53 protein-coding genes (2 of these 53 only partly in view) are annotated in these 56,327 nt (G+C 62.0%); 35 read left to right on the top strand and 18 right to left on the bottom strand.

All coding sequences use genetic code 11. The features are described from left to right. The 3 genes in view from AC56LV_RS14610 to AC56LV_RS14600 are tightly spaced (at most 52 nt apart) and all read left to right on the top strand, a layout consistent with a single transcriptional unit that may run on beyond the window. Nucleotides 1–873, top strand: partial view of an SDR family oxidoreductase gene (locus tag AC56LV_RS14610; RefSeq protein WP_499558649.1) — the 3' portion only. The gene continues 417 nt to the left of window position 1, outside the view; the window shows 873 of its 1,290 coding nt (coding positions 418–1,290); its start codon lies beyond the left edge, outside the window; the stop codon is at nucleotides 871–873. Beyond that, the gene (locus AC56LV_RS14605; protein ID WP_499558902.1) at nucleotides 873–1,337 is read left to right on the top strand and encodes a DUF2269 family protein; all 465 of its coding nucleotides are present in this window, start codon (nucleotides 873–875) and stop codon (nucleotides 1,335–1,337) included. The genes AC56LV_RS14610 and AC56LV_RS14605 overlap by 1 nt, the downstream gene beginning before the upstream one ends. Nucleotides 1,338–1,389: 52 nt before the next feature. After that, complete coding sequence (locus AC56LV_RS14600; RefSeq protein ID WP_499558647.1) at nucleotides 1,390–2,415, top strand: zinc-dependent alcohol dehydrogenase family protein; 1,026 nt, start codon at nucleotides 1,390–1,392, stop codon at nucleotides 2,413–2,415. On the opposite strand, the gene AC56LV_RS14595 is transcribed toward AC56LV_RS14600, so the two are convergent. The 3 genes from AC56LV_RS14595 to AC56LV_RS14585 all read right to left on the bottom strand — a co-directional run bounded on the left by AC56LV_RS14595 (nucleotide 2,416) and on the right by AC56LV_RS14585 (nucleotide 4,097). Further along, nucleotides 2,416–3,192: a glutaminyl-peptide cyclotransferase gene (locus AC56LV_RS14595; protein WP_499558645.1), complete on the bottom strand. Its 777-nt coding sequence runs from the start codon at nucleotides 3,190–3,192 to the stop codon at nucleotides 2,416–2,418. 66 nt (nucleotides 3,193–3,258) lie between these two features. Then, nucleotides 3,259–3,678, bottom strand: a complete 420-nt coding sequence (locus AC56LV_RS14590; protein WP_499558642.1) for a DUF6644 family protein — start codon at nucleotides 3,676–3,678, stop codon at nucleotides 3,259–3,261. Nucleotides 3,679–3,749: 71 nt separating this feature from the next. Next, complete coding sequence (locus AC56LV_RS14585; protein ID WP_499456092.1) at nucleotides 3,750–4,097, bottom strand: DUF6152 family protein; 348 nt, start codon at nucleotides 4,095–4,097, stop codon at nucleotides 3,750–3,752. A 155-nt stretch (nucleotides 4,098–4,252) separates the two neighbouring features. On the opposite strand from AC56LV_RS14585, the gene AC56LV_RS14580 reads away from it, so the two are divergent. Further along, nucleotides 4,253–4,762: a GNAT family N-acetyltransferase gene (locus AC56LV_RS14580; RefSeq protein ID WP_499558640.1), complete on the top strand. Its 510-nt coding sequence runs from the start codon at nucleotides 4,253–4,255 to the stop codon at nucleotides 4,760–4,762. On the opposite strand, the gene nfsB is transcribed toward AC56LV_RS14580, so the two are convergent. From nfsB to AC56LV_RS14560, 4 genes are all read right to left on the bottom strand, one after another. Beyond that, a complete protein-coding gene (gene nfsB, locus AC56LV_RS14575; protein ID WP_499558638.1) occupies nucleotides 4,755–5,408 on the bottom strand; it encodes an oxygen-insensitive NAD(P)H nitroreductase in 654 nt (217 codons plus the stop codon). The genes AC56LV_RS14580 and nfsB overlap by 8 nt on opposite strands. A 69-nt stretch (nucleotides 5,409–5,477) precedes the next feature. After that, complete coding sequence (locus tag AC56LV_RS14570) at nucleotides 5,478–6,485, bottom strand: zinc-binding alcohol dehydrogenase family protein (RefSeq protein ID WP_499558636.1); 1,008 nt, start codon at nucleotides 6,483–6,485, stop codon at nucleotides 5,478–5,480. Between the two features lie 457 nt (nucleotides 6,486–6,942). Beyond that, nucleotides 6,943–8,247: a Xaa-Pro dipeptidase gene (locus AC56LV_RS14565; protein WP_499558634.1), complete on the bottom strand. Its 1,305-nt coding sequence runs from the start codon at nucleotides 8,245–8,247 to the stop codon at nucleotides 6,943–6,945. Nucleotides 8,248–8,326: 79 nt separating this feature from the next. Next, complete coding sequence (locus AC56LV_RS14560; RefSeq protein WP_499558633.1) at nucleotides 8,327–8,944, bottom strand: LysE/ArgO family amino acid transporter; 618 nt, start codon at nucleotides 8,942–8,944, stop codon at nucleotides 8,327–8,329. Between the two features lie 95 nt (nucleotides 8,945–9,039). Here AC56LV_RS14560 and AC56LV_RS14555 point away from each other — a divergent pair, with 95 nt between their 5' ends. After that, a complete protein-coding gene (locus AC56LV_RS14555) occupies nucleotides 9,040–9,939 on the top strand; it encodes a LysR family transcriptional regulator ArgP (RefSeq protein WP_499558631.1) in 900 nt (299 codons plus the stop codon). 85 nt (nucleotides 9,940–10,024) lie between these two features. On the opposite strand, the gene AC56LV_RS14550 is transcribed toward AC56LV_RS14555, so the two are convergent. Further along, nucleotides 10,025–12,286, bottom strand: coding sequence for a PhoX family protein (locus AC56LV_RS14550; protein WP_499558629.1), 2,262 nt, complete (start codon nucleotides 12,284–12,286; stop codon nucleotides 10,025–10,027). 234 nt (nucleotides 12,287–12,520) lie between these two features. Between AC56LV_RS14550 and AC56LV_RS14545 the strand changes: the two genes are divergently transcribed. Continuing rightward, nucleotides 12,521–14,506 carry a PAS domain-containing hybrid sensor histidine kinase/response regulator gene (locus tag AC56LV_RS14545; RefSeq protein ID WP_499558627.1) on the top strand — a complete coding sequence of 662 codons (1,986 nt, stop codon included), beginning with the start codon at nucleotides 12,521–12,523 and terminating at the stop codon, nucleotides 14,504–14,506. Nucleotides 14,507–14,528: 22 nt separating this feature from the next. Here AC56LV_RS14545 and AC56LV_RS14540 read toward each other — a convergent pair whose 3' ends face one another. The 4 genes from AC56LV_RS14540 to tssE form a co-directional block, all read right to left on the bottom strand. Then, complete coding sequence (locus AC56LV_RS14540; protein WP_183554928.1) at nucleotides 14,529–14,936, bottom strand: DUF2750 domain-containing protein; 408 nt, start codon at nucleotides 14,934–14,936, stop codon at nucleotides 14,529–14,531. Nucleotides 14,937–15,011: 75 nt separating this feature from the next. Further along, nucleotides 15,012–16,181, bottom strand: coding sequence for a type VI secretion system baseplate subunit TssG (tssG, locus tag AC56LV_RS14535; RefSeq protein WP_499558625.1), 1,170 nt, complete (start codon nucleotides 16,179–16,181; stop codon nucleotides 15,012–15,014). Further along, complete coding sequence (gene tssF / locus AC56LV_RS14530; protein WP_499558623.1) at nucleotides 16,145–18,031, bottom strand: type VI secretion system baseplate subunit TssF; 1,887 nt, start codon at nucleotides 18,029–18,031, stop codon at nucleotides 16,145–16,147. Before tssF ends, tssG begins: the two co-directional genes overlap by 37 nt. 1 nt (nucleotide 18,032) lies before the next feature. After that, nucleotides 18,033–18,557 carry a type VI secretion system baseplate subunit TssE gene (tssE, locus tag AC56LV_RS14525; RefSeq protein ID WP_499558622.1) on the bottom strand — a complete coding sequence of 175 codons (525 nt, stop codon included), beginning with the start codon at nucleotides 18,555–18,557 and terminating at the stop codon, nucleotides 18,033–18,035. Nucleotides 18,558–18,720: 163 nt separating this feature from the next. Here tssE and tssK point away from each other — a divergent pair, with 163 nt between their 5' ends. Both tssK and AC56LV_RS14515 read left to right on the top strand, forming a co-directional pair. Beyond that, nucleotides 18,721–20,073, top strand: a complete 1,353-nt coding sequence (gene tssK, locus AC56LV_RS14520; protein ID WP_499558620.1) for a type VI secretion system baseplate subunit TssK — start codon at nucleotides 18,721–18,723, stop codon at nucleotides 20,071–20,073. A gap of 187 nt (nucleotides 20,074–20,260) precedes the next feature. Further along, on the top strand, nucleotides 20,261–20,803 hold the full coding sequence (locus AC56LV_RS14515) for a DNA-binding protein (RefSeq protein ID WP_499558618.1): 543 nt from the start codon (nucleotides 20,261–20,263) through the stop codon (nucleotides 20,801–20,803). Nucleotides 20,804–20,882: 79 nt separating this feature from the next. Here AC56LV_RS14515 and mqo read toward each other — a convergent pair whose 3' ends face one another. Then, nucleotides 20,883–22,472 (bottom strand): malate dehydrogenase (quinone), encoded by a 1,590-nt coding sequence (gene mqo, locus AC56LV_RS14510; protein ID WP_499558616.1) that lies wholly within the window; start codon nucleotides 22,470–22,472, stop codon nucleotides 20,883–20,885. A gap of 549 nt (nucleotides 22,473–23,021) precedes the next feature. On the opposite strand from mqo, the gene AC56LV_RS14505 reads away from it, so the two are divergent. Beyond that, complete coding sequence (locus tag AC56LV_RS14505; RefSeq protein ID WP_499558614.1) at nucleotides 23,022–23,450, top strand: barstar family protein; 429 nt, start codon at nucleotides 23,022–23,024, stop codon at nucleotides 23,448–23,450. 94 nt (nucleotides 23,451–23,544) lie between these two features. Here AC56LV_RS14505 and glmS read toward each other — a convergent pair whose 3' ends face one another. Beyond that, nucleotides 23,545–25,374, bottom strand: coding sequence for a glutamine--fructose-6-phosphate transaminase (isomerizing) (gene glmS / locus AC56LV_RS14500; protein WP_482896737.1), 1,830 nt, complete (start codon nucleotides 25,372–25,374; stop codon nucleotides 23,545–23,547). A gap of 156 nt (nucleotides 25,375–25,530) precedes the next feature. On the opposite strand from glmS, the gene AC56LV_RS14495 reads away from it, so the two are divergent. Further along, nucleotides 25,531–26,007 carry an Lrp/AsnC family transcriptional regulator gene (locus AC56LV_RS14495; RefSeq protein WP_499558612.1) on the top strand — a complete coding sequence of 159 codons (477 nt, stop codon included), beginning with the start codon at nucleotides 25,531–25,533 and terminating at the stop codon, nucleotides 26,005–26,007. 134 nt (nucleotides 26,008–26,141) lie between these two features. On the opposite strand, the gene glmU is transcribed toward AC56LV_RS14495, so the two are convergent. After that, entirely contained in the window at nucleotides 26,142–27,518 is a 1,377-nt protein-coding gene (gene glmU / locus AC56LV_RS14490; protein WP_499558610.1) for a bifunctional UDP-N-acetylglucosamine diphosphorylase/glucosamine-1-phosphate N-acetyltransferase GlmU, read from the bottom strand. A 25-nt stretch (nucleotides 27,519–27,543) separates the two neighbouring features. Between glmU and AC56LV_RS14485 the strand changes: the two genes are divergently transcribed. The 4 genes from AC56LV_RS14485 to AC56LV_RS14470 all read left to right on the top strand — a co-directional run bounded on the left by AC56LV_RS14485 (nucleotide 27,544) and on the right by AC56LV_RS14470 (nucleotide 30,073). Further along, nucleotides 27,544–28,437, top strand: a complete 894-nt coding sequence (locus AC56LV_RS14485; RefSeq protein WP_499558608.1) for a DUF6279 family lipoprotein — start codon at nucleotides 27,544–27,546, stop codon at nucleotides 28,435–28,437. Nucleotides 28,438–28,515: 78 nt separating this feature from the next. Continuing rightward, nucleotides 28,516–29,190: a 16S rRNA (guanine(966)-N(2))-methyltransferase RsmD gene (gene rsmD, locus AC56LV_RS14480; protein ID WP_499558606.1), complete on the top strand. Its 675-nt coding sequence runs from the start codon at nucleotides 28,516–28,518 to the stop codon at nucleotides 29,188–29,190. 105 nt (nucleotides 29,191–29,295) lie between these two features. Then, nucleotides 29,296–29,796: a pantetheine-phosphate adenylyltransferase gene (coaD, locus tag AC56LV_RS14475; RefSeq protein WP_183554893.1), complete on the top strand. Its 501-nt coding sequence runs from the start codon at nucleotides 29,296–29,298 to the stop codon at nucleotides 29,794–29,796. 16 nt (nucleotides 29,797–29,812) lie between these two features. Next, a complete protein-coding gene (locus tag AC56LV_RS14470; RefSeq protein ID WP_183554890.1) occupies nucleotides 29,813–30,073 on the top strand; it encodes a YfhL family 4Fe-4S dicluster ferredoxin in 261 nt (86 codons plus the stop codon). Between the two features lie 611 nt (nucleotides 30,074–30,684). Here AC56LV_RS14470 and AC56LV_RS14465 read toward each other — a convergent pair. Beyond that, complete coding sequence (locus tag AC56LV_RS14465; RefSeq protein ID WP_499558605.1) at nucleotides 30,685–30,882, bottom strand: hypothetical protein; 198 nt, start codon at nucleotides 30,880–30,882, stop codon at nucleotides 30,685–30,687. A 138-nt stretch (nucleotides 30,883–31,020) separates the two neighbouring features. Between AC56LV_RS14465 and AC56LV_RS14460 the strand changes: the two genes are divergently transcribed. Together AC56LV_RS14460 and AC56LV_RS14455 are read left to right on the top strand one after the other, a co-directional pair. Further along, nucleotides 31,021–31,974, top strand: coding sequence for a LysR family transcriptional regulator (locus AC56LV_RS14460; protein WP_183554886.1), 954 nt, complete (start codon nucleotides 31,021–31,023; stop codon nucleotides 31,972–31,974). A gap of 220 nt (nucleotides 31,975–32,194) precedes the next feature. After that, nucleotides 32,195–34,210, top strand: a complete 2,016-nt coding sequence (locus AC56LV_RS14455) for a hypothetical protein (protein ID WP_499558603.1) — start codon at nucleotides 32,195–32,197, stop codon at nucleotides 34,208–34,210. Nucleotide 34,211: 1 nt separating this feature from the next. Here the strand turns inward: AC56LV_RS14455 and AC56LV_RS14450 are convergent, their stop codons facing one another. Then, nucleotides 34,212–34,667, bottom strand: coding sequence for an Lrp/AsnC ligand binding domain-containing protein (locus AC56LV_RS14450; RefSeq protein ID WP_183554882.1), 456 nt, complete (start codon nucleotides 34,665–34,667; stop codon nucleotides 34,212–34,214). Nucleotides 34,668–34,880: 213 nt separating this feature from the next. Here AC56LV_RS14450 and putA point away from each other — a divergent pair, with 213 nt between their 5' ends. Then, the gene (putA, locus tag AC56LV_RS14445) at nucleotides 34,881–38,555 is read left to right on the top strand and encodes a trifunctional transcriptional regulator/proline dehydrogenase/L-glutamate gamma-semialdehyde dehydrogenase (RefSeq protein ID WP_499558601.1); all 3,675 of its coding nucleotides are present in this window, start codon (nucleotides 34,881–34,883) and stop codon (nucleotides 38,553–38,555) included. Nucleotides 38,556–38,664: 109 nt separating this feature from the next. Beyond that, nucleotides 38,665–39,780: an alanine dehydrogenase gene (gene ald, locus AC56LV_RS14440; protein WP_499558599.1), complete on the top strand. Its 1,116-nt coding sequence runs from the start codon at nucleotides 38,665–38,667 to the stop codon at nucleotides 39,778–39,780. On the opposite strand, the gene AC56LV_RS14435 is transcribed toward ald, so the two are convergent. Next, nucleotides 39,777–40,544: a 5'-methylthioadenosine/adenosylhomocysteine nucleosidase gene (locus AC56LV_RS14435; RefSeq protein WP_499558598.1), complete on the bottom strand. Its 768-nt coding sequence runs from the start codon at nucleotides 40,542–40,544 to the stop codon at nucleotides 39,777–39,779. The genes ald and AC56LV_RS14435 overlap by 4 nt on opposite strands. Before the next feature lie 1,112 nt (nucleotides 40,545–41,656). Here AC56LV_RS14435 and AC56LV_RS14430 point away from each other — a divergent pair. From AC56LV_RS14430 to AC56LV_RS14350, 17 genes are all read left to right on the top strand, one after another. Then, nucleotides 41,657–42,313, top strand: a complete 657-nt coding sequence (locus AC56LV_RS14430) for an alpha/beta fold hydrolase (RefSeq protein WP_499558596.1) — start codon at nucleotides 41,657–41,659, stop codon at nucleotides 42,311–42,313. 33 nt (nucleotides 42,314–42,346) lie between these two features. Next, nucleotides 42,347–42,484 (top strand): hypothetical protein, encoded by a 138-nt coding sequence (locus AC56LV_RS14425; protein ID WP_499558594.1) that lies wholly within the window; start codon nucleotides 42,347–42,349, stop codon nucleotides 42,482–42,484. Between the two features lie 66 nt (nucleotides 42,485–42,550). Continuing rightward, nucleotides 42,551–43,321, top strand: a complete 771-nt coding sequence (locus AC56LV_RS14420) for a sulfite exporter TauE/SafE family protein (RefSeq protein WP_499504231.1) — start codon at nucleotides 42,551–42,553, stop codon at nucleotides 43,319–43,321. 202 nt (nucleotides 43,322–43,523) lie between these two features. Beyond that, nucleotides 43,524–45,455: a tRNA uridine-5-carboxymethylaminomethyl(34) synthesis enzyme MnmG gene (gene mnmG / locus AC56LV_RS14415; protein ID WP_499558592.1), complete on the top strand. Its 1,932-nt coding sequence runs from the start codon at nucleotides 43,524–43,526 to the stop codon at nucleotides 45,453–45,455. Then, nucleotides 45,452–46,102, top strand: a complete 651-nt coding sequence (rsmG, locus tag AC56LV_RS14410) for a 16S rRNA (guanine(527)-N(7))-methyltransferase RsmG (protein ID WP_499558590.1) — start codon at nucleotides 45,452–45,454, stop codon at nucleotides 46,100–46,102. The genes mnmG and rsmG overlap by 4 nt, the downstream gene beginning before the upstream one ends. A 165-nt stretch (nucleotides 46,103–46,267) precedes the next feature. Continuing rightward, nucleotides 46,268–47,038: a ParA family protein gene (locus AC56LV_RS14405; RefSeq protein ID WP_332531178.1), complete on the top strand. Its 771-nt coding sequence runs from the start codon at nucleotides 46,268–46,270 to the stop codon at nucleotides 47,036–47,038. Between the two features lie 23 nt (nucleotides 47,039–47,061). Continuing rightward, a complete protein-coding gene (locus tag AC56LV_RS14400; protein WP_499558588.1) occupies nucleotides 47,062–47,940 on the top strand; it encodes a ParB/RepB/Spo0J family partition protein in 879 nt (292 codons plus the stop codon). A 262-nt stretch (nucleotides 47,941–48,202) separates the two neighbouring features. Next, nucleotides 48,203–48,538, top strand: coding sequence for an ATP synthase subunit I (locus AC56LV_RS14395; protein ID WP_499558586.1), 336 nt, complete (start codon nucleotides 48,203–48,205; stop codon nucleotides 48,536–48,538). Nucleotide 48,539: 1 nt separating this feature from the next. Then, on the top strand, nucleotides 48,540–49,376 hold the full coding sequence (gene atpB / locus AC56LV_RS14390) for a F0F1 ATP synthase subunit A (RefSeq protein WP_499456140.1): 837 nt from the start codon (nucleotides 48,540–48,542) through the stop codon (nucleotides 49,374–49,376). A gap of 87 nt (nucleotides 49,377–49,463) precedes the next feature. Continuing rightward, entirely contained in the window at nucleotides 49,464–49,709 is a 246-nt protein-coding gene (gene atpE / locus AC56LV_RS14385) for a F0F1 ATP synthase subunit C (protein ID WP_183554857.1), read from the top strand. Between the two features lie 76 nt (nucleotides 49,710–49,785). Continuing rightward, a complete protein-coding gene (locus tag AC56LV_RS14380) occupies nucleotides 49,786–50,256 on the top strand; it encodes a F0F1 ATP synthase subunit B (protein ID WP_183554855.1) in 471 nt (156 codons plus the stop codon). A gap of 2 nt (nucleotides 50,257–50,258) precedes the next feature. Beyond that, nucleotides 50,259–50,792: a F0F1 ATP synthase subunit delta gene (locus AC56LV_RS14375; protein ID WP_258836932.1), complete on the top strand. Its 534-nt coding sequence runs from the start codon at nucleotides 50,259–50,261 to the stop codon at nucleotides 50,790–50,792. Nucleotides 50,793–50,872: 80 nt separating this feature from the next. Continuing rightward, on the top strand, nucleotides 50,873–52,414 hold the full coding sequence (gene atpA, locus AC56LV_RS14370; RefSeq protein ID WP_183554851.1) for a F0F1 ATP synthase subunit alpha: 1,542 nt from the start codon (nucleotides 50,873–50,875) through the stop codon (nucleotides 52,412–52,414). 56 nt (nucleotides 52,415–52,470) lie between these two features. Continuing rightward, a complete protein-coding gene (atpG, locus tag AC56LV_RS14365) occupies nucleotides 52,471–53,346 on the top strand; it encodes a F0F1 ATP synthase subunit gamma (protein WP_499558584.1) in 876 nt (291 codons plus the stop codon). A 103-nt stretch (nucleotides 53,347–53,449) separates the two neighbouring features. Further along, on the top strand, nucleotides 53,450–54,856 hold the full coding sequence (gene atpD / locus AC56LV_RS14360) for a F0F1 ATP synthase subunit beta (protein ID WP_091869718.1): 1,407 nt from the start codon (nucleotides 53,450–53,452) through the stop codon (nucleotides 54,854–54,856). Nucleotides 54,857–54,883: 27 nt separating this feature from the next. Continuing rightward, nucleotides 54,884–55,306: a F0F1 ATP synthase subunit epsilon gene (locus AC56LV_RS14355; protein ID WP_499558582.1), complete on the top strand. Its 423-nt coding sequence runs from the start codon at nucleotides 54,884–54,886 to the stop codon at nucleotides 55,304–55,306. A gap of 242 nt (nucleotides 55,307–55,548) precedes the next feature. Then, nucleotides 55,549–56,327 carry the 5' portion of a glycosyltransferase gene (locus tag AC56LV_RS14350; protein ID WP_499558581.1) on the top strand. Its footprint extends 256 nt past the window's final position, so only the first 779 of its 1,035 coding nucleotides appear in the window; the start codon lies at nucleotides 55,549–55,551; its stop codon lies beyond the right edge, outside the window.

Below are 56,327 nucleotides of genomic sequence, written 5' to 3'. Positions count from 1 at the left end.
CGTTCCTACATCGTCCAGCCGTCGCTCGTGTACGGCCGCGACGGCGCCAGCGCGCGCGCCATGCGCACGCTGGCCAGCATGCCGTTCACGCTGCGCTTCGGCAGCAAGCCGCAGCTGGTGCAGCCGATCCACGTCGACGATCTGGTGGCCGCCATCATCGGCCTGTTCAAGCACCGGCTACCGATGGCGCCGGACGGCGGCGCGACGATGCGCGTGCCGCTGGTAGGGCCGCAGGCGATGCCCTTCACCGAGTACCTGGCCACGCTGCGCCGCGCGATGGCCATGGGCCGCCAGCCGGTACTGCACTTGCCCGGGCCGGTGGCCCGGTTCGCGGCCGGCGTCGCGGGGCTGCTGCCAGGTTCGCTCCTGGATCGCGACGCGCTGAAGATGCTCGATCACGACAACAGCGCCGATGCGACACTCACGGCCAACCTGATCGGCCATCCGCCACGGCCCGTCAGTGCCTTCATCCAGGACGCCGAGTGCGAACGCGCGCGCGCCAAGCTTGGCTGGCTCCTGCCGGTCCTGCGCTACGCCATTGCCGCGGTCTGGATCATCACGGCGATCGTTTCGCTCGGCCTGTACCCGATCGAGGACAGCCTCGCGCTGCTGGCGCAGGCGGGCGTGCCGCCGGAGCTGCAACTGCCCGCGCTGTATGGCGCGGCAGGCCTGGATCTGCTGCTGGGACTGGGCACGCTGTTCCTGCCGCGGCGCCGCTGGCTGTGGGTGGGGCAACTGGGCCTGATCGGCGTGTACAGCGTCGTGATTGCACTGAAGCTGCCGGAATTTCTGGTCCATCCGTTCGGGCCATTGATCAAGAACCTGCCGCTGCTGGCGGCCATCTGGCTGCTCTACCACCTCGAGGACAAATGATGGATTACCTGGTGCTCAAATGGCTGCACATCGTCTCGTCGACGCTGCTGTTTGGCACCGGGATCGGGTCGGCCTGGTACATGCTGTTTGCGAACGTGAGCCGCGACGTGCGCGCCATCGCGGTGGTCTCGAAATACGTGGTCATCGCCGACTGGCTGTTCACCGCCACCACGGCCGTGCTGCAGCCGCTCACCGGCTTCTACATGATCCACCTGGCCGGCTATCCGCTGCACAGCAAGTGGATCATGTGGTCAATCATGCTGTACGTGCTGGCCGGCGCCTGCTGGCTGCCGGTGGTGTGGCTGCAAATCCGGATGCGCGACCTGGCCTGCGGCGCAGCGCGCGACGCTACCGAATTGCCGGCGCTGTACTGGCGCTATTTCAGGATCTGGGTGACGCTGGGCGTGCCGGCGTTTGCGGCGTTCATCGTCATTTTCTGGCTGATGGTGGCCAAGCCGGTGTAAGGCCGCCACCACGCCTTTTTTCAACACGACGTTCTTCAATACAGGAGCACCCATGCGGGCATACCAAATTCTTCACGGCGCCAACATCGACGGCCTGCAAGCCATCGAGTATCCAGTGCGCGACCTTGGCCTGGGCGAAGTGCGCATTCGCGTCCACGCTGTTGCGCTCAACTACCGCGACCTGATGGTCGCAGCCGGGAACTACCTGGTCTCGGTCGACGATCCGATCATCCCGTGTTCGGACGGCGCCGGCGAAGTGCTGGCTGTCGGGCCGGGCGTCACGCGCGTGCAGGTGGGCGACCGCGTGGCCGGTTCGTTCTTTCCGTTCTGGCACGAGGGCGCACCAACGCCCGCCAAGATCCGCAATGGCCTGGGCGGCGACATCGACGGCATGCTGGCCGAAGAAGTCGTGCTGCACGAGGATGCGCTGGCGATTGTCCCGGCGGGCCTGAGCTTCATCGAGGCGGCCACGATGCCCTGCGCAGCGGTCACCGCGTGGAATGCCATCTTCGTCTCGGGCAATCACGTCAAACCCGGCGACACCGTGCTGCTGCTGGGGACGGGCGGCGTATCGATCCTGGGCCTGCAACTGGCGCGCGCGGCCGGGCTGCGCACGATCGTGACCTCGTCGAGCGACGAAAAACTGGCGCGCGCACGCGAACTGGGCGCGCACCACACGATCAACTACACCACGATCCCTGAGTGGCAGGACGAAGTGCTGCACCTGACCCGTGGCGTGGGCGCGCAGGTGGTGCTGGAAGTGGGCGGCCAGGGGACGGTGAACCGGTCGGTGGCGGCGGTGGCGATGGGCGGCACGGTGGCCATCATTGGCGGCGTAAGCGGCTTTGGCGGCGAAGTCAATCCGGCGGCGCTGCTGGCCAGCGCCAAGCGCCTGGTGGGCGTGCACGTGGGCAGCCGCGCGATGCTGGAAGACGTGATGCGCTTCGTCGACGCCAGCGGCGTCAAGCCGGTGATCGACCGCGTGTTCCCGTTCGACCAGGCGCAGGACGCGTACCGCTATCTGGAATCCGGTGCGCACTTCGGCAAGGTCGTGATCGACGTGACCAAAGCCGCGTAATCAGCGGCGCAGGCGTGGCACCAGCTCGATTTCAAACAGCTTGGGCCACAGCTTGCCGGTGACGAACAGGCGCTTGCCTTTTTCGTCCCAGGCGATGCCGTTCAGGACGGCGTCGACGGATGTGGTGCCGCGCGCTTCCGGGGGCAACAGGCCGGTCAGGTCGATCAAGCCGAGCACCTTGCCGCTGTCGGGATCGATACGCAGGATGAGGTCCGTGCCCCAGACATTCGAGTACAGCTCGCCGTTCACGAATTCGAGCTCGTTCAGACGCGGCACCGGCTGGCCCTCGGCCGTGACCTGGATGCGGCGCAGTTCTTTCATCGTCTTCGGATCGAGGATGCGGATGGCGGCGCTGCCATCGCTCATGTACAGCTGCTTCGCGTCGCCCGCCAGGCCCCAGCCTTCGCCCTCGTACTTGAATTGCTGTTTGAGCTTGAAGGTCTTGAGGTCGAACACGTAGCCGACCTGCGACTGCCAGGTCAGGCCGACCAGAGTATTGCCGACTGCGGTGGAGCCTTCGCCGAATACGTTGGCCGGCAGATCGGCCTTCTGCACCACCTTGCCCGTCTTGAGTTCGACCTTGCGGATCGTCGAGTGGCCGATCTGGCCCGTGCTTTCGTACAGGTAGCCGTCGCGGTAGGACAGACCCTGCGTGAAGGCTTGCGGATCGTGGGGGTAGGTGTTCTTGACAACGAAGCCGTAGACCGGCGGCGCAGCGTGGGCGCTGCTGGCGACAACGAGGGCGGCGATGGCAAAGGTGGTGAGCTGTTTCAGCATGGCGGGTCGGGAGGAAAGCGGCAGGAGACTGTAGCACGAAAGCCGGGTGGTTGTTCGACGGGCTTGCTACACATACGCCAGCAGCCGCCCGCAGGCGATGACGGCGACCCAGAGCAGCAGCGACAGGGCCGCATGCAATCGGGCGCGCAGCGGCGCTTTGGCGGGCCAGCATGCGGCCGCGCGCCAGGGTCCGACGTGAAACGCCAGCGCATTGCCACCCGCCGCAACGATCAGCGCCAGCTTGAGCAGGAAGGCCCGGTTATCCAGCAGCTCGGGCTGGGTCGAGAACAGCAGCACGCCACTGGGCACGATCAGCAGCAACCCGGCCCACGACCAGGGTAGCAGGTGGCGCGCCAGCGCCTGCACGGGCAGCGCCTCAGCCGGCCGCGCACGCCCAAGGCCGAGCAGGCGCAGGTCGAACATGGCCACCGCGCCGACCAGCACCGTGAAGCCCACGATGTTGATGATCTCGACGAGCGGGTACAACCAGGCGCTATCGCGCAGGGCGTGCGCCGGCGGGGTCGATGCGAGCCACGCCGCCGCCGCGTACGCGGCGCTCAGCGCAGCTCCGTGACCTTGTCGCCCACCGTGATGCGTTCAGCGCGCAGTTCGGCGGGCTTGGTGCGGTTGGGATAACCGACGACGGTGACGGTGCCGCCGACGGCCAGCATGTCCCTGGCCAAGCCACGGTTTTCCATCCGGCTGGGTGGCGCCAGTACGACGAGCCAGGTTTTGTCCGGGGTCTTGAGGCGGACGTAGCCGTGAGGCTGGCGGTAACCCGATTCCTCGATGGTCCCGGTCAGCTGCTGCGGGCGGGTGGCATCGTACTCGCTCCAGCCGTGGTGGGCGGCGGCGCTGGCGGACATGGCGAGCAGCAGCGCGGCCAAAGCAGGTGTGCGTTTCATGGGCGACTCCGGTGAGGGTGACTCGACGAATGCAGCGCCAGCATATGCCTGTGGCGGGGATGCGGGCGCACGGTTTCGGTGCTCGCTTTCTGCGCACGTTTCCTGGGTACGGGCGCGTGTACGATGTGCTGTCACCAACGCATCAGGAGTGGATCATGCTGATATGCCGCGCGGCCACCGCAGCCGATCTTGCGGCCTTGTGGCTGCTACGCACACGAGCCGTGCGGGCCAGTTGCGCGGCGCACTATCCAGCGACGGTGATCGAGACCTGGTCCGCCAGCGCGCCGCCGGCGTCATTGGCGGAGCTGGTGAATCTGGGGAGCGCCGTGGTGGCGGAAGAAGACGGCGCGCTGGCAGGCTTCGCGGTGCTCAACCTGGCCAGCGGCGAAGTCGATGCTGTGTTTGTCGAACCAAGGCATCAGGGACGCGGGATCGCGCTGGACTTGCTGCGCTGGCTCGAGGGACTGGCGCAGGGGCGCGGCGTGCAACGCCTGTTCCTGTCGGCGTCGCTCAATGCAGTGGCGTTCTATGAGCGCGCCGGCTTCATGCGGGTGCGCGACGAGGTGTACGCGCATCGCAGCGGGATCGGCATCGCGTCCGTGTTCATGGAAAAGATGCTGTCACCCGCTTGCGATGGCGGGGTCGTTTGGGGATCGGTCAGATGAAGGTGAACGTCGCCTCTTGCGTCAGGCGCGACTTCGGCAAGCCCGCATTGAAGTCGGCTGGCGACGAGTAACCGAAGCTCACCAGCACCAGGCTGGTCAAGCCCTTCTCGTTCAGGCCGAATTCGGCGTCGAGGATCTTCTGGTCGAAGCCTTCCATCGGCGTCGCATCGATCTCCAGTGTGGCCGCGCCGACCAGCGCGGTGCCCAGCGCCAGATACACCTGCTTCTCGAGCCACTGGGCCACGTCCTTGGTGCCGTAGCGGTGCTGGTTGACATAGCCGCGGCGGGTGGCGTCCTGGCCGGCGCGCGCCTGCGCGTCGCGGAAGCGCCCGTCGCGCTCTTCCTGCTCCAGCAGCGCGTCCAGGTGCGCTTCGTCCATGTCGACGCGGGCGCACAGCACGATCACGTGTGACGCATCGTTGACCTTGGCGGCGTTGTAGACGTAGCCGCCCTGGGTTGCCTTGGCAATCCGCGCGCGGCCTTCGGGCGTGTTGGCAACGATGAAGTGCCATGGCTGCGAATTGACCGACGACGCGCTGCTACGCAGCAGGTCATACACTTGCTGCATCACTTCTTCGGGGATGCGACGCTCGCTATCGTAGGCTTTGGCAGTATGGCGTTTCTTGGCGGCCGACAGAATGTCCATGGTGTTCCTTTCGCTTTCGCTGGGTGATCGTGGGATTTTTCAATCCCACGATGGTAAGCGATTCCGGCGTCAGAAGTTTTCGAGGACGATTTTTCCGATGGCCTTGCCGCTTTCGATCAGCGCATGCGCGCGGCGCAGGTTGTCGGCCGTGATCGAGCCGAAGTGCTCGCCCAGGGTCGTCGTCAGGCGGCCATCGTCGACCATGTCGGCCACGCGGTTCAGCAGCTCGTGCTGGCGCACCATGTCGGGTGTGCCGAACAGCGAGCGCGTGAACATCAGCTCCCAGTGCAGCGAGATCGATTTGCGTTTGAGCGGCACTGCGTCAAGCGTGGCAGGATCGTCGATCAGCGCCAGCTGGCCCTGCGGCGCGAGGGCCTCGATGATGTCGGCGTAGTGATGATCGGTGTGGGTCAGGCTGATGACGATATCCACCTGGTCGAAGCCCAGTTCGGCCAGCTGCGGCTGCATCGGGCGCGTGTGGTCGACGGTATGGTGCGCACCCAGTTTGGTGACCCATTCACGCGTGGCATCGCGCGAAGCGCTGCCGATGACGGTGAGGCCCGTAAGCTGGCGCGCGAGCTGAATCAGGATCGAGCCAACACCGCCGGCCGCGCCGATGACCAGCAGCGACTTGCCAGCCCCGCCGCCTTCAGGCACGCGCAGGCGGTCGAACAGCAGCTCCCAGGCCGTGATCGACGTCAGGGGCAGGGCAGCCGCTTCGGCAAAGCCGAGCGTCCGGGGCTTCTTGCCGACAATGCGCTCATCGACCGCCTGGAACTGGCTGTTGGTGCCGGGGCGAATAAGCGAACCGGCATAAAACACCTCATCGCCCGGCGCGAACAGCGTGACGCTTTCACCAACCGACTGCACGACACCACTGGCATCCCACCCGAGCACACGCGGCTCAGTCACCGCCACGCCAAGGCGAATCTTGGTATCGACGGGATTGACCGATACCGCACGCACCTCGACCACCACATCATGCGGCCCCGCCACCGGCATCGCCAATTCCATCTCGACAAGCGCCTTCGGATCATCGATCGGCAGCCCATTCTGCGTATAAACAATTGCTTTCATTTCTTCTCCTAAAAACAAACAATGAGGGTCAGAGTCGAATTGTTTGACAACTTCAGTTAATCAATTTCTTATTAATTCGACTCTGACCCTAATTGATTTGCAAGACATGGAGCCGAGCTCAGTCTTGAAGCCAGATCGAACGAAAATTGGATCAATTGCTCATTAATTCTACTCTGACCCTAATTGTTTAAAAGGGTAATTCGGCATAAAAATATGCCTGTAAGATACTAATTTAAATCAGGAAATTAAATCATGCCTGATCATATAAAATTCAAAGAAAACAATTAGGGTCAGAGTCGAATTGTTTGTCAATTTTTTGAAATAAATTGAAAATTAATTCGACTCTGACCCTAATTAAAGCTGGCATGTATTCAAGTGCTTCAACTCTGTTGACGCTGCAACATTTAGTGGGTTAACGCAGGGCTATTGCTCATTAATTCTACACTGACCCTCATTGTTAGGGGGTGGTGCGTTTGACGATGAGGCCGTTTTGGATGACGACGGCGGGGGCTTCCAGCAGGCGGACGTTGACGGTTGGGTCGCCTTCGACGGCGACCAGGTCGGCGTAGCGGCCGGGTTCGATGATGCCGAGGTCTTTGCGTGCCAGTGCTTCGGCGGCATTGATGGTGGCACTCTGGATTGCTTGCAGTGGCGTCATGCCGTACTGGACCATGACGGCGAACTGTTTGCCGTTGCCGCCGTGCGGGTGGACGCCGGCGTCGGTGCCAAAGACCATTTTCACGCCGGCTGCGTGTGCGCGCTTGAAGTTCTGGCGCTGCAGTTCCGTCACTTCGCGGTCCTTGCGCAGATTGTCTTCCAGCACGCCGTTCTTCTTGCCTTCAAGCGCCGTGTAGCTGCCGTTGTAGATGTCCATCGACAGCCACGCGCCATGCTTCTTGGCCAGGGCGATGCCTTCGTCGTCGATCAGGCTGGCGTGCTCGATCGTGTTCACGCCGGCGCGGATGGCGTCCTTGATGCCGGCGGCGCCGTGCGCGTGCGCGGCGACCTGCAGGCCCCACTGGTGCGCTTCTTCGACGGCCGCGCGCAGTTCGGCGAGGTTCATTTGCTGCTGGCCCGGCTCGGTGTTGCGGGAGAAGACGCCGCCCGTGGCGCACACCTTGATGACCTGGGCGCCGTACTTGCGCAGCGAGCGTACCGATTTGCGCACTTCGTCCGGACCGTCGGCGTTATATGGGCCTTTCTGGTCCATCGATGGCGGGAAGTAGGTGCTGTCGCAGTGGCTGCCGGTCGGGCCAAACGACCAGGCGGCGGGGATGATGCGCGGGCCGCGTACCTTGCCGGCGGCGATCGCCTGGCCCAGGCCGACGTCGTTCCAGTCCGCCGCGCCCAGATTGCGCACCGTGGTAAAGCCCGCGTCGAGCGTCTTGCCCGCATGCGCCACGGCCAGCGCCGACCAGAAGCGGTCGTTGTATTCGAGGTTGCTGTAGCCGCCGTAGGTAGGGTCGGAATCGAGGTGGACGTGCATGTCGATCAGGCCAGGCAGCAGCGTCATGCCGGGCAGGTCGATGCGCGTAGCGGCTTCGCCAGCGGCGACTGTGCCACTTGCGCCACCCGCGCGCCCGATGCTGACGACTTTGCCGTCACGCACCAGGATCTCGGGCTTGTCGATCATGCGCCCGGTTTTCACGTCCAGCAGCCGCTCGGCGCTGATGATGACGTCGGCGGCGTGTACGCCGGACCAGCCCACGGTGGCCATGCACAGGGCCATCAGATTCAGTGCCAAACGGTTCTTGCGGTTCAAGCCAGCTCCTTGAAAATTGAATGGACAAAATGCAACTTTACACCGCCATGCACCGTATCCATTCACTTTTTTTGCAGCCTCACGCGTCAACCACGAGCAGCACCGCCAAGACCAGCATCACGGCGCCCGTGAGCGCCTCGATCACGCGCCACACCCCTGGCCGCGCAAGCGTTGACGCGAAGCGCCGCGCCCCCAGCCCAATCGCCGAGAACCACAGCGCGGACGCGGTGATCGCCCCCAGTGCAAACGAACTGCGCTCGCTCGCCGCCAGGCTGCTGCCGACTGCCCCCAGCAGCACGACAGTGTCCAGATACACGTGCGGATTGAGCAGCGACAGCGCCAGCACGGTCACCAGCGCCGCGCCCAGCGTCTGCGCCTGCGCAGCTGCGTCGCCGGACAAGGTCGTGCCGCCACGCCAGCTGCTCGACCAGCAGCGCAGCCCGTACCAGATCAGGAATGCCGCGCCGCCGTAGCGCGCCAGCGGCATCAGGACCGGCGACGCTTCGATCAGCGCGCCCAGGCCACTGGTGCCGGCCGCGATCAGGATCGCATCGACGATGATGCAGGTCGCGACCGTCGGCAGCACGTGCCGCCCTCGCACTGCGGTGCGCAGCACGTGCGCGTTCTGGGCGCCGATGCCCATGATGAGACCTGCGCCCAGCCCCAGCCCCTGAAGATAAATCTGTTGCGAGAACATGGCAGCCTTTCGTGCGAAAGCCGCCACTATTCCAGCCCATGAACTCGACTTCAATTATATTCATGATTATTCAGGCCACGTAAGAAGCGCTAATCATGAAGCTCGACCCTCGCCGCAGTGCTGCCTTCCTTGCCGCCATCGACGCCGGCAGCCTGGAAGCCGCCGCCGCCCAGCTCAGGATCACACCGTCGGCCGTCTCGCAGCGCATCTCGGCGCTGGAGCAGGACATGGGCACGCCGCTGCTGGTGCGCAGCCGCCCCTGCCGCCCCACCGCACCCGGCGCGCGGCTGCTGCAATACCTGCGCCGCTCCACGCTGCTCGAATCGGAGTTCCTGGCCGAGATGACGGGCGATCCGGGCCCGGCGCGCGTGACGCTCGCGGTCAACAACGACACGCTGGCAACCTGGCTGCTGCCGGTGCTGGCGCCCATCCTGATCGACGAACAGCTGCTCGTCGAATTCATCCTCGACAACCAGGGCCACACGTTCTCGCTCCTCGAAGGCGGCCACGCGGTGGCCTGCATCTCGGGCGAGCCGGAACCAATGCGCGGCTGCGGCGCGAGCCTGCTCGGCGTGATGCGCTACCGGCTGGTGGCCTCGCCCGCGTTCGCGCAGCGCTGGTTCCCCAATGGGATCACGCGTGCCACCGCGCAGGTCGCGCCGCTGATGGTCTTCGACCGCAAGGATGCGATGCAGTCGTCGTTTTTGCTCACGCAATTCGGACTGCCCGATGGCGCGTACCCGTTTCACTACGTGCCGTCCAGCGATGCGTTCGCGGAGGCAGTGCGCCTCGGACTGGGCTACGGCATGCTGCCGCACGAGCAGTGTGCGGCGCTGCTGCAGAGCGGCGCACTGGTCGACCTGTCGCCCGCCATCGCGCACGACGTGCCGCTGTACTGGCACGCCTGGCGAATCCAGCCCCCGCGCCTCGAACGCATGGGCGCGGCGCTGCTCAAGGCCGCGCGCGCCGCGCTCCTGCCGCTCGATCAGCCTTGAACCATGCGGGCAGGCGCCACAACGAAAAAAGGCCGGCTGCGCAAGCAGCCGGCCCCTCAGGTCAAACACACCTCAGATCAGGCGATCACGAACCGATGCGGCCACCGTCGTTCTTGGTGATGACCAGCGTTGCCGAACGCGGACGCTTGCCCGCGCCGTAGCCGGCGTTGGCTGGCCACTGGCTCGTGTACTTGGTCGGATCGGCCAGATTGGCAGCCGCCGTAGTCTCGCCCGGGTGCTGGATGTTGACGAACAGCGCCTTGCCGTCCGGCGTTTCGGCGATGCCGGTCAGCTCGCAGCCTTTCGGGCCCACCAGGAAGCGCTTGAGCGTGTCCGCCGTTGGGGCCTTGCCGACGTAGGTGTCGATGTTCACGACCGAGCCGTCGGCCTTCGCGTTCGGCACGGTGACTTTCTTGCCGTCGCCGACCGTGCCTGGCAGGCCGGCAAGCATCATGCAGTTGGTGACGTCGGTGTAGGCGCCATCGTCGGTCTGGAACCAGCAGATGCCGGTCGAGACGGTGAAGGACATGCCGTCCGGGCTCGAGAAGTCCTGGTCCGCAGTCAGGCCGGACAGGTTGATCGTGCTCGCAGCGGCAGCCGCTTCGGCGCCGAACAGGTACACGTCCCAGCTGAAGGTGGTGGCGGTCGAACCGGCGGCATCTTCCTTCATGCGGATGATGTGGCCGTTCGGGTTGCCCGGCTGGGCGGTGGTGCCCTTCATGTCGGTGTAGGCGCGCGGGTTGGCCGCGTCCACGCCAACCTGGCTCGAGCCGCTTGGCTCGGCGCGGCGGTTGCTGTTGTTGGTCAGCGTGTAGTAGATCTCGCCGTTGGCCGGGTTGACCGAGCACCATTCAGGACGGTCCATCTTGGTCGCGCCGACGGCATCGGCCGCCAGGCGGGCGTTGACGAACACGTCGGCCTGGTCGGCGAACTTGTAGTTGGCGTAGCCGGCAATCGCGGCGTTGGCGATGTTCAGTTCGATCCAGCTGCCCTTGCCGTCGGCGTTGAACTTGGCCACATACAGCTTGCCGCTGTCGAGGTATTTGTCGCCGGTGGCGATACGGTCGGTGGCAACGGCATCGGCCGGATTCCACGGGGCGGTCGAGACGAATTTGTAGATGTACTCGCCGCGCGAATCGTCACCCATGTAAATGGCCAGCGGCGTACCGGCCAGCAGGCGGCCGAAGGCGGCGCTCTCGTGGGCGAAACGGCCCAGCGCGGTGCGCTTTTTCAGTGGACGGGTCTTGTCGTAGGCATCCATCTCGATGATGTAGCCTTCGCCGTTGAGTTCATTGCGGTAGTCATCGCTGCCGTCGATCGACGTGCCCTTCTTGCTGATGTTCCAGCGTGCGTACTTGTCGTCAGTGCCGCCCGTTTCCCAGCCGTGACGCGAGGCCGCGCCCTGCGCCACGCCGTAGCGATTGAGCGATGCAACGCTCTTGTCGCCGCGCGCCGCGTTGTCGGTGGCCGAGCGGGTGAAGTAGCCGGCCCAGTTTTCTTCGCCCGACAGATAGGTGTTCCACGGGGTGCGGCCAGTGCCGCAGTTGTTGAGCGTGCCGCGGAACTTGGTGCCGTCCGGCGAGTACTTGGTCTTGACCAGCGCATTGCCGCGCACCGGACCCGAAATCTGGACCTCGGTCTGCTGGTGCACGCGGCGGTTGAAGTTCGAATTCTGCAGGTATTCCCACTTGCCGTTGGTGGTGCGCACTTCGACGACGGACAGGCCGTGCAGCGCCATCTCCTTGTCGACTTCCAGCGCCGGGCGCGGCAGCGTATTGGTGCCGCCATTGGCGTGCACGAAGAACGAGGCCAGGCCTTCGTTGGTGGTCGCTTCGTGGTTCATGGCCAGCAGGCCGCGCGTCACGCCGGTGGTCGAGACGGCGCCGTCGGCGGACAGCGAGAAGAATTCCATGCCGTCGTGGTGGTCGCCCGCGCGGTTCTCGAAATCGGTGTCGGTGCCGTCGTTCTTGTAGGCGGGGGTGCCGGCCGCGAGCGGATCGCCCAGCGCATAGATCACGCTGGCGGTGTAACCGGCCGGGACGACGACGGTGTCGGCCAGGCTCTTGCCGACGGCGGTGAAGCCGAGCAGCTTTTCGACCGGCGCCGGCGGCGTGGTAACCACTGGCGGTGGGGCCGCCGTGACAGGATCATCATCCGAGCCGCCGCACGCGGTCAGGCCGAAGGTGCTCAGCAGCGCGGTGGCGGCCGTGGCGGCGCCGCCGCGCAGCATGTTGCGGCGGCTCAGGCGGGCGTTCATGACAGTGCTGAATTGCTCGTTCGACGAAGTATTCAGGTCGATATCGTCATGGTCGATGCCATGGCGGGCGAGATCGGTCGGCTTGTTCACGGGATGGATCCTGTATTTGTTGTGTGGATAAGGGAAAGCCCGTGAATAGTAGTAAGGCAAGATGACGCCTGCGTGACAGTTTGGTCACAGTTTGATGACATGAGGGGGAGTACGCCCAGGCTGGATGCACGACGTATGCATCATTACTGCAAGTTTGCGGCGATCTGGGTAAAATTTCCTGTTGAAATTGTTTTAACGCTCTCCGTGTCTGGAGACATAGCCGGAAGGTCACACATGCAGGAACCCCGCGACACCATGCCGGCACAGGACGCCGTCTCCTTCGGCTGGGCGTTGTTCGAAGCCATCCCCGACTGCGTGAAACTGCTCGACACGGATGGCACGATCCTCGCAATGAACTGCAATGGCCGCAGCGCGATGGAAATCGACGATATCGCCCTGCTGCGTGGCCAGTCATGGATGGCGTTCTGGCCGGCCGCATCCCACGACGCCGTGCGCGCGGCGCTGGAGACGGCGCGTGCCGGCGGTACCGGCCATCTCGTTGCCGCCTGTCCCACCGCCAAAGGCACGCCCAAGTGGTGGGACGTGATGGTCACCCGCACCGCCAGCGGCGACGGCCTGCGCGCCCACCTGCTCGTGATCTCGCGCGACATCACGCAGCAGCGCAACGCCAGCGAGGAGCGCGAACGGCTGCTGCACCAGCTGCAGGCCGCAAACATCGAAAGCAAGCGGGTGGTCGAGCAGCTGCGCGCCAGCGAAGAACGCTACCGCACCCTGTTCGACTCGGTCGACGAAGGCTTCTGCATTTTCGAGATGCTGTTCGACGAGGCGAACCGGCCCATCGACTACCGCTTCCTCGAGATGAACCCGACCTTCGAAGCCCACACGGGCCTGAAGGATGCCGTGGGCCGCACCGCGCGTGACATGCTGCCGGGGCTCGACGACTTCTGGTTCGACACCTATGGCCGCGTGGCGCTCACGGGTGAGCCGGTGCGCTTCGAGAACGAGGCGCCGGCCATGAACCGCTGGTTCGATGTCTACGCAACCCGTATTGGCGGTGCGGACAGCCGCAAGGTGGGACTCCTGTTCAACGACATCTCGGCGCGCAAGCAGTCGGAATCGACGCTGCGGCGGCTGGCCGACGACCTGGCCGAGGCCGACCGCCGCAAGACGGAATTTCTGGCCACGCTGGCGCACGAGCTGCGCAACCCGCTGGCGCCGATCAGGAACGGCCTGTCGGTCATGCGCATGAGCGGCGACAACCCGGCAGCCATGGCGAAAGTGCGCGACATGATGGAGCGCCAGGTCGGGCACATGGTGCGCCTGATCGACGACCTGCTCGACATCGCCCGCATCAGCGGCGGCAAGCTGGAACTCAAGCGCCAGCGCACCGACCTGGCTTCCATCCTGGCCAGCGCGGTCGAAACGAGCATGCCGCTGATCGACGCAGGCGAGCATGCATTGACGGTCGACGTGCCCGATGCGGCCCTGCCGGTGGACGCGGACGCGACCCGCATCGCGCAGGTCGTGGCGAATCTGATCAATAACGCGGCCAAGTACACGCCGCCGGGTGGGCAGATCGCCCTGTCGGCGCAGCGCGATGGCCTTGACGCCGTGATCACGGTGCGTGACAGCGGCGTGGGCATCGCGGCGGACGCGCTGGCCGGTGTGTTCGAGATGTTCAGCCAGATCGGCCGCACGGTCGACCGCTCGCAGGGCGGGCTGGGCATCGGCCTGTCGCTGGTGCGGCGCCTGGTGGAGATGCATGGCGGCTCGGTCGCCGCCACCAGCGCCGGCGCCAATGCCGGCAGCATCTTCACGGTGCGCCTGCCATTGGCCGCCGAGGCAGTACAGGCCGGGCCGGCGCCAGGCGAGCCGGCGCCGGCGCTTGATAACGCAGCCGGTGGCCTGAAGGTGCTGGTGGTGGACGACAACGTCGATGCAGCCGTGACGCTGTCGATGATCCTGGAGATCTCGGGCTACACGGCGAAGGTGGCGCACGACGGCTACGAGGCGCTGGCCGTCGCGCAGGCGTTCTGCCCGCGCGTGGCGTTTCTGGATATCGGCATGCCGGGCATGAGCGGCTACGAGACGGCGCGCGCGATTCGCGCCACGCCGGGCCTGGAAGACATCGTGCTGGTGGCGCTGACCGGCTGGGGCGCCGAGAGCGACCGCCAGCGCTCGAACGAGGCGGGGTTTGACCACCACCTGACCAAACCGGTGCAGCTCGACGTGGTCGAGGCGCTGCTGGCGGGCCTGTAACGCCGGCGCCTGGCCAGCGCGATCAGTTGCGGCGCAGTTCGTCCTCGAGATCGCCAATCAGCTGCGCCACGGTGGGCGTGATGCCCTTGTCGCCCGGCGTGTAGAACACGCCCGGCAGGACGCTGTCTTCTTCGAGCTGCGGCAGCAGTTCTTCGATCAGTTCTTCCAGTGAGAACGCCTGCGCGTCGTAGCCGTCCCACTCGAATTCGGCGCACAGCGTGGCGTACTCGTTGGCCGGCCACATCGGAAACACGAGGGTGCCGTCGTCGGTCTTGGCCAGCGCCCAGCCGTCCTGGTACAGGCCCCATACTTCGCGCGCCTCGGCCGCGCGCCGGATGAAATACTCGTAGCGTTCCGGTCCCGCCAGCGTCACGACGGCCGCCAGCTGCTGGCCGCCCAGCTTGATCGCCGAGATGATCTGTTCGCTCATCACCACTCCAGTCCATCGAGGCGTGATGCCCCACAGCCGTCAGGATACGCCATCGGGATGCACGGGGTGCGTTTGTCACCTAACAAACGGCTGCGACGTGGCAGGCGCTGTCTTGACGACCGGGGCTGGCGTGGCATGCAGGTCGTAGCGCACATCGTGCCGGTCGCACGGCGGCGCATCGAGCACCAGAAAGGCGTCCCAGCCCAGCCGGCCCGGACTGACGGCGTCCAGCGTGGTGTTGTGGACGTCGGCCGCGCGCAGCACCAGCTCGACTTCGTATTCGAGGGCGACGCCGGTAAACAACGCCAGCACGCTCTTGAGCGCGCGCGCGGCCAGCCCGCCCGGCAGGAAGGCCTGGAAGCCCGCATGCGCCAGCGGCCCGACGATCAGGCGCAGGCGCAGCGTGCGCTGCCAGACGCGCGCACCGGCCAGCGCGCGGGTACCGAGAACGGCGCTGTCCTGGCCCAGCATCGATTGCTGCGCGGCCGGGATGTCATACCAGGCGCCGATGAATTGTTCGGCCACGATCGGCTGGCCGAAATACTCGGACAGCAAGCGCGCAAGCTGCACGGCCGACACCGGCCGGTGCCGCACCGACGCTGCAAAATAGCCGATCGATTCATCCAGCACGGCGCCGTCGCCCACGTCGCTCAGGCGCCGCCGCAGCGCCGCGTCACCCAGTCCGGCAAGGCTCATCAACAGGGGCAGGAAGGCATCCTGGCCATCGGGCTGGTACTTCAGCGGCAGGCGGTACTTGCGCCAGGCTTCGTAGAACAGCGCCAGCGAGCGGTTCGAGAACGCATCCAGGAAGGCGCGCGGGCCGTCGTCTTCTTCCTCGTTCTTGTGGTGCGCCTGGTGCGCGGCGATGCGCTCGGTGTAATGCGCTGGCAGCACGCCGTTGCAACCCAGCAGACCCATGAAGGCCGGCGTCAGGTGCACATGGCGCAGCGTGCCTTCCTGCACCGCGTCGGCCAGCGCTGCGGCGTCGATCGGCAGCGCGAACGGCATGCCGATCGACAGGTCGCGCACGTCGGCATGGATGCTTTCGAGCTGGCTGGCCGGGAAACCCAGCGACACCGAATTCTGGAAGCGCAGCATGTCGGCCACCAGCCCGTGCGCCGGCTTGCCGCGACGCCGCAGCCACAACTCGAGCACCTGCACCGCCTGAAAGAAATCGAAGCGCCACGGCTCGCGGAACAGCTGCTCGATTACAGCAGACTCAGATCGCCGCTTCGGGGTGCGCATCGCAGCAGTTCCTCGGACGATTGATGGGACACGATCACCAGCTGGGTAAAGCTGTTGGCGTGCACGTACAGCGCCAGGAAGCGTTCGATGATGTGGGCGAAGAGGTGGATGCCGCTGCCGACGAACGCTTCTTCATCAATACTGAGCCGCACCTCGATCCCGCGCACCAGGCAATTGAAGGGATTGCCGGACAACCAGGCGCTGGTGGGCGTATAGGCGATCGCGAGAATGCCGCCGATTTGGCGCGTCGAGGCGGCCGAACGGGGCACATCGTGCAGCGCCAGCATTTCGCGAAATGCGTCGACGCCGCCATCGGCCAGCGACAGGTGGTTCAGCGACAGCAGCGAGATCAGGCGCCACTGCGCGCTGCGGCCGCGGGCGAAGCGCCAGGTGCGGGTCGGCTTGCGCAGGAAGGTGATGGCGCGCGTGCTCGAGCCGCCTTCCGTGAACAGGTCGCCCCCTGGCTGGCCGTATGGCAGCAGCGATGGCAGGTCGCGGTTGGTGCAGGTCAGTTCGAGATTGAGCGTGGTCTTTTCGACCTTGGCCGGGTCGAAATCGATGTCGACGATCGTGATCTGCGTCTCGAAGCCGGGGCTGCGTTCAGCCAGCGCTTCATCGCGCGCCATGGCCCAGTAGTGCCCATTGTGCTGCGGCGTCTGCGCATGCTTGAGCGAATAGAAGGGCTGGAACTTGATGATCGTTTCGCCCTGCGCCGTCTGGCGCACCATATTGACGTCGTTGATGGCATTGACCTCGTAGCCATAGGCGCGGCGCCCGTCGGCCAGCACCGGGTAATTGGCCTTTGCGTGGGTCAGCTGGATCGGCTCGCCGCGCTGGGGGAACAGGTTGATCACCGGCGTGCAGCCGGTAAGCAGGTTGTTGGTCGAGAGCGTGCCGAGCATGCGCGCCAGGTTCGAGTCGCTGCGAATGCCGGCCAGTGCCAGGTGCACCGTCAGCGCGCGCGTGCCGCGGGGCAGGGCGGCCGTCAGCATGGCCAGGTCGAGATCGACGAAGTTGAATTTTTCGGGAAAACAGAAGTACTCGGTGAGCAGGCGATACGCCGCATGCGAACGCGCCGGGAAATCGATCAGCGCCTCGTCGTCGCCAAAGCCGGCGCTGCGTACCGGCAGCGCCGGCAGCGCGAGCCAGTGCCCGCCATCGGCCTGCACGTAGGCGGCCACCGTGCGCACCAGCAGCGCGTCGCGCAGCGCCGCGCACAGCGACGGCTCGCCATCGAGAAACAGGCGCAGCGCCGGCAGCGCCAGCGCATCGAGTCCGCGCCCGTCGCAGGTAATCGCCACGCGCACGCTGATGCTGGCCGTGGCGCCGGCCGGCAAGCGCACCGTGTCGGGCGCGCCGATGATCGGGGAGAACGCCGCGCGCGTGATGGCCAGCGGCGCGACCGTCACCGGATACACGGTGCGAAACGTGCATTCCACGCCGCGCACGGGGCGCGTGTTGAATGCGGCGCCGCGCCCGATCGTCGTCACGCTCGTCTGCTGGGCGGCAGCGGCAGCGGCGCCGGTGGCGGTGGTGGCGGCGTCGGTGCTGGCAGTGATGGCGGGGCCGAGCTGCGCGATCGAGCACGATGGAAAAGGGCGCAGGTAGTGCGGGTAGAGCACGCCGAACAGCGCTTCGGTGAACTCGGGATAATCGTCGTCGAGACGTCGGGCGATGCGCGCGTTGAGAAACGCGAACGACTGGATCATGCGTTCGGTGTGCGGGTCTTCGCAGACTTCACCGCTGATCAACAGGCGCCCGGCGACGCGCGGATAGCGTTCGGCGAATTCGCGCAGGTTGTGGCGCAGGTAGGCCAGTTCGCTTTCGTAATAGGGCAGGAGCTGGTCCATCTCAGGTCTCCTTCACCGGCGACGCCGCTGTTGCCATTGTTGCTGCCGCGCGACCGGCTTTGCGGATGCTGTACTGGAGCGTGGACGGCTGCAGCACGGCGTCGAAGTTGACCGGCTCTTGCGACACGCTCCCCACCAGCACCGCCGTGATCGAAAAGCTCAGCCGATTGATCGACGGGCCGGCCGCCTCGTCGCGCAGCGCCAGCTGCGCCTTCACACCGGTCAGGCGCGGCTCATGGCGCGTGATGGCCGCTTCGATGCAGGCGCAGATGTGGGCGCGGTCGGAAGGGCTCGAGAGCGAGCGGTCGGCGAAATCGCACAGGCCGTAGTCGACCATCGACGTCTTGCATTCGGTGTAGCCGGCAAGCTCGCCCTCCTGGATGATCGAGCGCGTGTTCAGGAGCGCCTCGAGGTCGCGCGCCACCGCATCCTTCAACTCGTCGACATTCAGGCGCACGATGACGACGCCCTGGCGTACCGGCTGGCCGAGCAGACGATCGAACAGATCCGGCGTGTATCCCTTCATGGAGCGTTCCTTCGCGGTACAGCGGGGAGGGGAATGTTGCGTGGTGAAAACCATTCGCATGTTGCCATGCGGTTCGTCGCCAAACGTTGATGAACTTCACGTGGGCAACTCTACGTCGTCGTTATTGTTTCTTTCCGGCCATAACAACTGGGAAGACAGCACCATGACGAGCAAAGTTCTCTGGGGCGAAGGCCTGCTGCTGCGCCCCCAGCACTTCCAGCGCCAGGATGCGTATCACGAGCATTGCCTGTTCAAGAGCGTCAAGGCGGCCCATCCCTATGCCTGGGGCGTGGAGCTGTGCGAGATCGACCGCGAGGCGCTGGCCAGCAGCATGCTGCGTGTGACCGGGCTGGCGCTGCGCTTCCAGGATGGCGAGCTGTACGAGGCGCCCGGCAGCGACGAGCTGCCCGCCACGATCGACCTCAGCACGCTGGCGCAAACGGTGCAGGCGGTGACGTATTACGCGGCGCTGCCGGGCTTGAAGCCCTTCAATGCCAACTTCGTGCAGCCGGGGCAGGCCGCGACGTCCGCCGACAACGCGGCGCGCTTCATGCAGGCGAACCTGGAAGCGCCCGACCTGTTCACGCAGGCCGCGCCGGTGCAGCTGGCCTATCTGCGGCGCGCGCTGCGGCTGGTGGCCGAGTTCGAGCCACGCGACGCCTACATCCACTTCCCGCTGCTGCGCGTGCGGCGCACGCCCACCGGCGGCTTCGAGCCCGATCCGGCCATGGTGCCGCCAGCCCTGTCGGTGGGCGCGTCACCGGTGCTGTTCCAGGGTTTGCGGCGCCTGCTCGACGCGCTGCAGGCCAAGGTCGGTGCGCTCTACGGCCACCACCGCGAACCGACCCGCAACGTGATCGAATTTCGCTCGGGCGACATGTCGTCGTTCTGGCTGCTGCACACGGCCAGTTCAGCCTACGCGGCGCTGACGCATCACTTTCATCATCCGGCGCTGCATCCCGAACGCCTGTTCCAGTCGCTGCTGGACGTGGCCGGCGGCCTGATGACGTTCTCGAAGAGCTGGACCCTGGCCGACCTGCCGGCCTACCAGCATGGCGACCCTGGCCCGGCCTTCGCGAAGCTGCACATGATCATCCGCGAACTGCTCGACACGGTGATCTCGGCCAAGTACTTCGGCATCGCGCTCAACGAGGTCCGCCCGTCGTACCACATCGGGATGCTCGACTCCGGCAAGATCGACAACGCCACCACGTTCTATATCGCGGTATCGGCCGACATCGCGGCGCTCGAACTGGTGGAGATCGTGCCGCTGCGCTTCAAGGTGGGCGCGCCGGACGATGTCGAAAAGTTCGTGCTCTCGGCGCTGCCCGGCGTGCGCCTGCAGTATTCGCCGCAGCCGCCGGCCGCCATCCCCGTGCGGCCCGAGACCTGCTACTTCAACCTCGAATCGAAAGGGCCGATGTTCGAGCGCATGCTCAAGGCGCAGTCGATCTCGATCTACGCACCGGAAGGATTGAGGGAGCTCAAGCTGGAATTGCTGGCCGTGGTGGCGTGATGGAGCGCTGCCGACCCGATGGGGATAAACCTGTGGATAAGTCTGAATACTCAACCGTACCCCTGTATGCACAGCTTTTTGCAGCAGCAACGACGCAACACATCCGCGCTATTTGACGGATGATTTAATTCTCATTGGAAACTATCACGTATGATAAACGCCTCTTCACCCAACGATTTGACATGCAATGACCACTGCCATGGCCGCCCCACCGAAGGCCGAGATGCCCCCAGCCCTGCTCGCTGAGCTGAGTGCCTGGGCCCAACAGTATGCGCACGACGCCGGCGCCGGTCTGCGCGACGCACTGGCAACGGCCGACAGCGAGAAGCTGGCGCTGCAGGCCGACCTGGACGAAGCCCAGGCCGCGCGCGACCATGCCCAATCGATGGCAGAAGAGCGCGATGAAGAAATCCAGCGCCTGACGGCCGAGCTGCGCAACGCGCGCCAGATCGCCACCGACGCCCTGGTCGGCAAGGCCAAGGACCAGCTGGCGATCGACGGCAAGGATGCGCAACTGGCCGATCTGCGCCAGCAGCTCGAACGCAATGTGACGGCTACGGCAGCCGAGTCGGATGCGCGCCTGCAGGCCCAGATGGACCTGATTGGCGCCACGACCGAGCGCGACAACCTGATGGGCGAGCTGAAGGATTTGCAGGCGAAACTCGACACCTCGCGCACCGAGCGCAGCGCACTGCGGGCCGAGCTCGAAGCGCTGCGTTCACGCAAATAACACGCTTTGCACCGCACAATGACAAAGGCCCCGGCGCTGTGAAGCACCGGGGCCTTTGTGGTTATTACGACGGTCTTGCTTACTCTTGCGATGCGGCCGTTACGTCAAGCGTGATGGCTTTCAGGCCCAGGACAGCGCTGCTCTGCTGACGGATCTGGTTGGCATATGCTGCATCACCGTTGAGCTTACGGCCGTACGAAGGAATCATTTCCTTCATCTTGGCTTGCCACTCTGGCGTGGCCAGCTTGTCCTTGAACGCCGATGCCGCGATCACTTTCAGCATGATCGGCGCAGCGGTCGAGGCGCCTGGCGACGCGCCCAGCAGGGCAGTGACCGAACCGTCGTTCGATGCCACGACTTCGGTACCGAACTGCAGCAGGCCACCCTTGGCCGGATCGTCCTTGACGATCTGCACGCGCTGACCTGCGTTGACCAGTTTCCAGTCTTCCTTCTTGGCTTCCGGCAGGTACTCACGCAGGGTTGCCACGCGGTCTTCCTGCGACTGCATCACTTGCTCGACCAGATACTTGGTCAGCGGGATGTTGTCGATACCGGCTTGCACCATTGGACGCACATTGCCGGTGTTGACCGAGGCTGGCAGGTCGATCCACGAACCATTTTTCAGGAACTTGGTCGAGAACGTGGCGAACGGGCCGAACAGCAGGGCTTTCTTGCCGTCGATGATGCGGGTGTCCAGGTGCGGCACGGACATTGGCGGCGAACCGACCGATGCCTTGCCATACACCTTGGCGTGGTGCGCCTCGATCAGCGCCGGGTTGGTCGTGACGAGCCACTGGCCACCCACCGGCACACCGCCGAAGCCCTTGGCTTCAGGAATACCGGTCTTTTCCAGCAGTGGCAGTGCGCCGCCGCCGGCGCCGATGAACACGAATTTCGTGCTCACGGTCGAGACCTTGTTGTCCGCCAGGTTCTTGACGGTGACGTTCCACAGACCGTTTTCGCCGCGCTTGATATCCTCAACCTGGGTACGCAGGTTCAGCGTCATCCCATGCGAGTCGGTCAGGTGCTTGACCATGCTGCGGGTCAGGGCGCCGAAGTTCACGTCGGTACCGATTTCCATGCGGGTGGCAGCCACTTTTTGCGCTGCATCGCGGCCGTTCATGACCAGCGGCGCCCACTTGCGGATTTCTGCCTGGTCTTCGCTATACAGCATGCCCTTGAACAGGTTTTCCTTCTGCAGTGCGGCGTAGCGCTTGCGCAGGAAGTTGATGTTGTCGTCGCCCCAGACAAAAGCCATGTGCGGCACATTGTTGATGAAGCTCTGCGGCGCGCCAAGGTACTGCTTCTGCACCTGGTAGGCCCAGAACTGCTTCGACACTTCAAACTGCTCATTGATGTCGACCGCCTTCTTGGTGTCGATGGTACCGTCCGGCATTTCCGGCGTGTAGTTCAGCTCGGCGAAACCGGAGTGACCGGTGCCGGCATTGTTCATGGCATCCGAACTTTCGGCCGAGACCGAGTCCATGCGTTCGTACATCTGAATCGTCAGTTCCGGATCGAGTTCCTTGAGCATCGTACCGAGCGTGGCGCTCATGACACCGGCACCGATCAGGACAACGTCAACCGGCTTGTCATTGGATGGAGCGGGCGCTTTCGAGCACGAAGCAACGATGAAGCAAGAAAGGACGACTAATAGCGAGTTGCGCATACGAGTATCACCTGAAAAAATGTGTGCGATGGCCTGGCATGCAACATCTGATTTAAAAATTCGACGGCTCGGTAGTGGCGCATTCCGGAAATAACCGGCGGCGCCATTAGAGAACGGGTTGTCGGGATCTGTCGCGGCAATCCACCGCAACAAGCCTCGGCAAACGACGCAATAGCAAAGCCGATGCATCGCTGCGACCGGGTCTCGATCGAGGCGGCATCATGGGCTGTCAAACAAGGATATAACGCGTTGACAGGAGAGTCAGGCGGGCCAGTCAATATCCCTGGCGTCCATCGAAACTGGGGGTAACTCTTGTATAGGAGTTGGGTAAGTATAGCCCAAACAAATCAGCCTTGCTTGGGGCTGGCCCTCTTAAAAGGGCGTCTCAGTATTCAAGCGGTAGCGTTCTGCGTACTACTACTGAGGCGGTGGCGCGACGTTTGTGCGGTGGGTTTCTTGGGGTGTGCGATGCGGATTTTGAGCCGCTTTTGAACGAGCGATTGAATCCGGCCGATATGGACACATGTAGGATGTTTGGTCCCGGATTCGATGAACATGACCCATGCCACAAGCGTTGATACCGCGTCGGAGCCACAAATCCTGATGATCGACGGCGCCAGCATCCGCGATATCGCTTCGTTTTATGACGAGATCAACCGCGTGTTCATGATGGGTGAGGATTGGCAGCTTGGCGCCAGCCTGGATGGCCTGGATGACATGCTATACGGTGGCTATGGGGTCCTTCGCGGCAAGGCCCCGGCAATCGTCGTCTGGGACCAGATGGACAGCATCCGTATTGCTCTGGGCGTCGAGGCGACCCGTGCTTACTATCTTGCAAAGCTCGAGCACCCGCAGCTGTTCAAACCTGGCCCGATTCACGCTGCACTCGCGCGCCTTGGGCTGGGTGGGCCGACTTACTTTGATCTGGTGATGCAGGTGTTTGCTGATCATCCGAACATTACATTGCGCGCGGCTTAGTAATTACTGGCGCAGCTAAACCTATGCGCCAGGTTTTATTGGTTTGTGGCGCGCTTTATGGGCGCGCCACAGCTGTGCCTCAACCAGCAAACATTTATTCCACCGTCACCGACTTCGCCAGATTACGCGGCTTGTCCACATCGGTTCCACGCGCCAGCGCTGTGTGATACGCCAGCAACTGCAGCGCAGCCACGTGCAGGATCGGTGACAGCAAACCGTAGTGCTCAGGCAAGCGAATCACGTGCAGGCCATCGCCCGACGTGATGCGCGAATCAACGTCGGCGAACACGTACAGCTGACCGCCGCGCGCGCGCACTTCCTGCATGTTCGACTTCAGCTTTTCCAGCAGTGCATCGTTCGGGGCGATCGTGACCACGGGCATCTCTTCGGTCACCAGCGCCAGCGGGCCGTGCTTCAGTTCACCGGCCGGATACGCTTCGGCGTGGATGTACGAAATCTCCTTGAGCTTCAGTGCGCCTTCCAGCGCGATCGGGTAGTGGATGCCGCGGCCCAGGAAGAGGGCGTTTTCCTTGCGGGCGAAGTCATCGGCCCAGGCGATGATCTGCGGCTCGAGCGCCAGCACGGCGGCCAGCGCGACGGGCAGGTGACGCATCTGCTTGAGGTGTTCGGCTTCTTCGGCATCGGTCAGGCGGCCATTGACCTGGGCCAGCGTCAGCGTCAGCAGGAACAGGGCGGCCAGCTGGGTCGTGAAGGCCTTGGTCGAGGCCACGCCAACCTCGACACCGGCGCGGGTGATGTAGGCCAGCTTGCATTCGCGCACCATGGCGCTCGTCGAGACGTTGCAGATGGTCAGCGTGTGTTCCATGCCCAGGCTGCGCGCGTGCTTGAGCGCGGCAAGGGTGTCGGCCGTTTCGCCGCTCTGGGTGATGGTCACGACCAGCGTGTCCGGATGCGGCACGCTGTCGCGGTAGCGGTATTCGCTGGCGATCTCGACGCTCACAGGCACCTTGGCCACCGATTCGATCCAGTACTTGGCGGTCAGGCCTGCGTAGTAGCTGGTGCCGCAGGCCAGGATCAACACGCGGTCGATTTTCTTGAACACCGCGAAGGCGCCGTCGCCGAACAGTTCCGGCATGATGCCGGTGACGCCTTCGAGCGTGTCGCCGATCACGCGTGGCTGCTCGAAGATTTCTTTCTGCATGTAGTGGCGGTATGGGCCGAGTTCGGCAGCGCCCGTGTGGGCGTGCACGGTCTTGACCTCGCGCTCGACCGGGCGGCCGTCAACGTCAACGATCCAGTAGCGCGCCAGTTGCAGGTCGACCACGTCGCCTTCTTCCAGGTAGATGATCTGGTCGGTCGTGCCGGCCAGCGCCATCGCGTCGGAGGCGACGAAGTTTTCGTCCTTGCCCACGCCGACGATCAGCGGCGAACCCTGGCGCGCGGCGATCACGCGGTGCGGTTCTTCGCGGCAGAACACGGCGATGGCGTAGGCGCCGTGCAGGCGCTTGACGGCTTGCTGCACGGTCTCGAACAGGTCGCCGTTGTACATGTGGTCGACCAGGTGAGCGATGACCTCGGTGTCGGTCTGGCTCATGAAGACGTAGCCCAGGCCGGTCAGTTCGGCGCGCAGTTCGTCGTGGTTTTCGATGATGCCGTTGTGAACCAGCGCGATACGCGCATTGTCTTCGCTTGGCGAGAAGTGGGGGTGGGCATTATGCGATGCTGGCGCGCCGTGCGTGGCCCAGCGGGTGTGGGCGATGCCGGTGAAGCCGTCCAGATGCGCTTCCTTGACCTGCGCTTCCAGTTCAGCCACACGCGACGTCGAGCGCGAGCGGGTCAGGCGGCCATCGAGGTGCACGGCCACGCCGCAGGAGTCATAGCCCCGGTACTCGAGGCGCTTGAGACCCTCGATCAGGACTGGGGTAATGTTGCGTTTTGCGACTGCTCCGACGATACCGCACATGGCTAACCTCACTTCAAAGATATTCAATGAGTATTATCGTAGAGCAATTACGGTGAAATAAGCGTACAGTGTGCGACTATATTTGTCATATTATTTCACGACTACGACGGTGTGAAATCTTGTTTCATATAATCGCGCTAAATACTCTTAAATTTCATGCCTATCAATGCTCTCCCTGTCCTTGACGACATCGATCGTCGCATTCTGACCATTCTGCAGACTGACGCATCGCAGACGAACGCGCAGCTGGCGGCGCAAGTGCATGTGTCGCCACCGACGTGCCTGCGCCGCGTGAAGACCATGACGGACAGCGGCGTCATCCAGCGCCAGGTGGCCATCGTTGCACCCGAGAAGGTGGGATCAAGCCTGAGCGCCATCGTCGAGATCACGCTCGATGTGCAGGCCGCCGAGCGCATGGCCGAATTCGAGAAATTGGCGGACACGGAAGCTGCGGTGCTGCAGTGCTACCGCGTGTCGCCCGGGCCGGATTTCGTGCTGATCGTGCAAGTGGCCGACATGCCGGCCTACCACGATCTGGCGCACCGGCTGTTCACCGCGCACGCCAATGTGCGTAATGTGAAGACTTATTTTGCGACGCACCGCAGCAAGTTCGAAACGCGTATTGCCGTGTAATCAGGCATAAAAGTCACGCGAATACCTGTGGATAACAATGTGGATGACCACAGGGAAGAACATGGGATAAGCAGGGTATTACCCTGTGTTTATCTTGTTCATTTCCTGTGATTAGCCTGTGCGCACTCAGTGGATTACTTCTTGATTTTCACTGGACGCTTCCAGCTGTCGATGGTGATTTGCTTCGATCGCGAGATGGTCAGCTTGCCGGCAGGCGCATCCTTGGTCAGCGTCGTGCCGGCCGCCAGCGTGGCGCCCTTGCCAACCGTGACCGGCGCGATCAGCTGGGTGTCGCTGCCAACGAACACGTCGTCTTCGATCACGGTGCGGAACTTGTTCGCGCCGTCGTAGTTGCAGGTAATGACACCCGCGCCGATATTGACGCGCGAGCCAATCGTGGCGTCGCCCACGTACGTGAGGTGATTGGCCTTGCTGTGCGCGGCGACCGTGCTGTTCTTAACCTCGACAAAGTTACCGATGTGGACATCTTCGCCGAGCGTGGTACCAGGCCGCAGGCGCGCGTACGGCCCGATCTGCGAGGCGGCGCCGATCGTGGCGTCGTCGATATGGGAGAACGGCTTGATATTGGCGCCCGCGCCCACGGTGGCGTCGACCAGCACGCAGTGCGCGCCGATGCGCACGCCGTCGGCCAGCTCGACGCGGCCTTCGAATACGCAACCCACGTCGATCGTGACATCGCGGCCGCAAATGAGTTCACCGCGCACATCGATGCGTGCCGGATCCATCAAGGTCACGCCACGTTCCAGCAATGCGTGGGCAATGTTCAGCTGGTGACGGCGCTCGAGCTCGGCCAACTGCACCTTGCTGTTGACGCCCGCCACTTCCCATTCGCCGGACGGCTGGCTCGAGACGACCGGCACGCCGTCGGCCACGGCCTGGGCGACGATGTCGGTCAGGTAGTACTCGCCCTGGGCGTTGTTGTTGGACAGCGCCGCCAGCCACTTCTTGAGGTGGCGGGTCGGAATCGCCATGATGCCGCTGTTGATTTCCTTGATGGCGCGTTCGGTCTCGGTCGCGTCTTTCTCTTCGACGATGCGCACGATCTTGCCGTCTTCACGCACGATGCGGCCCAGCCCGAATGGATTGGCCTGCTCGACGGTGAGAATGCCCAGCTTGTCGCTACCAGCGGCCTCGACCAGGCGGCGCAGCGTGGCGACGGTGGTCAGCGGGACGTCGCCATACAGCACGATCGTTGGCTGGTCATCGTCCAGTTGCGGCACGGCTTGCATGACGGCGTGACCGGTGCCCTGCTGCGGTTCCTGCAGCGCGGTATCGATCGTGCTGCCGGTGGATTCTGCCACTGTTGCGACCATCTCTGGCACCGCTGCGCCTCCATGTCCATAAATCACGCATAATTTCTGCGGATTCAAGCCACGCGCGGTATCGATGACGTGGCGCAAAAGGGGCTTACCAGCCAGTGGATGCAGTACTTTCGGCAAGGCAGACTGCATGCGTTTGCCCATACCGGCGGCGAGGATCACAACGTTCATAAGCCGTTCTCAAAAAGTTGAATATATGAAAAATTTTAGCATGCGCGATGGCGCGTTCCGACGCGCGTTTGCGCTCCTGCTGCTTGCCATGACGGTCATGGCCGCCGGTTGCAGCTCGATTCGCTTCTCGTACAACCAGGGTGACACTTTACTGTACTGGTGGATGAATTCGTATGTCGACTTCGAAGGTCAACAAGCGGATGTGGCAAAGCGCGATATCAAAGCTGTGTTCCAGTGGCACCGCAAGACGGAGTTGCGTGACTATGCTGCATTGCTGGGCACGTTCAAGCGTCAGCTGGCTGGCAACCCGACCCAGGCCGACCTGCTCGGCGACTACCGCGAAATCCGCGTGCGCGCCGATCGCCTGGGCCAGCGCGCCGTGCCGGAACTGACGACACTGGCCATGTCGATCACACCCGAGCAGATCACCCACATGGAGCGCAAGTTCAAGGACAAGAACGACGAATACCGCCGCAAGTTCATGGATGGCAGTGTCGACAAGCGCCAGCGCGCCCGTTTCAAGAAATCGATGGAACAGATGGAACTCTGGTTCGGCAACTTCAGCAGCGAACAGGAGGCGACCCTGCGCCGCGCGTCCGATCTGCGTCCGCTGGACAACAACCTGTGGCTGGAAGAGCGCCAGTACCGCCAGCGCCGCGTGCTGGCCGTACTGACGGAGATCCAGCAAAAGAAACTCAACCGCGAACAGACGTCGGCGCGCGTAGCGGGCTTGATGCGGGAATTGTCCAGCCGCATGGACTCGCCGGAACGCAAGGGTTTCTATGATGCCAGCATCGATCACACCACCAAGTTCATCCTGACGGCGATCCGGGTCGCCACGCCCCAGCAGAAAGCCCATGCGCAGGAGCGCATCCAGGGCTGGATTGGCGACCTTGAGGCGCTGGCTGCAGGGAAATAAGCAAGTAAATAAGTAACTGAAAAAGCACGCAAAGGGCGGCGCGCAATCGCATGTAAACCCCATGCTATAGTGCCGCCCATGCACAGAAAGTCCATCAACTCCAAGCCTGCTGGCCCCAAGCCGCACGGCGCGCCGCGCATGGCGCAGCACCAGGTCCGCATCATCGGCGGCGCCTTCAAACGAACCCTGCTCCCCGTCGTCGACGCACTTGGCCTGCGGCCCACGCCGGACCGCGTGCGCGAAACCGTCTTCAACTGGATCAATCACCAGCTCGCCAATGACTGGGATGCTGCTACCGTACTCGACCTGTACGCCGGTTCCGGGGCGCTGGGCTTCGAGGCGGCCAGCCGCGGTGCGGCATCGGTGCTGATGGTCGACAACTATAGCCCGGCGGTACGCCAGCTGGAAGCAAACCGCGACAAGCTCAAGGCGACCAACGTCACAATCCTGCGCGCCGACGCCTTGACGCTCGTGCGCGACCTGGCCACCCGTGGCCAGCGTTTCGACGTGATCTTTCTTGATCCACCCTACCAGCAAGACTTGCTGGCCAAGACGTTGCCGTTATGCGCAGCGCTGCTGAAAGAGGGCGGTATGGTGTATGCGGAAGCCGAGGCGCCCCTGCTGGCCGAAGGTGATGCGGTGCCTGAGTGGCTGGCAGGCTGGGAAGCGGTGCGTGCGGACAAGGCCGGCATGGTCTACTATCACCTGCTCAAGCTGCAAGAAAAACAGGCATACGTTGTTGAAAGGCTGTGAAAACTGCACAGCCATTGGGCAAACCCCGCCCCAGCGTGGGGCGAATGCCGGGTATTTAAGGCATAATGCGCGTTCTATCACGGTGTATTTTTCACAGGAGCCGCAATGGTTGTAGCTGTCTATCCAGGTACTTTCGACCCGCTCACCCGCGGCCACGAGGATTTGGTACGCCGCGCATCCGGCCTGTTCGACCGTCTGGTGGTCGGCGTTGCCGATAGCCGGAACAAGCGTCCCTTCTTCACGCTTGAAGAGCGCCTCGAAATCGCCAATGAAGTGCTGGGCCATTATCCGAACGTGCAGGTCGAAAGTTTTTCGGGCCTGCTCAAGGATTTCGTGCGCAAGCACGACGCCCGTGTGATCGTGCGCGGTCTGCGCGCGGTATCCGATTTCGAATACGAGTTCCAGATGGCGGGCATGAACCGCTACCTGCTGCCGGATGTCGAAACCCTGTTCCTGACCCCGTCCGACCAGTACCAGTTCATTTCGGGCACCATCGTGCGCGAGATCGCAATGCTGGGCGGCGACGTGTCCAAATTCGTTTTCCCATCGGTCGACCGCTGGCTGCAAAACAAGATCGCCAGCCTGCCCCCAGCACCGGTCGCCTGATTTACCTGGAAGTACCATGGCCCTTCTGATTACCGACGACTGCATCAACTGCGACGTCTGCGAACCCGAATGCCCCAACGATGCCATTTCGATGGGCGACGAGTATTACCAGATCAATCCGAACAAGTGCACCGAGTGTGTCGGTCACTTTGAAGAACCGCAGTGCCAACTTCTGTGCCCGGTCGCATGCATCCCGCTCGACCCGGCCTGGCGCGAATCGCGCGAAGAACTCCTCATCAAGTACGAACGTCTGACGGCCGACAAAGCCGCTGCCTGATCCCCTCTGTGGCCGACGCCTCCCTGTCAGCTCGATTCTCTCTCGTGACACTGCTACACCGCCAGCTGGCTTGAGCCGCTGGCGGTGTTCGCTCGCGTAGTCAACTCGCGTCGCGCCCCGTTTGCCCCTCCAGCGTTCTACATGGTTAGCGTCATCTGATACTTTCAGTAGTAAATTTTCCTCCACCTATTTTGTTACTTATGGTTTTACTATAAATTATATAGAATGTGAACTTCGTGGAATATCTCATATATATACGCTTAAATTATCTTTTATCTTCTAATTTAAACTATCTACGCTCATTTTTTTATGAAATATTGCCATACGAATTTCGAGTAAATTCCTTTAAAATGCTTCTTTATAGATTTTATAATTCCAACTTCTGTTAAAACTCTTTATAACTCTGCCATAAATTTTGGATAAATGTAATTCTATGTGAACTTTGTCACATTACGGGGCTGAGGAAAGCCGGGTAACACCAAGTCATCATCAAAACATGAGAGTTGAGAATGTTTTGCCAGAATACAAAGCGACAGGCGAAAAAAAACGCGGCTACCGTGTCCGGTGCCGCGTTTCAGCGAAAGGGAAAGCAGGTCAGCGATGGATCGTCATCAGGTTGATTTCGGCGGCAGAGCCGATTTACCTGGACGTGGACGTACCATCAGATACAGCGCGCGGCCAATACCAACCAGCAGGGGACGGAAAAACAGGGCGATCCCGCCGAACAGGGCAAGATAGATGGTCATGCTGAACAACAGGCTGTATGGCACCGCGCTGGCGGTTTGAACTAGGGTGGCGGTGGAAGACATGATGTACTCGTTCTATGATTGTGGATAACTCTAGTGCATCGCAACATATAAATCTAATTCCCATCGCTGATGGCACTTATACTGTTTGTGAATGAGTTGAGGTACACTTGTATTCACGACAGTTTTATCCTGAATTCCATGAGCTTTCTGACGCTTGACCTGAATTTGCTGCGCGTGTTCGATGCCGTCATGACCGAGCAAAACCTGACGCGCGCTGCCGGCCACCTGGCCATGACCCAGCCTGCTGTCTCGAATGCCATCAAGCGATTGCGTGAAAGCCTGGGCGACGAACTCCTGATCCGCACTGCCTACGGCGTCAAGCCGACGCCGCGCGCCGAAGCGCTGTGGCCAGCGGTGCGCCAGGCGCTGGCGGCCCTCGAAGCGGCCGTGATGCCGGAAACGTTCGACGTCTCCAAGGCGCAGGCAACGTTCCGGATGGCGATGGCCGACGCGACCGCGGCCTTGTGGCTGCCGTCGCTGATGCGCTCGATCGAGGGCGAGGCGCCGGGCGTGAACATCCGCATGGTGCCGCTGACCACGCGCGAACCGCGGCCGATGCTGCTGCGCGGCGATATCGACCTGGCGGTGGGCTTCTTCCCGGGGGTGGCGGCGCAGTTGTCGTACGAAACGGGCTCGCCGATTCGCCACGAGCGCCTGTATTCGGGCGTGTACGTGTGCGTGATGCGCAAGGATCACCCGCTGGCCAAGGAAAAGCTCGATCTCGACACGTATTGCAAGGCAAACCACCTGCTGGTGAGCTTCTCGGGCCGCGCCCACGGCCTGGTGGACGAGGCACTGGGCCAGATGGGCCGCGAGCGGCGCATTCTGCTGACGGTGAACCAGTTCTTCACGGCTGGCCGGGTGGTGGCCAACTCGGACCTGATCACGGTGCTGCCAAAGCACTTGCTGGTCTCGACCGGCATGGCCGATGTCCTGATCTGGAAAGAATTGCCACTCCAGCTACCGGCCGTCCACCTGGACATGCTGTGGCACGAGCGCGACGGCCGCAGCCCGGCGCACCGCTGGCTGCGCAAGAACCTCGAAGGCATGGCCGAAAGCGCGTCCAAAGGCGGCGTGCGCAAGGTCGTCTGATACGTTGTCACCAGGGATGGCGCAGCCGCGTCATCCCTTCTCACCTGTACATCGACCTCCTTGCCTGGTGGCTCTGCCTACCATGCAATTCCCAAATCCATTTTGCGCGAGATCCGTCACCGGGTTTGCGCTAGCTCATCTTGAATGATTCGTCACGTTCGAGAATGGTCATGCGCCGTGCATACCGCATACGCACATACAGGGAGATAGGGAGATGACAATGCACCATTTATCGACGGGCCAGTTCGGTGTGTTTGGGATCACTCTGCTGCTCATGCTTGCGGCTTCAGGCCGCGCTACAGCGGCTGCCGAGGATGACGCCACTGATGCCGGGCGCAATGGTGGTGACATCTACAGCATCGTCAATCTCGCCGCGCCAACGAGTTATAACGGCTTTGTCAACGCACGTGGGCAGGCGGCGTTCGAGTACCCGGGGCCGGATGGTCGCACACAGGTGGCGTTTTTCAATGGCGATCGCATTGTCGATATCAGTCCCCCAGGCAATGAGCGTACGTTTGTCGGCGGTCTGAACGAACAAGGTGAGGTGATTTTCAACGCACGCTTCCTCGACGCGCAGAGTCCCGGCGGCCTGCGGTACCAGCCATTGCGCTGGTCCGCTGCAAGGGGCCGGGTGGTGCTACCGTCGCTCAATGCGCGCGAATACGCCTCCCTGGACGCGATCAACAAACATGGCCAGATCGCGGGCCTGTCTGCCACGTCCAGCGACAACAGCAGCGTGCGTGCAGTGCGCTGGACGTCGGCAAATCGCCTGTCATCACTGCCCGGCGTCAGCGGCTTCGTTCCAGGCGCTGCCTACGGCATCAACGATCTCGATGCCGTCGTCGGCTCGGGCAGCGCTGTCAATGGCGGCACGACCACGCTGGTCTGGAACGCTGACGGCCGTCCCACGAATCTTGGAACGTTCGGGGCACGCAGTGCGTATGGTATCCGCATCAATAATCAGGGCGACATTCTCGGTTGGCGGATCGTCGACGCTGCAACCCGTGGCTTCTTCTTGTCGAGCCCAGGAAAACCCGCTGTCAGCATCAATGCTGCCTATCCCACGACACTCAATGAAGCGAGCGAGGTCATCGGCGCAGTGCGGGGCCCGACCACGAACGAGTTTCGCGCCTTCCGGTACTCACGCGCGCGCGGTTTTCTCAGCCTGCACCCGGCGGGCATGTTCACGTCGGAGGCCAACGCACTGAACGATGATGGCGTGAGTGTGGGCCTGATCCGCTCCGGCATGTTCGACGAAGGCCGCGCCTATCGCTGGTCGCGCACGGGCGTGGCGACCGATCTCAATCTGCGCCTGCACAACGCGCCAACAGGGTTGGTGGTAACCGAAGGGCTTGGTATTGCAGCCAACGGCGATATCCTGGCCCAATCGAACGCCGGCCTGGTGTTTCTGCGCCGCGGTGGCGGCGGTACCGATGCGCCGGTGCTGGGCCCGATACAAATCCCGGCGCTGCGCGAGAACGAGCTTGCCAGGCTCACGCTGTCATTTCGCGACCGTAATGTCCGCGACACCCATACGGCCACCATCGACTGGGGCGATGGCAGCGGGCCGCTACCGGCGGTCGTGCGCGAGCGCAATGGCGCGGGTACAGTCTTGGCTGAACACACGTATGGCGTTGCAGGGGATTACCGCGCGACCGTGATCGTCACCGATTCGGCGCGCAGGCGTACGACGATGTCTGCGTTCGTGCGGGTGGGCTTCACCGACGGCGCGCAGCTGGTGGGCGAAGGGATGCTCCAGTCGGCCGTGGCTCCTGGCAGCGGCGTCTATTCGCCTGCTGCCAGAACAGCCTTCCGGCTGGCAGCGCCACTCGCGCTCAAGACAGATGCAGGCACGCCGTTCGTGTTTCGTCTGCTGGGCAGCACGTCATTCAAAGGTGAGACCCTGGATCGGATCACGCTCGACGGCAACCGGGTCAAGCTGGAAGGCACGGGGCAACTGGACAATCGCCCGGGCTATCGCTTCGTGATCGATGCCGTGGCCGGTGAGGGCGACGCGCTTGCCAGCGCCAGCAGGATGGCGGTGCGCATCGAAGAAGCGAATGGGGTGGGCGCGATGCAGAGGGCAACGTTCGAAGCAGGCCGCGGCGATACGCCACAGGATGTCACTCGGGCTGCCAGTCAGGCCGCGCAAGCGCCACCTGCCAGCCTTCTATACCGCGGCGCACTACGCCTGACCGGCCAGACCAGCAAGACCGGCCAGGCTGGGCAGCCATAAATCAGCGAATCGGCAGCTTGGTGGAGTTTTTCACTTCTTCCATCACCGCATAGGTGTGCGTCTCGCGCACACCTTTCTGCAGCAGCGTCTTGCCAAGAAATTCGCGGTAAGCTGCCATGTCTTTCACGCGCGCCTTGACCAGGTAGTCGAAGCCGCCCGCCACCATATGGCATTCGAGCACTTCGGGGATCATCTGCACACTTTGCTTGAAGGCATCGAACACTTCAGGCGTGGTGCGGTCGAGCACGACTTCGATGAATACCAGCAGCGACACGTCCAGCAACTGTGGATTGAGCTGGGCGGTGTAGCCCATGATGTAACCTGATTCGTGCAGCTTGCGCACACGTTCGAGGCAGGCAGCCGGCGACAAGTTGACGCGTGCCGCCAGTTCGACGTTGCTGATGCGGCCGTCGTTCTGCAATTCGGCCAGAATCTTTTTGCTAATCTTGTCCAGCATGCTACATCTCCTTATAAATTTTATTTGGTCAGATTGTCGCATCAAAAACTATCTATTGCCAGTATCGGTTAAATCCAGAATAAATCCAGAAGAAATCCTTCTACAATCGAATCATTTCCACCAAGTTCCGATCTGCGCCGGCTGTTGCTTACAGCACGGCGCTTTTGCTGTGCGGTGGCCCTCGTTGTGTATTTTTCTTTTGACTAGATAGCCATGCAGATTGCTGCTCACCCGGCCTCCATTTTCGTTCCGTTCGACGCCCTACACGCTGAAATCAAGCGCGACCAAACTCCCCTGCGCGCTGCCATCACGGCCGCCTACCGCCGCGATGAAACCGAGGCGGTGCAGTGGCTGCTGGCCCAGGGGTCAGGCGCCAGCCATGACGCCCAGGCACTGGCCCACCGCCTGGTCGCCGCCGTGCGTGAAAAACGCACCCGCTCGTCGGGCGTGGATGCCCTGATGCACGAATTCTCGCTGTCGTCGGAAGAGGGCGTGGCATTGATGTGCCTGGCCGAAGCACTGCTGCGCATTCCGGACAGCGAAACGGCCGACCGCCTCATCGCCGACAAGATCAGCAAGGGCGACTGGCGCAAGCACCTGGGCGAATCCCCGTCGCTGTTCGTCAACGCGGCCACCTGGGGCCTGCTCATCACCGGCAAGTTGGTGTCGACCAATAGCGAACAAGGCCTGGGCTCGGCGCTCACGCGCATGATCGCCAAGGGCGGCGAACCGCTGATCCGCAAGGGCGTCGACATGGCGATGCGCATGCTGGGCAATCAGTTCGTCACCGGCCAGACCATCGACGAGGCACTGAAAAACAGCCGCGAGAACGAAACGCGCGGCTACCGCTACTCGTACGACATGCTGGGTGAAGCGGCGCTGACCGAACTCGATGCGCAACATTACTACGCGTCGTACGAGCAGGCGATCCATGCGATCGGCAAGGCCTCGAATGGCCGCGGCATCAAGGAAGGCCCGGGCATCTCGATCAAGCTCTCGGCGCTGCACCCGCGCTACAGCCGCGCGCAGTCGGCGCGCGTGATGGACGAACTGCTGCCGCGCGTGCGCAGCCTTGTGCTGCTGGCCAAGCGCTACGACATCGGCATCAATATCGACGCCGAAGAAGCCGACCGCCTCGAGATCTCGCTCGACATGCTCGAGGTGCTGGCGTTCGACCCCGAGCTGGCCGGCTTCGAAGGCATCGGCCTGGTGGTGCAGGCCTACCAGAAGCGCTGCCCGTACGTGATCGATTATGTGATCGACCTGGCCAAGCGCAGCAGCCGCAAGTTCATGGTGCGGCTGGTGAAGGGCGCTTATTGGGACGCCGAGATCAAGCGCGCCCAAGTCGACGGCATGCCCGGCTATCCGGTCTATACGCGCAAGGTGCACACCGATGTGTCTTACCTGATCTGCGCGCGCAAGCTGCTCGGCGCATCCGACATCCTGTACCCGCAGTTTGCCACCCACAATGCGCATACGCTGTCCGTCATCTATACATGGGCGCGTCTGGGCAATATCAGCAACTACGAATTCCAGTGCCTGCACGGCATGGGCGAAACGCTGTATGACCAGGTCGTGGGCAGCAAGAACCTCGATAAACCCTGCCGTATTTACGCGCCGGTCGGCTCGCACGAAACGCTGCTGGCCTACCTCGTGCGCCGCCTGCTGGAGAACGGCGCCAACTCGTCGTTCGTGAACCAGATCGTCGACGAGAGCGTGGCCATCAACACCCTGATCACCGATCCATTCGAGGCCGCCCGCGCCAGCGGTGGCAAGCCGCATCCGGCAATCGCGCTGCCGGTGGACATGTTCGGTACCGAGCGCAAGAATTCCGCCGGCATGGACCTGGTCAACGAAGACATCCTGGGCGTGCTGGCGGGTGGCCTGTCGCAACAGCGCCGGCACGTCGCCGCGCCCCTGACTGCAGCAACGGTCGAGGCCGGCGCAATTGATGCCGGAGCATTCGCCAATGTGGTCAACCCGGCCCAGTCGGCCGATATCGTCGGCCTGGTGCAGGAAGCCTCGCGCGCCGACGTCGACGCCGCGCTGGCAGCGGCCAGTGCCTTTGCCGGCGAGTGGGCCGCCACCAGCACGACCGGGCGCGCCGCGATCCTGGAACGCACCGCCGACCTGTTCGAGCACCATGGCGTCGAGCTGATGGCACTGGCCGTGCGCGAAGCGGGCAAATCGCTGCCGAACGCGATTGCCGAACTGCGCGAAGCAGTCGACTTCCTGCGCTACTACGCGGTGCAGATCCGCGCTGTAACTGGAGTCCAGGCAAACGTCCAGGCATTGGGCCCGGTCAGCTGCATCAGCCCATGGAACTTCCCGCTGGCGATCTTCACGGGGCAGGTCGCGGCGGCACTGGCCGCCGGCAACGTGGTGCTGGCCAAGCCTGCCGAGCAAACGCCGCTGATCGCCCACCGCGCGGTGGAGCTGTTCCTCGAGGCCGGTACGCCGCGCGCCGCGCTGCAACTGCTGCCAGGCCGCGGCGAAGTCGTCGGCGCCGCGCTGACGGCCGACAGCCGCATCAAGGGTGTGATCTTCACCGGGTCGACCGAAGTCGCGCAGCTGATCAACCGCACGCTGGCCAAACGCGCCGAACAGGAAGGCATCGACATTCCGCTGGTGGCCGAAACGGGTGGCCAGAACGCGCTGATCGTCGACTCGTCGGCGCTGCCCGAACAGGTGGTGGGCGACGTGTTGAGCTCAGCCTTCGATTCGGCCGGCCAGCGCTGTTCGGCGCTGCGCGTGCTGTTCCTGCAGGAAGACATCGCCGACAAGACCATCAAGATGCTCAAGGGTGCGATGCAGGAACTGCGCGTGGGCAGCCCGGATCGCCTGGCGACCGATATCGGTCCGGTCATCGATGCAGAAGCGCAGCGCAACCTGCTGGCGCACATCGAACGCACGAAAGCCACGGCGCGCAGCCACTTTGCGCTCGAGCTGCCGACCGCCATCACCAGCTGCGGCACCTTCGTGCCGCCGACGGTGCTCGAGATCGCGTCGCTGTCGGAACTCAAGCAAGAGGTATTTGGCCCGGTCCTGCACATCGTGCGCTACCGCCGCGCCGATCTGCCGAAGGTGATCGCGTCGATCAATGCCACGGGTTTCGGCCTGACGCTGGGCGTGCACTCGCGCATCGATGAAACGATCGACTACATCGTCAACCATGCGCACGTCGGCAATATCTACGTCAACCGCAATATCGTCGGCGCGGTCGTCGGCGTGCAACCGTTCGGTGGCGAAGGCAAATCCGGTACCGGCCCGAAAGCCGGCGGGCCGTTGTACATCAAGCGCCTGCAGCGCGGCGCGGCGCCATTGATGGACCATATCCGTCAGCCTGAGGTTGCGCTGGAAGCGCTGATCGGCTGGCTGCGCACGAACGGCCAGCAACCCGTGGTGGCGCTGGCCGAAGGCTATGCGCGCACGTCGTTGAATGGCGTGGCGATCGACTTGCCGGGGCCGACCGGCGAGCGCAATCGCCTGTCGTTCACGCCGCGCGGCGTCGTGCTGTGCGCATCGGGCACGCCGACAGGCCTGCTCAATCAAGTGGCAGCTGCGCTGGCCACCGGCAACCGCGCACTGGTGCTGACCATGTCGCCAGAGGCCATCCCGGCCAACCTGCCGCAGGCGGTCAAGGAGCGCGTGCGCTTCATTGGCAAGGACGAAGTCGATGCGGGCGAGTTCGCGATCGCCTTGGTCGAATCGGGCCTGGCCGGCTCGCTGCGTACGCAGCTGGCGGCGCGCAGCGGCGCCATTGTCGGGGTGGTCGATACCGAACCACTGGCAGCGGTCGATCTGTGGCGGCTGGTGGCCGAACGCGCCGTCTGCGTCAATACGACAGCGGCTGGGGGTAATGCCAGCCTGATGACGCTGGGCCTGTAATGCACACCACATCGGCGACTTCGGTCGCCGATGTGCTTTCTAACCCGCATTCACGTCAGGAGCAGTAACAGCAGTTGCAGGAACCACACCAACAACAAGGAGACTCACCATGCTTGTAGGCGTTCCAACCGAAATCAAGAACAACGAATACCGCGTCGGCCTCACGCCGGCGTCGGTGCATGAGCTGGTGGTGCAAGGCCACCAGGTGCTCGTCCAGCAGGGCGCCGGCAGCGAGATCGGCTTGCCCGACGCGCAGTACGTCGCGGCCGGCGCCAGCATCGTGGCCAGCGCGCAAGAGGTGTTTGCGCAGGCCGCCATGATCGTCAAGGTCAAGGAGCCCCAGGCGGGCGAATGCGCGATGCTGCGCGAAGACCAGATCCTCTTCACTTATCTGCACCTGGCGCCAGATCCCGATCAAACGGCGGCGCTGGTGCGCTCGAAGGCCATCTGCATCGCCTATGAAACGGTGACCGGGCCTGGCGGCGGCTTGCCGCTGCTCGCGCCGATGAGCGAAGTGGCAGGGCGCATGTCGATCCAGGCGGGCGCTGCGCACCTGGAGAAATCCAGGGGCGGCATGGGCCTGCTGCTGGGCGGTGTGCCGGGCGTGGCCGGGGGCCACGTCGTCGTCATCGGCGCCGGCGTGGTGGGCGCCAATGCCCTGCAGATGGCCGTCGGCACGGGCGCGCGGGTGACGGTGCTCGACAAGAACCTCGACCGCCTGCGCCAGCTCGATCTGGTGTATGGCAACCGCATCGCCACGCTGCATTCCAACGCGCAGGCGCTCGAAGAAGCCGTGCTCTCGGCGGATCTGGTCATCGGCGGGGTGCTGGTGCCGGGCGCTGCAGCGCCAAAACTCGTCACGCGCAGCATGGTGTCACGCATGAAAAAGGGCGCAGTCATTGTCGACGTGGCGATCGACCAGGGCGGCTGCTTTGAAACGTCCCACGCCACCACCCACGCCGATCCGACTTTCGTCGTCGACGGCGTCGTGCATTACTGCGTTGCGAACATGCCTGGTGCAGTCGCGCGCACATCCACCTTTGCTCTGAACAACGCCACGATCGGGCACGTGCTGGCGCTGGCCGGCAAGGGCTGGCGGCGCGCGCTGGGCGATGACGCCCACCTGCGTCATGGCCTGAATGTCTGCCAGGGCAAGGTCACGTTCGAGGCCGTGGCGCACGCACTGGGCTACGACTACATGCCGGCCGAGTCGCTGCTGGACTAGAGCGGCGCTGCCGCCAGATCCCGGCACAGGCGCCGGGTGATGTGAAATGCGTACTGCGCGGCCACCGTCTTCACGAAGCCCATGAAGTCGTGCGCCGCGTGTTCGTTGGCGTTATCCGAGATCGCGCGGATGACGGCAAACGGCACGTTCAGTTCGTGACACACCTGCGCCACTGCAGCGCCTTCCATCTCCACCGCTACCAGGCCCGGCAGCGCCGTATTCATCGCGTCAATCCGCGCGGCCTCATGCACGAACTGGTCGCCGCTGGCAATCAGGCCGCGGTGCACGCGCGGCTGCGTCAAGCCGAATTGCTCGCGGTCAGTCTGGGCGATCGCATGCGTCAGGTCCTCGTCCAGGAACGCATGCGCTGCACTGGAAACCCGCAGAGATAACCGGGCATCCGGTTGAAAATGCGTTTGCCCCGTCAATGGCACCTCGAAACGGGGAAACAGGGGACTGGCATCCATGTCGTGCTGGACGAGCGATTCAGCCACCACGATGTCGCCAACCCGGATCGACGCGTCCCCGGCGCCAGCCACACCCGTGAACAGGATGTGGGTAACTCCGAACTTCTCCACAAGCGTCGTCGCTGTCATGGCAGCAGCAACCTTCCCAATTCGCGACAGGACGCACACGGCGTCGATTTCCCACAGCTGTCCGAGAAAGTACTCACGCTTGCCGTGGATGAGCGTGGAGGGCCCTTGCAAGGCTTCCACGAGCCCTGCCTGTTCTTCGTGCAACGCGCTGATGATGCCTAAACGCATTTTTTTTTGCTGGGCCGTTGTGCATAAGCGCCGGATTGTACACAGCATTCTCAGCCGTTGGAGACAAATTTGCTGGCCTGGTTTTTCGTTCTGGAAAACGTTTTTTTTTGGCTGAGCTGTTGTTTGCTTATTTAATTAAGAGATCTGTATACAAAATAGTAGTAGTAGGTAAACGCAAGATTTTCTGTGGATAAGGTTCGTTTACTCAACAGAATCAGCGCGTTAAGTCCTGTTTTTTACGCGGGACAACACATGCGCGAGTCACGCATGGATCGTGGACAAGAATTTGCCCGTTGCCAAAAGCCGGGGTTCTGCACAGTTGATGCTGTGGATATGCAGGCGCTTGTCCACAGGACGCTGGCGCCTGGGAGCTGGTTGTCAGTGATCGATGCTGGTTGGCAATCTCGAATTACTGCGTGCTTTTGCGCCTGCGTTCTTTTTTTTTAAAAACGCTTTTAGAACGATGCTCAGCCGAACTTCTTGCCAAAGATGTCCAGCGCGCGAGTTATCCAGTTTGTTTACTTAAAAGCTTGTATACAAAATAGTAGTAATAGTAAACGCGGCCGATTGTGTGGATAAGCCTGGATTTTTCCACAACTTCAACGGCTTACACAGTTTCAAACCGGCTGGAGAACCCTGGTGGCCACGGTGCACCGAAGGTGAACAGATTTGGCGACGGCTGAAAAAATCGGGTTTTTGCACATTCCATCCTGTGGATATGCATTGGGTTCTCCACAGACCAGAAAGCGGGTTTGCAATGACCGCATTGCTCCGATCTGCCACGGACGAAATTTTTTTTTGAAACAGGCATCTCAGGTTTACAACCAATAACTGTATACAACATTGATAGTAATAAGTAAGGGTGGCCACCTTCTGTGGACAACCCGGTTAACGAGAACAAAATCATCGACTTACCGCGCGCATAAGGCAGTGCACTAGTGACCCGGCTTCCTGGTGGCAAATCTGGACAAGATTTTTGCTTGTGTACAAAAGCGGAGTTCTGCACAAACCGTACCTGTGGATATCCATTTGCTTATCCACAGGTGGGGTCTGGACAGGCGTTTACGTTCTGGTAAGCTGTGTTTCATCGAGTCAGCGCCAAGGGGAGCCGCATGGAATTCGAGTCGCATTACGCCACGGTCAATGGCCTCAACATGCACTACGTCACGGCTGGCGAAGGCCCGCCGGTGATCCTGCTCCATGGCTTCCCCGATACGCACCAGATCTGGCGGCGTCAGATTCCGGAACTCGCTGCGGCGGGTCTGTGTGTGATTGCACCTGACCTGCGTGGCTACGGCAAGACCGATATGCCGCAAGACGTCGGCGCGTATGCCGTGTCATTTCTGGCCGATGATGTATTGCGACTCATGGACGCGCTGGGTATCGACAAGGCTGTCGTGGTCGGTCATGACTGGGGCGCGTTGATCGGCTGGCACTTGGCCATGCATGCGCCGGAACGCATCGTACGATATGCCGCCCTGTCAGTCGGCCATCCCAAGGCAATTGCTTCCTCGAACCTCGGCCAGAAACTGCGGTTCTGGTACATGCTTGTTTTCAAAACGCCCGTTGTCGCGGAGGCATTGCTGAAAGCAGGGGACTGGGCGACGCTCAGAAAAATGATTCGCGGTCGCGAACAGCAAGAGATCTGGATCGCGGCGCTTGCACCCGAAGGTCGCCTGACGGCGGCACTGAATTATTATCGCGCCAATTTCAAGCCATCATCCGCGCGGGCCTGGCTGCCGGTTAACGTTCCGGTGATGGGTGTCTGAAGTGAGCACGATCCAGCGCTGGGCGAGCAACAGATGCTCGATTCGCGCGAGCAATGTCGTGCGGGCTTTCGCTATGAACGCATCGATGGCGTTGGCCACTGGTTGCAGCTCTCGGGTGCGGATCGCCTGAATGCATTGTTGCTCGACTTCATAAAGTCACCGACCGTCTGACCGCCAGGTAAGTACGCACGGCATGCCGTAAAATTGCGGCTTCAGCACTCCTCCCGAATCCTTTCCATGATTGATGTTGTTTGGCTCGGCGGCGCCGCGTTCGCCGCCGGCCTGGTCGATGCCGTTGTCGGCGGCGGCGGCCTGGTCCAGCTTCCCGCCATGTTCTCACTGTTGCCAAAAGAAGCGCCGGCAACTATCCTCGGTACCAACAAGCTTGCAGCGATTTTCGGCACCAGTTCGGCAGCCGTGGATTACGCGCGGCGTGTGCGGGTAGCGTGGAGTACCGCCGCCCCGGCAGCTGCCGCCGCATTTCTATTGTCGTTCGCTGGCGCCTGGACGGTCACCCGCGTGCCTGCCGATTTCGTCCGCGCCTTGTTGCCCATCATCCTTGTTGCGGTCGCGGTCTATACCTTCATGAAGAAAGACCTTGGGTCCGTGCACGCACCGCTGCATAGCGGCCTGGCCGAGCGGTATTGGGCAATCGGAATCGGTGCAGCAATCGGGTTCTACGATGGGTTCTTCGGTCCTGGCACCGGCAGCTTCCTGATCTTCCTGTTCGTGCGTTTCTTTGGGTTTGATTTCTTAAGCGCCTCTGCCGCTGCGAAGATCGTCAACGTGGCCTGCAATTTCTCGGCGCTCATGTGGTTTGGTTACAGCGGTCACATTCTGTGGCAACTCGGACTGATGATGGCGGGCTGCCAGATCGTGGGTTCGCTGACTGGCACGCGACTCGCAATGAAGTACGGCAGCGGCTTCGTGCGCAAGGTGTTCCTGTTTGTCGTCAGCGCCTTGATTGTCAAGACTGCCTACGATTCCTTCACAAAGTTGGGTTGGTAGTCGCGATTGTTCCACGTGAAACATCGCGGAACCGGGTCAGCCCGGCCTTATCAAATGCGATGTTCCACGTGAAACAATCCCGACGCCTAAGCTGCTTGACGTTCCACGTGAAACAAAATTCGTCGTTTTCTGGGGGCCGAAGAATCAGGCACCGGAAAAGAATCTATAATCGCGCATTAGTCTCCTCGCCTCACATCCCATCATGCTATTTCCAACTGAATTCGACGTCATCGTCGTCGGCGGCGGCCATGCCGGCACCGAAGCTGCACTCGCGTCTGCACGCACAGGTCAAAAGACCCTTTTGCTGACGCACAATATTGAAACGCTGGGCGCCATGTCCTGCAATCCATCGATCGGCGGCATTGGCAAAGGACACCTGGTCAAGGAAGTCGATGCCCTCGGCGGCGCCATGGCCATCGCCACGGATGAGGCAGGCATCCAGTTCCGGATCCTGAACTCATCGAAGGGGCCGGCCGTGCGTGCTACCCGCGCGCAAGCCGACCGCGCCCTGTACAAGGCGGCGATCCGCTCTCGTCTGGAAAACCAGCCGAACCTGTGGCTGTTCCAGCAGGCAGTCGAAGACCTGATCGTCGAGGGCGACCGCGTCGTCGGCGCCGTCACCCAAGTGGGTCTGAGTTTCCGTGCGCGCGCTGTTGTACTGACGGCCGGTACTTTCCTGGATGGGAAAATCCACGTCGGCCTGCAGAATTATGCTGGCGGCCGCGCGGGCGATCCACCGGCGACCTCGCTGTCGGCGCGCCTGAAAGAACTCAAGCTGCCGCAAGGCCGCCTGAAAACCGGCACACCACCGCGCATCGATGGCCGCAGCATCGACTTCTCGCTGCTGACCGAGCAACCGGGCGACCTCGATCCGGTGCCGGTGTTCTCGTACATGGGCAATGTGGCGATGCATCCGAAGCAGGTGCCATGCTGGGTGACGCATACCAATGAACGCACGCATGACATCATCCGTGCCGGGCTTGACCGCAGCCCGATGTACACCGGCGTGATCGAAGGTGTCGGTCCGCGCTACTGCCCATCGATCGAAGACAAGATCCATCGCTTCGCCAGCAAGGAATCGCACCAGATTTTCCTGGAGCCGGAAGGATTGACGACCAACGAGTTCTACCCGAACGGGATCTCGACCAGCCTGCCATTCGACGTGCAACTGGCCCTGGTGCGCTCGATGCGCGGCATGGAAAACGCGTTCATTCTGCGGCCCGGCTATGCGATCGAATACGATTACTTCGATCCGCGCGGCCTGAAAGCATCGCTGGAAACCAAGTCGATCAAGGGTCTGTTCTTCGCCGGCCAGATCAACGGCACGACCGGCTACGAAGAAGCGGCGGCCCAGGGTTTGCTGGCCGGCCTGAACGCCGCCCTGCAAACGCAGGGCAAGGATGCCTGGACGCCGGGTCGTTCGGAAGCGTACCTCGGCGTGCTGGTCGATGACCTGACGACGCAAGGTGTGGCCGAGCCGTACCGCATGTTCACCAGCCGCGCGGAATACCGCCTGTCGCTGCGTGAAGACAATGCCGACATGCGCCTGACCGAAATCGGCAGGAGCCTGGGTCTGGTTGACGACGCACGCTGGGCGGCGTTCGAGACCAAGCGCGAATCCGTCGCACGCGAACTGGAACGTCTGCGCTCGGTGTGGGTGAACCCGCGCATCCTGGCGGCAGCGGAGTCGGAACGCATTGTCGGCCAGCCGCTCGAGCGCGAATACAATCTGGCTGATTTGCTGCGCAGACCAGGTGTGAACTACGACACCTTGATGACGATGAGTGGTATGGAAGGGCAGAGCCTGGCCGGTCCGGGCGTTGAAGATCCCGCTGTCAAAGAGCAGGTCGAGATTCAACTTAAATATTCCGGCTACATCGATCGCCAGGCGCGCGAAGTCGAGCGTCATGATCACTACGAAAACATGAAGCTGCCCGAGAACCTGAACTACCTGGATATCGAAGCGCTGTCGTTCGAAGTGCGCCAGAAGCTCGACAAGCAACGGCCGGAAACGCTGGGCCAGGCTTCCCGTATTTCGGGCGTGACCCCGGCGGCGATCTCGCTGCTCCTGGTGACCCTGAAAAAGCGCGGCGCCAAAGGTTTTGCAACCGCCGCAGCCGAGGTGGCCGAATGAAATACAACTTCGATCACGATGCGCTGGCGGCCGTACTGGACCAGGGCATCAAGGACATGACGCTGGCCATCACGCCCGAGCAACAGACCAAGCTGATGGGCTATCTGGCATTGATGAACAAGTGGAACGCTGTCTACAACCTGACGTCACTGCGCGATCCACAGCAGATGGTCACGCACCATCTGCTCGACTCGCTGGCGGCGGTGCCGGCATTTGCCAATGCCCGCAATGTGCTGGACGTGGGAGCAGGGGGCGGATTGCCGGGCATCGTGCTGGCCATCGTGCGGCCGGACATGAACGTGTCGATGATCGACACCGTGCACAAGAAAACCGCATTCCTGAATCAGGTGAAGGCAGAACTGAAGCTGACCAACGTCAGCGTGCACACCATGAAGGTGCAGGATCTGGTTGTGAGCGAACCATTCGACGTGATCACCTCGCGTGCGTTTGCCGACCTGTCCGACTTCGTCAACTGGTCGGGCCATCTGCTGGCCGACGGCGGCAAGTTCATCGCGCTGAAAGGGGTGGCGCCAAGTGAGGAGCGTGAGCGCTTGCCACAGGACTGGAAAGTCGTGGATCTGCAACCGTTATGGGTGCCAAGACTGCAGGCAGAGCGACACTTGGTATTCATCGAGCGAGCCGCGTAAAAGCTACCAATAGTACATACTATATAAATCATAAGAACTGTACTAACCGTACTATCTGTATTAACCGTATAAACAGTTTATATCGTTTAACTCATATAAACCAGTGAAACGGTTTTATCGTATCAACGATATGATGCCTTGTAGTCGCATCCAGGAAAGGAAAAGATGGCGAAGATTTTTTGCGTTGCGAACCAGAAGGGTGGAGTAGGCAAGACCACCACCAGCGTCAACCTGTCCGCAGGCCTGGCCAAACTGGACCAGCGCGTGCTGCTGGTCGACCTCGACCCGCAGGGCAATGCCACGATGGGCGCTGGCATCAACAAGGCCGAGCTGGCCGCGTCGATCTATCAGGTCCTGCTGGGCGAGTCCGATGTGGCCACGGCGCGCGTGCGCTCGGAAGCAGGGCGCTTCGATGTGCTACCCGCCAACCGCGAACTGGCCGGCGCCGAAGTCGAGATGGTCGCGCTCGAGAACCGCGAGCGGCGCCTGAAGGAAGCACTGGCAGCGGTGGCTGATGATTACGACTTCATCCTGGTCGACTGTCCGCCCGCGCTGTCGCTGCTGACATTGAACGGCCTGTGCGCCGCTGACGGCGTGATCATCCCGATGCAGTGTGAATACTATGCGCTCGAAGGCTTGTCCGACCTGGTCAACACGATCAAGAAGGTGCACGCCAACCTGAACACCGACCTGAAGATCATCGGTCTGCTGCGCGTGATGTTCGATCCGCGCATGACGCTGTCGCAACAGGTCTCGGGCCAGCTCGAGCAGCATTTCGGCGACAAGGTCTTCAAGACGATCATTCCGCGCAATGTGCGGCTGGCCGAGGCGCCGTCGTACGGCATCCCCGGCGTGACGTTCGATCCGTCCTCGAAAGGCGCGCAGGCATACATCGCCTTCGGCGCCGAGATGGTCCAGCGCATCAAGACCATGTAATCAATCAAAAAGCTGACAAAGAGATGGCAACCAAAAAACTCAAGGGACTGGGCCGCGGCCTCGACGCCCTGCTCGGCGGCGACCTCGACGCCGCACCGGCCGTGCCGACCACGCCGTCCGTGCTGGCCGTGACCCAGATCCAGGCCGGCAAGTACCAGCCTCGTACGCGCATGGACGAAGTGAGCCTGTCGGAACTGGCCGCCTCGATCAAGACCCAGGGCATCATGCAACCGGTGCTGGTGCGTCCGTTGCCGCCGGGTAGCAGCACGCCGTACGAGATCATCGCTGGCGAACGGCGCTTCCGCGCGGCGCAGATGGCGGGCCTGGATGAAATCCCGGTGCTGGTGCGCGACGTCGATGACCAGGCTGCGGCCGCGATGGCGCTGATCGAGAACATCCAGCGCGAAGACCTGAACCCGCTTGAAGAAGCGCAGGGCATCAACCGCCTGATTTCGGATTTCAATTTCACGCACGAACAGGCTGCCGGCGCCGTGGGCCGCTCGCGTAGCGCGGTCTCGAACCTGCTGCGCCTGATCAACCTCGCACAGCCGGTGCAGACGATGCTGATGGCCGGCGACATCGACATGGGTCACGCCCGTGCCTTGCTGGCGGTCGACAGCGCGCACCAGATCACGCTGGCCAATCAGGTCATCGCCAAGCGCCTGTCGGTGCGCGAAACGGAAAAACTCGTCACGCGCGCGCTCGACGAGCACAATGCGCCAGCGCAAGCCGCCCGTGCGAAAGACAAGTCGGGCGACATCGTGCGGCTCGAAGAAGAGCTGTCCGACAAGCTCGCGACGCCGGTCGTGTTCAAGATGGGCCCGAAGGGCAGGGGCCAGATGATCATCGATTTCGCCGACCTTGACATCCTGGACGGCGTGCTGGCGCGGCTGCGCGGCTGACCGGCAGCGGGCTGCAGGCAGGGCAGCCGGTGACCGGGCTACCCTGCAATGTGACACCCACTGCCTACACCATCTGGCGTTAAGTTGTTGAAAATAATGCCCTATCCACCAGCAACGTGTCACATTTTCGTCATCTTTACAGAGCAGTTATAAGTAGGGAATCGTTTGACTCACATCCGTATAACCACTTATAATTCCGGCGATTCATGTAATTACCACCACGTAGCACGTCCACTGCGCCAGCGCGAAGACCTATAAAAATATGCTGCGCATCGTTTCCCTGCAGTTGATTGCAACAGTTCTCGTCGGCGCGATCGCCGGATTACTGGGGGGATGGCCTGCGGCGTTTTCTGCGGTACTTGGCGGTTTGAGTTGCGTCGTGCCCAACGGAATCATGGCAGTGCGCCTGTTTGCCGCATCAGCAAGTGGCACGGCGAACCCTGCGACATTTTTCATATGGGAATTTATAAAGATTGCATTAACGCTGGCGCTCCTGGGCGCGACGGCGTGGCTGTACCGCGATCTGAACTGGCTGGCATTGGTCGCCGGAATCATCGTGGCGCTGAAAAGTTACATATTCTTATTATTTAGGCAATGACATGGCGACTCCAACCGTAGACGGCGCAGCCCACGCGCCCACCGCATCAGAATATATCCGGCACCACCTCGGCCACCTGTCGACTGGCCATCAGAATGGCCCGGTCGACTTTTCCGTGATCAACCTGGACACCGTGTTCTGGTCGGTGGCAATGGGCATCGTCGGTTCGCTGATCCTGTGGAGCGCAGCGCGCAAGGCCACCGCCGGCGTGCCGGGCCGTTTCCAGGCTGCCGTCGAGATGCTGTTTGAAATGGTCGACGATCAAGCCAAGTCGATCGTGCACGGCGACCGCAGCTTCATCGCGCCAGCCGCACTGACCGTGTTCGTCTGGGTCGCCCTGATGAACTGCCTGGACTTCCTGCCAGTCGACATGTTCTCGTCGGCGTTTGCCGCCCTGGGCGTCGAGCACCTGTTCCCGTATCACCGCGTGGTCCCGACCGCCGACATCAACGGCACCATCGGTATTTCGCTGGGCGTGCTGGTCCTGATGATCTACTACGGCATCAAGATCAAGGGCTTCGGCGGCTGGATCCACGAACTGCTGGCAGCACCGTTCGGCATCTGGATGGCGCCGTTCAACCTGCTTCTGAATATCATCGAATACGCAGCAAAAATGGTGTCGCTCGGTATGCGACTGTTCGGCAACATGTTTGCCGGTGAGCTGTTGTTCCTCTTGATCGCACTGTTGGGTGCATCGGCTACCGCATTCGGTGTCGTTGGCCACATCATTGCTGGTTCCATCTGGGCGATCTTCCACATCCTGATCGTATTCCTGCAGGCATTCATCTTCATGATGCTGACGCTGGTATACCTCGGTCAGGCACACGAAGGCCACTGATCGGCGCCGCAAGCATCGAAACAGATAGTGGTTGTAAAGAAGTTGTAGTTTTTAATCTAGTTTTCAATTTAACTTTTGGAGTTACACATGACTGACCTTTCTTTTGTTGCACTGGCTTGCGGTTTGATCATCGGCCTGGGCGCTATCGGTGCTTGTATCGGTATCGCAATCATGGGCGGTAAGTACCTGGAAGCCAGCGCACGTCAGCCAGAACTGATGAACACCCTGCAGACCAAGATGTTCCTGCTGGCTGGTCTGATCGACGCTGCGTTCCTGATCGGTGTTGGTATCGCCATGCTGTTCGCGTTCGCTAACCCGTTCGTTCCAGTCTAAGACGCGCTTCTCGCTGTCTTGAAGGGCCGAACCAGTTCTGGTTCGGCATCCGTGTTTCTGTAAGAAGGAAAAAACCGTGAACATCAACTCAACGTTGTTTGTCCAGTTCGTGGTCTTCTTTATCCTGGCGATGTTCACGATGAAATTCGTGTGGCCGCCACTGATGAAGGCGCTCGATGAGCGCGCCGCGAAGATTGCAAGTGGCCTGGCTGCTGCAGACCGTGGCAAGGCCGATCTGGCTGCTGCTGAAAAGCGTGTCCAGACCGAACTGGCTGGCGCCCGTGACGAAGTCCAGAAACGCATCAACGACGCTGAAAAGCGCGCTGCTGTGATTATCGAAGAAGCCAAGCGTACTGCCGCCGATGAAGGCGCGCGTATCGTTGCCGCCGCCAAGGCTGACGCCGAGCAGCAAGTCAACAGCGCACGCGAAGCACTGCGTGGCCAGGTTGCCGCCCTCGCGGTCGCCGGCGCCGAGCAGATCCTGAAGCGTGAAGTGAACGCAGCGGCCCACGCCGACCTGCTGTCGCAACTGTCGACCGAGCTCTGATCATGGCAGAACTCGCAACCGTCGCCCGCCCCTACGCCGAAGCGCTGTTCCGTGTCGCCCAAACCGGCGACATGAACGCGTACTCGGCCATCGCGTCGGAACTGGGCCAGATTGGCGCCAGTGCCGACGTGCAGACCTTCGCCAGCAACCCGATCGTCACGCACGCACAACTGGCGGACACGATTGCGTCCCTGGTCAAGTCGCCGCTGAATGCTGAAGCGAAGAACTTTATCGCGATGCTGGCCCAGAACGGCCGCATCAACCTGCTGCCCGAGATCAGCACCCAGTTTGCGCTCCTGAAAAACGCGAACGAGGGCGCTGCCGATGCGATGATCCATAGCGCGTTCGAGATCTCGGCCGACCAGCTGGCGCAGCTGGTCGCCACGCTGGAAAAGAAATTTGGCCGCAAGCTCAACCCAACGGTAACAGTGGATCCTTCGCTGATCGGTGGTGTGCGCGTGGTCGTCGGTGACGAAGTGCTCGATACCTCGGTTCGCGCCAAGCTGCAACGGATGCACGTTGCGCTGGCCAACTAACTACGACGTATCGACTGGCACGCGCCGGCGTTCCCGCCCTTGCCCTACGCATCAAGAAACTATAATTGGAGTTAGCAAGCATGCAACTTAACCCATCTGAAATCAGCGAACTGATCAAGAGCCGGATCCAGGGCCTCGAAAGTTCGGCTGACGTTCGCAATCAAGGCACGGTGATCTCGGTCGCCGACGGTATCTGCCGCATCCATGGTCTGTCGGACGTGATGCAGGGCGAGATGCTGGAATTCCCAGGCAACACCTTCGGCCTGGCCATGAACCTCGAGCGCGACTCGGTCGGCTCGGTCATCCTGGGTGCTTACGAGCACATCTCGGAAGGCGACATCGTCAAGACCACCGGCCGTATTCTCGAAGTGCCGATCGGTCCTGAACTGTGCGGCCGCGTCGTCAATGCACTGGGCCAGCCGATCGACGGCAAGGGTCCTGTCAACGCCAAGCTGACCTCGCCAATCGAAAAGATTGCGCCAGGCGTTATCGCGCGTGAATCGGTCTCGCAGCCAATGCAGACCGGTATCAAATCGATCGACGCGATGGTGCCGATCGGCCGTGGCCAGCGTGAGCTGATTATTGGTGACCGCCAGACCGGTAAATCGGCTGTTGCAGTCGACGCGATCATCAACCAAAAAGGTCAGGGCGTGACCTGCGTGTACGTCGCGATCGGTCAGAAAGCATCGACCATCAAGAACATCGTGCGCTCGCTGGAAACGCACGGCGCGATGGAGTACACCATCGTTGTTGCTGCATCGGCGTCGGAATCGGCCGCCATGCAATACATCTCGGCCTACTCGGGCTGCGCAATGGGCGAATACTTCCGCGACCGCGGCGAAGACGCACTGATCGTGTACGACGATCTGTCGAAGCAGGCAGTTGCCTACCGCCAGATCTCGCTGCTGCTGCGCCGTCCACCAGGCCGCGAAGCGTACCCAGGCGACGTGTTCTACCTCCACAGCCGCCTGCTCGAGCGCGCAGCACGCGTGAACGCCGACTACGTGTCGAAGTTCACCAACGGCGCCGTGACCGGCAAGACCGGTTCGCTGACCGCACTGCCGATCATCGAAACGCAAGCTGGCGACGTCTCGGCATTCGTGCCGACCAACGTGATCTCGATTACTGACGGCCAGATCTTCCTGGAAACGTCGCTGTTCAACGCCGGTGTCCGTCCTGCGATCAACGCCGGTATCTCGGTGTCGCGCGTCGGTGGTGCTGCCCAGACCAAAGTCATCAAGAACCTGTCCGGTGGTATCCGTACCGACCTGGCCCAGTACCGTGAACTGGCTGCGTTCGCGCAGTTCGCATCGGACCTGGACGAATCGACCCGCAAGCAGCTGGACCGTGGTGCGCGCGTGACCGAACTGCTCAAGCAGCCACAGTTCTCGCCACTGTCGACCTCGCTGATGGCCGCATCGCTGTTCGCCGTCAACAAGGGCTACCTGGACGATATCGAAGTCAAGAAAGTGCTGCCATTCGAGCACGGCCTGCACGCCTTCCTGAAGTCGGGCCATGCAGCGCTGCTGGCGAAGATCGACGAAACCAAGCAACTGGACAAAGACGGCGAAGCAGCATTGGCCGCGGCCGTTGCTGATTTCAAGAAATCCGGCGCATATTAATCTGTGGGCCGGCGTCGCCTGACGGCGATGCCGGTGCCTGGAAGGAGTAAGGACTCATGGCAGCAGGCAAAGAGATTCGTGGCAAGATCAAGAGCGTAGAAAATACGAAGAAGATCACCAAGGCGATGGAAATGGTCGCCGCATCGAAAATGCGCAAGGCGCAGGAACGTATGCGCGCCGCCCGTCCCTACAGTGACAAGGTTCGTAACATCACCGCCAATCTGGCCACTGCAAACCCGGAGTACACGCACGCATTCATGGCGCAAGCCAGGGACGTGCAGGCAAAGGCAGTTGGTTTCATCGTTGTCACGACCGACAAGGGTCTGTGCGGCGGCATGAACACCAACATCCTGCGCCAGGTAACCGTCAAGGCGCGCGAACAGGAACAGGCGGGCAACCGCGTCGAGGCAGTTGCCATTGGCAACAAGGGCCTGAGCTTCCTGAACCGTGTCGGCATGAAGCTGGTGTCGCAAGCCACGCAGCTGGGCGATGCACCGCAACTGGACAAGCTGATCGGACCGGTCAAAGTGATGCTGGACGCGTACCAGGAAGGCAAGCTCGATGCTGTCTACCTGTGCTACACCAAGTTCATCAACACGATGAAACAGGAAACCGTGGTCGAGCAACTGCTTCCGCTGTCAGCCAATTCGCTGAAAGCCGATGCAGGCGCCACCAGCTGGGACTACATCTACGAACCGGAAGCACAGGTCGTCATCGACGAACTGCTGGTGCGTTACGTGGAAGCGCTGGTTTACCAGGCAGTGGCAGAAAACCTGGCGTCCGAGCAATCGGCACGCATGGTCGCAATGAAGGCCGCGAGCGATAACGCCGGCAGTGTCATCAGCGACCTCAAGCTGGTCTACAACAAGACCCGCCAGGCGGCGATTACCAAAGAACTCTCCGAGATCGTGTCGGGCGCAGCCGCAGTCTAACAGCGCCGCCCGTGGGGATGGCGTCAAGCGGGCCTGGCCCGCTACGCTGTCCCCGACCGATCAAAGCAAAAAAGAATTTAACTAAATATCTGAAGGAACGAACATGGCTGATGGCAAAATCGTTCAGTGTATCGGCGCAGTGGTTGACGTGGAATTCCCACGTAATGCCATGCCGAAAGTGTACGACGCACTGAAAATGGAAGGCTCGGATCTGACCCTGGAAGTCCAGCAACAGCTGGGCGACGGCGTGGTCCGTACCATTGCTCTGGGCAGCTCGGACGGCATGCGCCGTGGCATGATCATCCAGAACACCGGCAAGCCAATCATGGTCCCGGTCGGCACCCCGACCCTGGGCCGCATCATGGACGTGCTGGGCAACCCGATCGACGAATGCGGTCCGGTCAGCCACGAGCGCATGGCGTCGATCCACCGTGACGCGCCAGCCTACGACGAACTGTCGCCATCGACCGACCTGCTGGAAACCGGCATCAAGGTCATCGATCTGGTCTGCCCGTTCGCCAAAGGCGGTAAAGTCGGCCTGTTCGGCGGCGCCGGCGTCGGCAAGACCGTCAACATGATGGAACTGATCAACAACATCGCCAAGGCGCACTCGGGTCTGTCCGTGTTCGCCGGCGTGGGTGAGCGTACCCGTGAAGGTAACGACTTCTACCACGAGATGGCCGATGCAAAAGTCGTCGATCTGGAAAACCCTGCCAACTCGAAAGTGGCAATGGTCTACGGTCAGATGAACGAACCACCAGGCAACCGTCTGCGCGTCGCGCTGACCGGTCTGACCATGGCGGAAGCGTTCCGTGATGAAGGCAAAGACGTTCTGTTCTTCGTCGACAACATCTACCGCTACACCCTGGCCGGTACCGAAGTCTCGGCACTGCTGGGCCGTATGCCATCGGCAGTGGGCTACCAGCCAACGCTGGCCGAAGAGATGGGCCGTCTGCAAGAGCGCATCACCTCGACCAAGACCGGTTCGATCACGTCGATCCAGGCCGTCTACGTCCCTGCGGATGACTTGACCGACCCATCGCCAGCAACCACCTTTGCTCACCTGGATTCGACCGTCGTTCTGTCGCGTGACATCGCCTCGCTGGGTATCTACCCTGCAGTCGACCCACTCGATTCGACCTCGCGCCAGCTGGACCCGCTCGTCGTCGGTGAAGAGCACTACGCCACCGCGCGCGCTGTGCAGAACACCCTGCAGCGCTACAAGGAACTGCGTGACATCATCGCGATTCTGGGCATGGACGAACTGGCACCGGAAGACAAACTGGTCGTGGCACGCGCTCGTAAAATGCAGCGTTTCCTGTCGCAGCCATTCCACGTCGCTGAAGTGTTCACCGGCGCGCCGGGCAAGTACGTTTCGCTGAAAGACACGATCAAGGGCTTCAAGATGATCGCATCGGGCGAACTGGATCACCTGCCGGAGCAAGCGTTCTACATGGTCGGCACGATCGAGGAAGCTATCGAGAAAGCCAAGAAACTGGCTGCTGGTTAAGTCGCTTTCTTCCACTGAAAGACACACATGGCAAACACATTTCAAGTCGACGTCGTCTCGGCCGAAGAGCAGATCTTCTCCGGCCAGGCCGAATTCGTCGCGTTGCCGGGTGAAGCGGGTGAGCTGGGTATCTACCCGAAGCACACCCCGTTGATCACGCGCATCCGCCCGGGCGCCGTGCGCATCCAGGTTGCCGGTGGTGGTGAAGAGTTCGTCTTCGTCGCCGGCGGTATCCTCGAAGTGCAGCCGAACGGCGTGACCGTGCTGGCCGACACCGCGATCCGCGGCGCCGACCTGGACGAAGCAAAGGCGACGTCCGCGAAGAAGCAGGCTGAAGACCTGATGCTCAATCAGGAGTCGAAGATCGACTACGCAAGAGCCCAGGCCGAAATGGCCGCAGCGATTGCGCAGTTGGCGGCAATTCAGCGTCTGCGTTCGAAAGGCCGTTGAGCTTAGTACAAGCTTGGCAATAAAAAGGCAGCCTGCGGGCTGCCTTTTTTTTTGTCGTTGGCAACCTGGCCACAAAGGGCGGCACCCTGTTGCACAACGATGCCAGCATGCGCAAAATAATACAGAAACTAAAAGTCTTGAAATAACTGAAAGCAAAATTGATTGCGATAAAAACAAAAAACTGGCAGACTTCAGATCGCAATCAACATGACGATTTATTATTATTTCAGTACAGGTTACCAATGAATATCGCAAACGCCGAGATGGCAACCGATCAGTCTTTACCAACAGGTTTGCCCGGATCGACGTCGTCCGCGCATGCGACGCGCTCATTCGGCAATCTCAGGATTGCCGTCGTGTTGCCTTGCTATAACGAGGGTCTCGCCATCCGCGCTGTCGTCAAGAAATTCCAGCAAATCTTGCCGACCGCCCACGTATACGTCTACGACAACCGCTCGACCGACAACACCGCCAGCGAAGCCCGCGCCGCAGGTGCGTTCGTGCGTCATGAACCCTGGCCTGGCAAAGGCAATGTGGTACGCCGCATGTTTGCCGACCTCGATGCCGACATTTATCTGATGGCCGACGGCGACGGCACGTACGATGCCGATCGCGCACCGGCGATGATTGCACGCCTGATCGATGAGCAGCTCGATATGGTCGTTGGCACCCGGGAAAACGTCTATGAAAACGCGCACCGCGCCGGTCATGGCTTCGGTAACCGCCTGTTCAATGGCCTGTATCGGCGCTTGTTTGGTAGCCTGTTTACCGATATCTTTTCGGGGTACCGGGTATTCTCGCGTCGATTCGTCAAGACCTTTCCAGCCGTGTCAGCGGGCTTTGAAATCGAGACCGAAATGTCGGTGCATGCCTCGCAGCTGCGCATGCCCATCGTCGAAATGCCGACCGCCTACGGCAAACGCCAGGAGGGTAGCACCAGCAAGTTGAATACGATTCGCGACGGTATCCGGATCCTGCTGACGTTCCTGCTTCTGCTGAAGGAAGTCCGTCCCGTGCAGTT

This window comes from Telluria sp. RB2R28 (assembly GCF_059685835.1).
This window is presented reverse-complemented; position numbering and strand designations above follow the sequence as displayed.

Excerpts from the sequence above, each read along its gene's own strand:
- AC56LV_RS14495 (WP_499558612.1), top strand. The coding sequence starts at position 25,531 with ATGCCTATCAATGCTCTCCCTGTCCTTGACGACATCGATCGTCGCATT.
- AC56LV_RS14405 (WP_332531178.1), top strand. The coding sequence starts at position 46,268 with ATGGCGAAGATTTTTTGCGTTGCGAACCAGAAGGGTGGAGTAGGCAAG.
- AC56LV_RS14460 (WP_183554886.1), top strand. The coding sequence starts at position 31,021 with ATGAGCTTTCTGACGCTTGACCTGAATTTGCTGCGCGTGTTCGATGCC.
- tssF (WP_499558623.1), bottom strand. The coding sequence starts at position 18,031 with ATGGACCAGCTCCTGCCCTATTACGAAAGCGAACTGGCCTACCTGCGC.
- atpG (WP_499558584.1), top strand. The coding sequence starts at position 52,471 with ATGGCAGCAGGCAAAGAGATTCGTGGCAAGATCAAGAGCGTAGAAAAT.
- AC56LV_RS14420 (WP_499504231.1), top strand. The coding sequence starts at position 42,551 with ATGATTGATGTTGTTTGGCTCGGCGGCGCCGCGTTCGCCGCCGGCCTG.
- AC56LV_RS14515 (WP_499558618.1), top strand. The coding sequence starts at position 20,261 with ATGACCACTGCCATGGCCGCCCCACCGAAGGCCGAGATGCCCCCAGCC.
- tssE (WP_499558622.1), bottom strand. The coding sequence starts at position 18,557 with ATGAAGGGATACACGCCGGATCTGTTCGATCGTCTGCTCGGCCAGCCG.
- atpE (WP_183554857.1), top strand. The coding sequence starts at position 49,464 with ATGACTGACCTTTCTTTTGTTGCACTGGCTTGCGGTTTGATCATCGGC.
- AC56LV_RS14425 (WP_499558594.1), top strand. The coding sequence starts at position 42,347 with ATGCTCGATTCGCGCGAGCAATGTCGTGCGGGCTTTCGCTATGAACGC.
- AC56LV_RS14570 (WP_499558636.1), bottom strand. The coding sequence starts at position 6,485 with ATGAAAGCAATTGTTTATACGCAGAATGGGCTGCCGATCGATGATCCG.
- tssK (WP_499558620.1), top strand. The coding sequence starts at position 18,721 with ATGACGAGCAAAGTTCTCTGGGGCGAAGGCCTGCTGCTGCGCCCCCAG.
- atpA (WP_183554851.1), top strand. The coding sequence starts at position 50,873 with ATGCAACTTAACCCATCTGAAATCAGCGAACTGATCAAGAGCCGGATC.
- AC56LV_RS14580 (WP_499558640.1), top strand. The coding sequence starts at position 4,253 with ATGCTGATATGCCGCGCGGCCACCGCAGCCGATCTTGCGGCCTTGTGG.
- AC56LV_RS14455 (WP_499558603.1), top strand. The coding sequence starts at position 32,195 with ATGCACCATTTATCGACGGGCCAGTTCGGTGTGTTTGGGATCACTCTG.
- ald (WP_499558599.1), top strand. The coding sequence starts at position 38,665 with ATGCTTGTAGGCGTTCCAACCGAAATCAAGAACAACGAATACCGCGTC.
- AC56LV_RS14400 (WP_499558588.1), top strand. The coding sequence starts at position 47,062 with ATGGCAACCAAAAAACTCAAGGGACTGGGCCGCGGCCTCGACGCCCTG.
- AC56LV_RS14555 (WP_499558631.1), top strand. The coding sequence starts at position 9,040 with ATGAAGCTCGACCCTCGCCGCAGTGCTGCCTTCCTTGCCGCCATCGAC.
- AC56LV_RS14585 (WP_499456092.1), bottom strand. The coding sequence starts at position 4,097 with ATGAAACGCACACCTGCTTTGGCCGCGCTGCTGCTCGCCATGTCCGCC.
- AC56LV_RS14435 (WP_499558598.1), bottom strand. The coding sequence starts at position 40,544 with ATGCGTTTAGGCATCATCAGCGCGTTGCACGAAGAACAGGCAGGGCTC.
- tssG (WP_499558625.1), bottom strand. The coding sequence starts at position 16,181 with ATGCGCACCCCGAAGCGGCGATCTGAGTCTGCTGTAATCGAGCAGCTG.
- AC56LV_RS14470 (WP_183554890.1), top strand. The coding sequence starts at position 29,813 with ATGGCCCTTCTGATTACCGACGACTGCATCAACTGCGACGTCTGCGAA.
- coaD (WP_183554893.1), top strand. The coding sequence starts at position 29,296 with ATGGTTGTAGCTGTCTATCCAGGTACTTTCGACCCGCTCACCCGCGGC.
- glmU (WP_499558610.1), bottom strand. The coding sequence starts at position 27,518 with ATGAACGTTGTGATCCTCGCCGCCGGTATGGGCAAACGCATGCAGTCT.
- putA (WP_499558601.1), top strand. The coding sequence starts at position 34,881 with ATGCAGATTGCTGCTCACCCGGCCTCCATTTTCGTTCCGTTCGACGCC.
- AC56LV_RS14450 (WP_183554882.1), bottom strand. The coding sequence starts at position 34,667 with ATGCTGGACAAGATTAGCAAAAAGATTCTGGCCGAATTGCAGAACGAC.
- atpB (WP_499456140.1), top strand. The coding sequence starts at position 48,540 with ATGGCGACTCCAACCGTAGACGGCGCAGCCCACGCGCCCACCGCATCA.
- nfsB (WP_499558638.1), bottom strand. The coding sequence starts at position 5,408 with ATGGACATTCTGTCGGCCGCCAAGAAACGCCATACTGCCAAAGCCTAC.
- AC56LV_RS14560 (WP_499558633.1), bottom strand. The coding sequence starts at position 8,944 with ATGTTCTCGCAACAGATTTATCTTCAGGGGCTGGGGCTGGGCGCAGGT.
- AC56LV_RS14595 (WP_499558645.1), bottom strand. The coding sequence starts at position 3,192 with ATGCTGAAACAGCTCACCACCTTTGCCATCGCCGCCCTCGTTGTCGCC.
- AC56LV_RS14355 (WP_499558582.1), top strand. The coding sequence starts at position 54,884 with ATGGCAAACACATTTCAAGTCGACGTCGTCTCGGCCGAAGAGCAGATC.
- AC56LV_RS14540 (WP_183554928.1), bottom strand. The coding sequence starts at position 14,936 with ATGAGCGAACAGATCATCTCGGCGATCAAGCTGGGCGGCCAGCAGCTG.
- mqo (WP_499558616.1), bottom strand. The coding sequence starts at position 22,472 with ATGCGCAACTCGCTATTAGTCGTCCTTTCTTGCTTCATCGTTGCTTCG.
- AC56LV_RS14485 (WP_499558608.1), top strand. The coding sequence starts at position 27,544 with ATGAAAAATTTTAGCATGCGCGATGGCGCGTTCCGACGCGCGTTTGCG.
- glmS (WP_482896737.1), bottom strand. The coding sequence starts at position 25,374 with ATGTGCGGTATCGTCGGAGCAGTCGCAAAACGCAACATTACCCCAGTC.
- AC56LV_RS14465 (WP_499558605.1), bottom strand. The coding sequence starts at position 30,882 with ATGTCTTCCACCGCCACCCTAGTTCAAACCGCCAGCGCGGTGCCATAC.
- AC56LV_RS14605 (WP_499558902.1), top strand. The coding sequence starts at position 873 with ATGGATTACCTGGTGCTCAAATGGCTGCACATCGTCTCGTCGACGCTG.
- AC56LV_RS14505 (WP_499558614.1), top strand. The coding sequence starts at position 23,022 with ATGAACATGACCCATGCCACAAGCGTTGATACCGCGTCGGAGCCACAA.
- AC56LV_RS14430 (WP_499558596.1), top strand. The coding sequence starts at position 41,657 with ATGGAATTCGAGTCGCATTACGCCACGGTCAATGGCCTCAACATGCAC.
- AC56LV_RS14545 (WP_499558627.1), top strand. The coding sequence starts at position 12,521 with ATGCAGGAACCCCGCGACACCATGCCGGCACAGGACGCCGTCTCCTTC.
- AC56LV_RS14395 (WP_499558586.1), top strand. The coding sequence starts at position 48,203 with ATGCTGCGCATCGTTTCCCTGCAGTTGATTGCAACAGTTCTCGTCGGC.
- mnmG (WP_499558592.1), top strand. The coding sequence starts at position 43,524 with ATGCTATTTCCAACTGAATTCGACGTCATCGTCGTCGGCGGCGGCCAT.
- rsmD (WP_499558606.1), top strand. The coding sequence starts at position 28,516 with ATGCACAGAAAGTCCATCAACTCCAAGCCTGCTGGCCCCAAGCCGCAC.
- rsmG (WP_499558590.1), top strand. The coding sequence starts at position 45,452 with ATGAAATACAACTTCGATCACGATGCGCTGGCGGCCGTACTGGACCAG.
- AC56LV_RS14600 (WP_499558647.1), top strand. The coding sequence starts at position 1,390 with ATGCGGGCATACCAAATTCTTCACGGCGCCAACATCGACGGCCTGCAA.
- AC56LV_RS14375 (WP_258836932.1), top strand. The coding sequence starts at position 50,259 with ATGGCAGAACTCGCAACCGTCGCCCGCCCCTACGCCGAAGCGCTGTTC.
- atpD (WP_091869718.1), top strand. The coding sequence starts at position 53,450 with ATGGCTGATGGCAAAATCGTTCAGTGTATCGGCGCAGTGGTTGACGTG.